We start from the raw sequence: 55,999 nt of genomic DNA on the forward strand, positions 1-55,999 counted from the left end.
GGTTCCGAGGAGGTGACCGCGTTCCCGCGCCAGTACCCGTCCCGGTAGTCTCTCCTCGAACGTAATGGTGGCCCGGTACGCGTCCACGCTCTCGTCGGCGGTGCAGTAGTCGGGAGGGTCCCGCTTCTGGCCGCTGCCGACCGTGAGGTGGAGGAGATCGGAATCTGCGTCGTGGCTCGCACCGACGAGTTTCGCCTCGTCACAGGTGCCAGAACCGACGTGCAGGCGTCCGACGACCTGGACGCGATACCGGGAATTGTCGAAGCTGACCCGAGGCGGTTCTTCGACTGCTGGCGCCGCGTCGAAGTCGTCACTGGCGGGTTCGACGACGGTGAACTCGCGAGCGGCGATTGGTCCCGACTCGCCGCCGAAGGTCGTCTGCAATTCGGCGAGACACCCAGTTGTGGCGACGAGGCCGCAGACTGTGGCGGTCCGAGTGAGCGAAGACAGGAAGGCGCGCCGTCTCATACGAGCAAAATTACACCGACAGGACAAAAAAGTATCAATAGCTGAAAAAGTAACTTGACGGACTGGAAGCGGGAAGAAGCGGTGGAAATCGGCCATAAATCGTTCCCTGTCACATTGTAGCAATAATTTTTCACCTCGGGGAGTGAATCCGACGTATGGAGCCCGGCTCAGACAGCCCGCTCTCGATACACAACGCAGAGAACGCGTCTACGTCGGCTGAGAACGGGGAAAATTCGTCTTCGTGTTACTGCTGACGATACTGCTCTTCTTCGGCGCGATTTACGTCCTCGCGATGTAGTTCGCACTCGTCGGCGTCGGGTTGGAGTAGAAACGGACCGCCAAAACGCAGGTTTCGGGTCGCTGGTAGTGTGCTCGCTCGACTACAGCCAGCCTTCTCGACGCGAAACGACGGCCCCGACACCGGCCAACGAGAGACCGAGTGAGAGTCGGAACCCGGCGACGAGTGGGTTCGTACTCGCTGCGGCCGCACCGGTCGAGAGCTGGGCGAACTTCAGGCGAATCCAGCCGAGCCACGGGATGCGGACCTTCGCTTTGCCGCGGACCCAGTCGGGGCGGACGATGTTACTCTGCGTGGCGACCTGGTCGTACGTCGGATTGTTGTCGCCCTTCGTGATGAACCCGGCATGCGGGGCGGGGCAGGCGCCGTTCGCGATGGCCTCACACGAGGATGCACCCGAGTTCAGGTAGCTCTCGTTCGCTTTGTCGTACCAATTCTCGCCCTCCTCGACGTAGAACATCGCCCGGTGGATGATGGGCGTCGCTCGTTCGTCGCCGTACGGCTGGTAGATGATGACGTTACCGTAGTCACCGAAACTCCAGTAGCCAGTATCTTGCTCGCCGATACGATGTGTGACGACACCGGTCCCTTCGACAGCCCCGTTTCCGGGGTAGCGCTGGTCGTCGACGATGAACACGAGGTCGTTCTTGTACATGTGCGGCTCCATGCTGCCACTCTCGACGGCGACGAGTGGTGGCCAAACGCCGCTGACGCCGAACAGCACGAGGCCGATGACGGCGACGGTCAGGAGGCTGCCACCGATGTCACGAGTCGTCTGAATCCAGACGTTGTTCGTGTTGAAGAACCAGTCGACAGGACCATCGAACGACTCGTCGTCGCTGGGCCCTGCAGGTTCCGGCGCGGTCGCGTCAGGGTTCGGGTCGACCAGTCGGTTGCCATCCTTCTCGCCTGCAACGACAGTTTCCTCGGTGTCGCTGTTCGGGGCGGTCGCTGCGGGTTCATCCGCACCCGCCGCACGCTCGTCATTGGCGTCGGTTCGGTCACCGGGCTCGTCGGGCTCGTGTTCGCTGCGCTCGGTCGACGTTTCGTCGACCCACTCCCACTCGTCGGTGGCGTCGGTCGACTCGTCGGCAGCCGCGTCGTCGCGGTCACCTCGGTGGTCGTCCGGCTCGTCGTCGGTGCCGGGTCCGGTCATCTGGTCGTCGGTTCACGCCCGCCCGCAATCAACCTTCTGTTGGTGATTTTGCCCGGATTCGGTGTCGGTTCGAAGCGACTCGTTCTCGTCGTTCCGGCATCCTTTTGCGTACACACCTGATTCGAGAGTGATGTGCCACTGGAGGGGTCCGCACAGGTGGTCGGTGAACTCGCCAGCCGCGGCTACAACGCCGAGCGCGAGGCTGTGACCCTCATCGAGACGGCCGACGACCCGGGCGAAACGCTCCGCGTGGTCGTCGACTCGGTGCCCGCGGACACCCTCAAGATTACCGCCGCAAACGTACGGGAGGTTCGGGAATCGCTCGAAGGCGGAGCGACCAGCAGTTCGAGACGAACCGGTGCCGGTACGGGTACCACTGCTGGTGCGACCGACGCTGCCAGCACTCCTGACGAGCGCTCCGATGCCCCCGAGGAACCTTCGGAACTGGATACGCAACAGCCCGACGAAGACCCCCTTGTTTCGACTGGAGATTCCTCCACTGATTCGACGGTGGGTGATGCAGCTCCAGTCGAAACCGGGGGGTCGTTCGAGCGGAAAATCGACGAAGCCCTGCGGTCGGTCGAGATCGCGGGCGACGTGACTGGCCAGAGTACCGGAACCGGCGAGTACAAGAACTTCGTCTCGGTGTTTCGCGACCGCTACGAGAAACTCTCGTCGAAGTTGCGCGGGCGAGTCAACCACCGGCCGACGAGTACCATCGAGTCGATGACGGGCGGGAGTGAAGTCGCACTCGTCGGGATGGTCAACGACGTGCGCTCGACCGCGTCGGGTCACTGGCTGGTCGAACTCGAAGACACGAAGGGGACGTTCCCTTGCCTCGTGATGAAAGACCGCCCGCTCGCGGGCCTCGTCGACGAACTACTCTGTGACGAGGTCATCGCCATCGAAGGGACGCTTTCTGACGACGCGGGCATCGTCTTCGTCGATTCGCTGCACTTCCCCGACGTGCCCCGGACGTACGAACCGAGCTACGCCGACAGACACGTGCAGGCCGCGCTCATCTCGGACGTCCACGTCGGCAGTCAGGAGTTCATGGCCGACGAGTGGGACCAGTTTTGCACCTGGCTCCACGGTCCGCAGGCAGAACACGTCGAGTACCTCTGCATCGCGGGCGACATGGTCGAAGGTGTCGGCGTCTACCCGAATCAGGACGAAGAACTCGACGTCGTCGACATCTACGAGCAGTACGAAGCGTTCAACGAGAAGCTCAAACAGGTTCCCGGGGACCTCGACATCGTGATGATTCCGGGCAACCACGACGCGGTTCGCCTCGCCGAACCGCAACCTGGCTTCGACGACCGCCTGCGAGACATCATGTCCGCGCACGACCCGCAGATTACGGGCAATCCGTCGACGGTGACGCTCGAAGGCGTCGACATCCTCATGTACCACGGGGTCTCGCTCGACGAGGTCATCGCGGAACTCCCGGCCGACAAGGCGAGTTACGACGAGCCGCACAAGGCGATGTACCACCTGCTGAAAAAGCGCCACGTCGCGCCACAGTACGGTGGCCACACTCGCCTCGCGCCCGAGGAAAAGGACTACCTCGTCATCGAGAACGTCCCGGACATCTTCCACACGGGCCACGTCCACAAACTCGGCTTCGGGAAATACCACAACGTGCTCGCCATCAACTCCGGCTGCTGGCAGTCACAGACCGACTTCCAGAAGTCCGTCAACATCGACCCCGACGCCGGGTTCGCGCCCATCGTCGACCTCGACACGCTCGACGTGACCGTGCGAAAGTTCTCGTAATCTGGAAGTAACGGTGCCCTCTGTCACCGCAGTCCGTGTGGAGCATTTTTATACTGTTTAGAATTTCTGAGTATCGTAATGAGAGATTTCGAAGAAGATGATGAGATTGAACAGGCCATTCAATATCTGGTGCATTCGTTCGAATCCTCGGGAGACAACCCAAAGCCGGTGATCCTCCATAGCACCAGAGTGGGGATGGACCTGTACGACAGAGAGTACGAGAAGCACGTCGTCGTCGCTGGCTTTCTCCACGACTTGATTGAGGATACGGACGTGACTGCGGACGAGATTCGCTCAGAGTTCGGAGACGAAGTCGCAACCATCGTTGCAGCCACTAGCTTCGATACGGAAATCGACGGCTACCTAGAACGACACTATGACATTTACAAACGATGTTTCGAACTCGGAAGGGACGCAGTAGTCGTGAAAGCTGCTGATCTGCTAGATAACAGCGATTACTACGCCGTCGGCGATTCGGAAGGGCTTCAACAAAATCTGCTAACGAAGATGAAATATTTCATCGACGAATCTGAGCCATACGTCGGGAACGAGGATATACACCATGAACTCGAAACGAAATTTCCCACTGTCCAGCGGAGGGTGAACGAAAGTATGGGCAGCGGTAAGTAGGCGCGAGGGTTCTGCGAGGAGAGAACGCTCGCGGTTCACCGTCTCGTCGGTTCAGGGAGCGAATTCGTTCTGCGGTCGTCTTTCACCCGGTGTACCGATATCGAATCGTCTCTCGCCCCTCGAATCGCGGCCCCTGTCCGGCCCGGTCGAACCCGGCGGCCTCGACCGCGGCCGCAGCCGGACCCTCGGTGTCGGTGACGAGAATTTCGACGGCCATGCCCTCTGTTCGGGCGAAGCGCATCGGCTCTTCGAGCAGTCGCTCACAGGCCTCGTCGGTGCCCGCCAGTTGCGTGACGTGGACCGCGTCGGCTTTGGCGTCGAAGCTCACGAAGCCGAGCAACGTCGCAGTTTCCGTCTCGCCCACGTCCACGTTCGGGTCTGCGTCGCCGGATTGGTCCGCTTCGACGACCCGGACCGTGCGGTCGTGGACGAGGTTCCGAAGCATCTCGGTCGGCGCGTCGACGATGGCGCTCATGGCTTCCGCGTCGGCTTCTACCGCGTCCCGTACGTGCATCGTTTGTGGGTAGGTCGTTCCGAGCTAAAAACCCGAAGGCCGGATAAACGAGTTCACCCGAAGACCACAGACCGGTGTATTCACCCACGAGCCGGCCGTACTCGGGCGACAGTGGCAGGTTTTTCCCGTGATGGACATAGTTATGGCCCAGTCACCCGGATGATGGAGTATGAATGACGTTCGTACCGACGAGGTGGACGTATGCGCGTAGTCGCCAAGTTCGGCGGCACGAGTCTCGGCAGCGGCGACCGAATCAACCGCGCTGCCGACTCCGTCGCAGCCGCAGTTCGTGAGGGCCACGAAATCGCGGTCGTCGCGAGCGCGATGGGCAACACGACCGACGACCTGCTGAACGAGATTACGTTCGAGGCCAGCGAGATGGACCGGGCGCAAATCGTGAGCATGGGCGAGCGAACATCTGTTCGAATGCTCAAAGCCGCCTTGACGGCTCGAGGCATCGACGCAGTGTTCCTCGAACCGGGCCACCCCGACTGGCCGGTCGTCGCCAACGAGAACGGCGAGGTCGACGTCGAGGAGACGAAAAAGCGCGCCGCGAAGATTGCGGCCGACCTCGACGACGTGGTCCCCGTAATTACGGGCTTCCTCGCCGAGACACTCGACGGCTCCATCACGACGCTCGGCCGCGGTGGCAGCGACACCACGGCGGTCATGCTCGGCAAGTACATGGACGCCGACGAAGTCGTCATCGTGACCGACGTCGAAGGCGTCATGACCGGCGACCCACACGTCGTCGAAGGCGCACGCAACGTCGGCCAGATTTCGGTCGACGAACTCCGCAATCTCTCGTTCCGCGGGGCTGAGGTGGTCGCCCCGTCTGCCCTCTCGTACAAGGACGACAAACTCGACGTTCGCGTCGTCCACTACCAACACGGGGACCTGCTCTCCGGCGGGACACAGATTACCGGCCAGTTCAAGCACCTCGTCGACATGCTGGAGGAACCACTCGCCTGTCTCACCATCGCGGGTCGGGCGATTCGGAACCAGTCCGGCGTGTTCCATCGGCTCTCTGAAGCACTCGCCGAATCGGACATCAACATCGACGCGGTCGCCAGCGGCATGGACTCCGTGACGTTCTACGTCGACGAAGCAGAGGCCGAACGCGCCGAGAACATCCTCCATCGCGAGGTTATCGAAGACGAGAAACTCTCGTCCGTGACTGTCGAGGACAACATCGCCGTGGTGCGCGTCACGGGCGGCGAACTGCCGAACCAGCCCGGCGTCGTCGCCGGCATCGTCAACCCGCTCGCCGACGCGGGCATCAACGTCCACGACATCATCACGAGCGCGACCAGCGTCGCCATCTTCGTGACGTGGGACGACCGCGAGCAGACGCTGGAGATTCTCCAGAACCTGTACTGAGACGGTTTCGTTCAGCAGCAACCGAATCGATTTTCTCGATACGACGAACTACTCGCCCTATGAGTGACCTGCGGGAGCGACTAGACCGGATACCGAACTGGTACATCGCCACGGTCTGTGTCGTAGCGGCGCTCTCGAACATCGGTGCGCTCGTTCGTCCCGACTCCGTGAGTCGATACGTCGGGTCCGTCTTGCTCGTCGTCGCCGTCGTGGGCGGGTTCGTCCTCAGCAGTCGAACCGAGGACTGACGCGTCCGCGCGGCTGTCGACAGCGATTGGTTGTGACGACTGGCCATGCCACCACAACCTAGAACAGTGTGCTTCTCGTCGGTTCAGCCATGTACGACTATCACGTCCACTCTAACTACTCCGACGGCCGCTTCCTCCCGCGGATGTCGTTTGCGGCACAGGCGGCCGGACTCGACGGGGTCGGCTTCGCAGACCACTGCAACGTCTCAGAGCGTGACGACCCACAGTCGTTCAAGGAACTGTTCGGGTTCAACTTAGACCAGACGTACGAACGTCGCCGCCGCGCTATCGAACACGTCCGCGAGGAGGCCGACATCGAGGTGTACGACGCGGTGGAGATGGACTACGACGAACGCGACAAGAACCGAATTCGCGCATTTCTCGACGTGGCGAACTTCGATTACGCCATCGGCAGCGTCCACACGGTCGGCGAGTACAACGTCCAGTCGCCGGCGCAGTTCGAATCGCTCTCCGAGGGCGAACTCGACGAATTCGTCGACGACTACTACGACGCCCTCTGCTCGCTGGCGGAGTCGGAACTGTTCGACATCGCGGCGCATCCGGACCTGCTGGAGCGGACCGAACCGTTTCGTGGTCGGGCGACCATCGACCACTACGACCGGGCGGCGAAGGCGTTCGCCGACTCTCGCACCGTCCCCGAGATAAACGCCGGTCGCGCCGTCGGCGAGGACAGTTTCGTCCACCCGGCACCCGATTTCCTCGATTGTCTGCGCGAGTACGACGTGGACGTGACTATCGGGACCGACTCGCACCGCCCGCACGAAATCGGGGAGCGCGTCGAGTTCCTCGACTCCTTCCTCGCTGAGCGCGGCATCGAGACGGTCAGCCCCCCGAGCCTCGTCGACTGAGGCGACCTGTCGACCGTCGACGGCCGACTTCCTACCTGGCCCGTGCGACGTGACAGCGAACCTGTGCCCAACTTCGTACATCCATCGGTGATTCTGGGGTATCGCGCCCAGCTACCGGCAATTAGGACTTTCACGGTTTCGCCCCTCTCTGTAACCATGACGACGTACAAATCGAAGATGGTGGAGCGAATCCACCTCCCCGCCCGTGAGGAGCGCGAGGCCAACCTGGAGAAAGCCGGGTTCAACATGTTCAACCTCGAATCTGACCAGGTGTTCGTCGACCTGCTCACAGACTCCGGGACAGGCACGATGTCCGACCAGCAGTGGGCCGCGATGTTCCGCGGTGACGAATCCTACGCCGGCAGTTCTAGCTTCTCCCGACTCGAAGAAGCGGTCTCCGACGTGATGGGCTTCGACCACGTCGTCCCGGCACACCAGGGCCGCGGTGCCGAGAACGTCCTCTACGGCGTCCTCGTCGACGAGGGCGACGTGGTGCTCAACAACACACACTTCGACACGACCCGGGCACACATCGCCAATCAGGGCGCGGACCCGCAGGACGTGCCGGTCCCGGACGCACGCGACTTCGCCGCCGATGGTCCCTTCAAGGGCAACTTCGACGTCGAGCACGCCCGCAAGGTCGTCGACGAAATCGGCGCGGAGAAGATCCCCGCGGTCGTCCTGACCATCACGAACAACTCCGCCGCCGGCCAGCCGGTCTCCATCGAGAACACGCGCGAAGTCCGCGAGTTCTGTGACGACATCGGCGCGACGTTCGTGATGGACGCCTGCCGCTTCGCCGAGAACGCGTACTTCGTCAGCCAGCGCGAGGCCGAGTTCCGCGACTCGTCGGTCGCCGAAGTCGCCCGCGAACAGCTCTCCTACGCCGACGCCGCGGTCATGTCCGGCAAGAAAGACGGCCTCGTGAACATCGGTGGTTTCGTCGCCTGTAACGACCCGACCCTCTACGAGCAGGTCAAACAGCGCGGCATCCTCTACGAGGGCTTCACGACCTACGGCGGCATGGCCGGACGCGACATCGACGCGATGGCGGTCGGCCTGCGCGAGTCCGTCGAAGAAGCCTACGTCGCGGACCGCGTCGGCCAGGTCCAGTTCCTCGGCGAACTCATGGCTGAAGAAGGCCTGCCCGTGTTCCAGCCGATTGGCGGCCACGCGGTCTACCTCGATGCGGCCGAGTTCTTCCCGCACATCCCCGCCGACGAGTTCCCCGGGCAGGCGCTCGTCTGCGAACTCTACCGCGAGGGCGGTGTCCGTGGCGTCGAACTGGGCAGTTTCGCCTTCCCGGGTAGCGACCGCCCCGAACTCGTCCGTCTCGCCGTCCCGCGCCGGACCTACCACAAAGAGCACATCGAACACGTCGTCGAGACGGCCGCCGAAGTGTGGGCCCACCGCGACGAGGTCGAAGGCCTGTCCATCACCGACGAGCCGGAGATGGAGGAGATTCGCCACTTCACGGCGGAACTCGCGCCGCTTCCGAACTGAGCGACGGACACGCTTTTTCTGCTGGTGGTCTCGGTCCCAGTGTCGATTCTCGTTCGGCCGACCCCACCAGATTCAATGGTGCGACCCGACAACCACGAACCGATGACAGACACCGTCCAGTGCTGGCTGGCAGAACGGACGTTCGACGACCGCAACCTCGTGACCATCGTCTACGCCACCGACGACGGCGAGCGGTACGTCCAGCAGGAACGCTCGGCGAACTCGCTAACGCGTAATCCGGTCACGGCCGGGAAGGAAGTGCCCGTCGAGAATCTCGAAGCGACGCCGGACGAGGAAACGCGAGAGCGCTACGCTAAAGAGGTGTCCCGAACCGCCGAGCAGTACGGCCCTGACGACGCTATTTGATACATAATTCTACGTAGGTATTTTTTCAAAACTTGCTATTTGGGTTCTAAATTTCTACGTAGACGCGTGTTACGTCACCTCAGCGTAACTATAAGTCCTTGTCGGTCGTATCTGTTGCATGGTAGCTGCAATTGAACTTTCAGGAGTGACGAAGCGATACGGTGACGGCACCGTCGCGCTCCGTGACCTCGACCTCAGGGTCGAGGAAGGCGAGATATTCGGCTTCCTCGGACCGAACGGGGCCGGGAAGTCGACGATGATCAACCTCCTGCTCGACTTTATCCGCCCGACAGCGGGCGACGTGAAGGTGCTCGGGATGGACGCAGAGGCCGACTCGAAGGTCGTCCGCGGTCGCGTCGGCGTCCTGCCCGATGGCTACCACGTGTACGACCGGCTCACCGGCCTCGCCCACGTCCAGTTCGCCATCGACTCGAAGGGAGTAGACGACGACGCGATGGCGCTGCTCGAACGCGTCGGCATCGCCGAGGCGGCCGAGCGCAAAGCCGGCGGGTACTCGAAAGGGATGAAGCAACGCCTCGTCCTCGCGATGGCGCTGGTCGGCGAACCCGACCTGCTCATCCTCGACGAGCCGACGACCGGCCTGGACCCGAACGGTGCGCGCGAGATGCGCGACATCATCCGAGCCGAGGCTGCCCGCGGTGCGACCGTCTTCTTCTCGTCGCACATTCTGGAGCAGGTCGAGGCCGTCTGTGACCGCGTCGCCATCCTCAACAAAGGCCAACTCGTCGCGGTCGACACACTCGACAACCTGCGCACGGGCATGGGCGATGGCGCGACCCTCACCGTGACGGTCGATTCGGAACCCTCGGACCGGATGCTCGACGCAATCGAGCAGTTCCCCGGCGTCACCGCGGTCACCTCCGCGGGGACCGTCCTCACAGTCAGCTGTGAGAAAGGGGCAAAGACCGGTGTCCTCGGTGCCATCGAGTCCGCTGGCCTCGTGGTCTCCGACTTCGAGACCGAGGAAGCCTCGCTCGAAGAGCTGTTCATGACCTACACCAACGGTGGTGCTGAGACCGAACAGGAGTCCGCGGCTGACGCGGAGGTGGAAGCATGAGCTTCGCCGTCGTCGCCAAGAAGGACTTCGCGGACGCCCGCCGGTCGCGGGCGCTCTGGGGACTGACCATCCTGTTCGTCCTGTTCGCGGGCCTGATGGCCTACGCGTACTCGACGCTCGACGTCCCCATCACGGTCGGCAACGAGACGTACGAAGGCTCCACGCTCGGACTGGTGTTCTTCCTCGCCAGCCCGGCGACGCTGTTCATCTCCATCACGGCGGTCGTGATGGCGAACAAGGCCGTCGCCGGCGAGCGCGAGTCGGGCCAGATGAAACTCGCGCTCGGGTTGCCGAACACCCGTACCGACTTCCTGCTCGGCAAAGTCATCGGTCGGACCGGCGTGCTCGTCGCCGCACTCAGCATCGGCTTCGTGCTCTCGCTGGCCATCGTCGTCGCCACGCTCGGGGAACTCGCAATCGTTCCGTTCGCGCTGTTCCTCGTCGTGACGCTGCTGTACACGCTCGTGTACGTCTCGCTCGTCGTCGCGCTCTCGTCGATGTTCTCGACGACCGGTCGCGCGACCACGGCCGCTGTAGGCCTCTGGTTCCTGCTCGAGGTCCTCTGGGACGTCGTGCCGCTCGGCCTGTACTGGGTGTACAACGGCTTCTCGCTCGCGGGTGAGATGCCGACCTGGATCGGCGGTATCAGCAATCTCACGCCGTCAGCGGCGTACTACACCGCGCTGACCTACGTCATCCCGAACGTGAACCCGTTCGTCGATGGTAACGCGTTCTACCTCCAGCCCTGGTTCGGGCTGGTCGTGCTCGCGTTCTGGCTGGTCGTCCCGCTCGCCCTCGGTGCGATGCGGTTCAACACCGCCGACCTCTGAGTCGGTTTCGACGCTTCTCTGCGTTCATCGCTGCGGTATCTCGCTTTCTCTCGTGTGTTTTCACCTCACGTCGACGAGCAGGATGTTTACTGAGTGAAAAATCTGCGAAGCAAGACATATACCGAGGGGTGCAGATAGCACGAGCATGGCCGCCATCGACTGCAGGGGTGTGACCAAGCGCTACGGTAGCGTGACCGCCCTCCGCGACCTCGACCTCACGGTCGAAGACGGCGAGGTGTTCGGCTTTCTGGGTCCAAACGGGGCCGGGAAGTCCACCACGATAGATATCCTGTTGAACTACGCCTACCCCACGAACGGGTCGGTGCAGGTCCTCGGCATGGACGCCGAGGAAGACACCGTCTCAGTTCGGGAACGGACTGGTGTCCTCCCCGACGGCTACGGACCCCTCGGTGACATGACCGGACGTGAACACGTCGAGTTTGCCATCGAGGCGAAAGAGGGGTACGAGGACCCGATGCCGCTGCTCGAACGCGTCGGCATCCCGGAGGCCGCAGACCGCAAGGCCTCGGGCTACTCGAAAGGGATGAAACAGCGCCTGATGCTGGCGATGGCACTCGCGGGCGAACCGGACCTGCTCGTCCTCGACGAACCGTCGACCGGGTTGGACCCGGCAGGTGCACGTGAGATGCGAGAAATCGTCCTCGAAGAGGCCGACCGCGGCGCGACCGTGTTCTTCTCGTCGCACATCCTCGAACAGGTCGAAGCGGTCTGTGACCGCGTCGGCATCCTGAGCGAGGGCGAACTCGTCGCCATCGACACCATCGACGGGCTCCGACAGGCTGCCGGGACGACCGGGAGCATCAAACTGACGCTCGATTCCGCACCCGACGACCTGCCACAGAAGATACAGGCACTCGACGGTGTGAACTCGGTCGAGGCGTCCGGCTTCGACATCACGGTCGGCTGTGAGAACCGGGCGAAAGGGCGGGCCGTCCAGACGTGTTACAGCGCCGGTGCGGTCGTCGAGAACGTCGAGACCAGTCAGGCGTCACTCGAAGACTTGTTCGTCGCGTACACGCAGGGCGATGGAGACGACCGCGAAGCCGCGACCGCGGAGGTGCAGTCATGAAGATGCAACTCGTCGCGAAGAAGGATTTCCTCGACGCGAAGCGCTCGCGCAGTCTGTACATCGTCGGGGCGCTGTTCACCCTGCTCGGTCTCGGCGTCGGGTACGCCTATGGCGAGGCTGCCAGCAATACCCAGGGTCCAACCGGACCGGCACTCATCCAGTTCTTACTCGTCGCCGGTCTGTTCTTCCTGCCGCTCGTCGCCCTGTTCTTCTCGCAGAACGACATCGTCAGCAAGCGAAAGAACGGGGAGATGAAGGTGTTACTTGGGCTTCCGTTCTCCCGTGAGGACATCCTCTTCGGGAGCTTCCTCGGGCGTTCGGCCGTGAGCGTGACCATCCTCGCCGTCTACTTCGGCGTCGCACACGTCGTCGCGCTCGTGATGCTCGCACCCATCGACGTCGTCGTCTCGCTCGCGGCATTCCTGTTCACGGCCCTGTTCCTCGTCGTGTTCGTCGGTATCGCAGTCGGCATCTCCGCGTCCGTCGGGAGTACGACCAAGGCGTCGGTCGGCGCGCTCGGTCTGTTCTTCGTGTTCTGGGTGCTGTGGGACTTCATCCCCAGTATCGTCCTGTATGTGTTCAACGGCTTCCAATTTCCGTCCGGCCCCACGCCGGAGTGGGTCGCCATCTTCTCCAGCGCGGAACCGTTTGTCGGAGCGCGGAACTTGACCATCGGGCTCATTCCGAAGCTCCAGGGCTCGTTCTCGCTCTTCGGCGGACCGTACCCCGACAACCCGGCGTACTACCAGCAACCGGTCGCTGGTGCGCTCGTCCTCGCGTTTTGGCTCCTCGTCCCGCTCGGCCTCGGCTACGTCCGATTCCGCGACGCGGACCTCTGAACCGCGTCGACTGACCCCCTTCGTTTCCACTGGAGCTAGACACCGAACCACATACGACCTGAACCCTTTTTCCCGCCCGCCCCGACTGCTCGCACGATGCCCGAACTGCCCGACGAGGAGTTCACCGACGACGAAGTTGTAGGAGCCGTTGCGACGGCGTTCGACTGCGACGTGCGGTCACACCGCCCCGCCGACGAGGGCACCGACAAGGTGTCGTTCGTCACCCTCACGGATGGGCGCGAAGTCGTCCTGAAAGCGCCTGCGCTCGTCGACCCGGCCCGCTTCCGGCCTGAACCGCGGCTCATGCGACTCGTCGGGCGCGAAACCGACGTGCCGGTCCCCGAAATATTCCACATCGGCGAGGGCGGCCCCGTCGATGGCCCATGGTTCGCAATGGAGCGACGCGACGGCGAAAACTGGGAGAACCGCGCAGGTGGGTTCCCCGACGAGGCCCACGAACGACTCTGTCGAGAGGCGGGACGAAATCTCGGCCAACTCTACCGTATCGACCACTTCGACGGTATCGGCATGGTCGGCGTCCGCGACGACGACCTCGTCATCGATGTCGAGGACGACGACTGGCGGTCGGGATTCGAGGAGCTGGTCAGCACTCGCCTCGACCGCATGGAAGAACACCGCTTCGCCGACCTCATCCCCGCCTGTCGCGACCACCTCGACTCTGTCTTGTCGCACGTTCCGCGTGAGGTCCACCCTGCCCCGGCCCACACCGACTACCGACTCGGGAACCTGCTCGTCGAACCAGACGCACCAGCCGACGAACCGGTCACCCGGGCCGTCCTCGACTGGGGGAACACGTACACCGCCCACGGCGAGTTCGACCTCGTCTCGACCGAGGACTTCCTGTTCGGCTGGACCGGGCTGTCCGACGACCGAAAGGCAACGCTCCGCGAGGCACTGCACGAAGGCTATTCGGCGACGAGTGGAACCACCTTCGACGAAGCGTTCTGGACGCGCTGGCGGGCCTACAAGTTCGCCACCCGACTCGCCGGGATGGAAGGCGTGCCGTACTGGTACGAGGACGGGTCCGAAGAACAGGAAGCGATGGGTGCGCGGCATCGGCAGTATCTCGCCGAGAATTACGGTATCGAGTGATGGAGTTGGACCGGTTCCAGCCGGTACTGTTACAGTAGACGGAATTTCAGTTGTACCAACAGATGATGTCATTTCTGGCGACACCGAGGAGGATGCGGTGAGACGCCGGGCATTCGTGGCGAGTGCTCTCGGCCTCTCGGTGTCTGCGTCGACTACTGCTACCGGGGGTGGAGCACAATCCGGTCAGTTTCAGTCCTCAGCGAGTCAGCGTGGTGTGTTTCCTCGTCAATTCCCGTCGTCTCTGACCAGAGAGTGGCGCGTTTCACTCGACGGTGAGAAACTCCTGGCTCCGGTCGCAGTCGCCGGGGGTATTGTCGTCGCCAGCCACGATGGCTTCGTCCAGTTCCTCACCGACGATGGCGAGACGCAGTGGCGCTACAGCGACTTCAGTCCGTTTCTCGGTCTCCCTGCGGTCACTCGTGACGCCGTCGTCGTCCCAAGTCTCGAAGGGAAGATAGTCGGCCTCGAAATCGACAGTGGAGATACGCTCTGGGAGGTGAACCGGGCAGGAATCCAGTCCGGGTTCACACTCTCCGACGGGACGATGTACTTCCACGACATGGCGACACAGGTCGGTGCATTGGACCCTTCTGACGGCTCGTTACGCTGGACCACCGAGGTAGACGGGCAGGCTGTAACACCACCAGCTGCCGATTCCACTCGACTCGTTACCGCGAGTCTCATCGGCGACGTTACCTGTCTGGACCGGACGAACGGGGCCGTCCAGTGGGTCAATCACACGAATCGACAGGTCCTGTCGCCTCCGAGCATCGCCAAGGGTGCCGTCTTCGTCTGTGGCAACCGCGATGAACGAGGGAGAATCGCGGCCTACGAACTCGACACTGGGGCTCGGCTGTGGGAGACCATCGTCCCGGGACAAATCGTGGGGTCACCGGCCATCGAGGAGGAATCCGAGTTGCTGTACTTCGCGTCGTTAAACGGTGATGTCGCCGCGTTCGATACGGCGACTGGTAATGTTCAGATGCAAAATAGGGTCGGGCGTAACCTGAAATCGCCCGTAGTGTTCGAGAAAGTCATCGTGGTCGCCGGTGACCAGCAGCTGTTCGTCCTCTCGAAGCAGGACGGTTCGGTTCTCGACTCGCCCAGAATCGGTGGACAGGCGATCGATACCGCGTACCGGAACGGGAGACTCTTCGTGAGTACCGCAGCCGGAGACGTTTTGTCGTTCCGTGGTCGGTCCTCCAACTCGCTTTCGATGCCAGGAGTCGGGCTACTGTCCGGTATTGCAGGTCTCGCTGGATTCGCTGGATACGCACGGAAACACGCCACCGAGCGGAACTGACCGCTTGCTGATTATGCTTCGCCGACCCACTCGGTAACGCCGTACTCTTCCAGCACCTCACGCAGTTCGTCTTCACCGATAGTCAGCACGTCGTTCGCGTCGGCGTCGTCGCGCTTCGACTGTCCCGGGTTGTCGCCGATGACGAGGTAGTCCGTGTTGCCCGAGACGGAACTCGTCGCGCTGGCCCCGTGGCGCTCCACGAGGTCCTGAAACGCGCTTCTGGATTCGGAGAGCGAGCCAGTGAAGACGAACGTCAGCCCGTCGAGTTCGTCGCCGCCTTCGACCACGTACTCCTGCGGCGTGACGTGTTCGAGCAGTCGGTCGAGTTGCCGACTCGCGGCCTCGCTCTGGAAGAAGTCGACGATGGTGTCGGCGACGATGGGACCCACGTCGTCGATTTCGCGTAGGCGTTCTGCGTCGCCTTCCTCGGCGACCTCACGCAGATTCTCTAACGTCTCGAACTCGTCGGCGAGTGCCTTCGCCGTCTCGGGGCCGACCTTGTGGATGCCGAGGGCGGCGAGGAAGTCGGGGAGTTCGGGCGTCTTCGACGCTTCCAGTTCCGAGAGCAGGTTGTCCGCGCTCTTCTCGCCCCAGCCCTCCAGTTCGAGCAGGTCCTCCTTCGAAATCTCGTACAGGTCGGCCATCGAGTCCGAGACCAGTCCGGCATCCACGAACTGCTTGACCGTCTCCTCGCCGACGCCTTCGATGTCGAGACCGGTGTCGGAGCAGTAGAAGCCGACCGAACGCTGGAGTTGCATCGGACAGCCCATCCCGCCGGTACAGAACGCCATCGGGCCTTCGCGTTCGACCGCGCTGTCACAGACAGGGCACGTCTCGGGACAGTCGTAGTGGCCTTCCGAGTGCTTCTCGACGACCTCCTCGACGTACGGAATCACGTCGCCAGCGCGCTGGACGCGGACCTCGTCGCCGACGTTCACGTCCTTCTCGGCGATTTCGTCGAAGTTGTGGAGGCTGGCCCGTGAGACCGTCACGCCGCCCACGTCGACCGGTTCGAGCAGTGCGACCGGCGTCAATCTGCCAGTGCGACCGACCTGGACCGCGATGTTGGCGATGCGCGTTACCTCGTTGCGGGCGGGGAACTTGTACGCGAAGGCCCAGCGCGAGGAGCGCGCCGTATTGCCGAGTTCTTCCTGCGTCGCCACGTCGTCGACTTTGATGACCACGCCGTCGATGTCGTAGTCGAGGTCGTCTCTGGCTTCCAGCATCCGGTTCCGGTAGTCGATGGCGTTCTCGATGTCGCAGTCGGTTTCGACGCGGTCGTTCAGTGGGAGGCCCATGCCGGGGAACGATTCGAGTGCGTCGGAGTGTTTCTCCCACGGTTCGGAGGACTCCAGCACGTCGAAGAAGAAGATGGAGAGGGGTCGCTCCGCGACGACGCTCGGGTCCTGCTGGCGAATGGTTCCAGCGGTAGCGTTTCGCGGGTTCGCGAATGGCTCCTCGCCGCGCTCGACGCGCTCTTTGTTGTACGCTTGGAAGGCGTCTTTCGGCATGTACACTTCGCCGCGAACCGCGAGAAAGTCGGGGTAGTCGCCGCGGAGCAGTTGCGGAATCGCGCCGATGGTCCGGGCGTTTCTGGTCACGTCGTCGCCTTCTTCGCCGTCGCCGCGGGTCGCGGCACGGGTGAGGCGGCCGTCCTCGTAGATGACTTCGAGCGAAATGCCGTCGAACTTCGGTTCGCAGACGTAGGAGACCTCACCGACCCGGTTTCGGACCCGAGTATCGAACTCGCGCACGTCTTCGGCGTCGCCGGACTGGTCGATGGAGAGCATCGGCGCGACGTGTTCGACCGTCTCGAAGTGGTCGACCGGTTCGCCGCCGACACGACGGGTCGGCGAGTCCTCGGTCTGGAGGTCGAAGGCGGCTTCGAGTTCCTGCAGTCTGGCGAACAGTGCATCGTACGTCCGGTCCGGAATCACCGGGTCTGCGTCGGTGTAGTACCGCCGGTCGTGGTACCGGATTGCGTCGCGTAGTTCCTTCGCCTGCACAGTGGCGTCGATGGCGGTCAGTTCGTCCACCGGTTCGAACGCCGTCGGCGGGTCCTCGACGTACGGATTGTCCGCGAGTTCGGCCTCGCTCATTCGTGGGCGAGAGTCAGAGTGGGACCGTCTTAGTAGTCGTTATTCGCTGCGCAAGTGAGAGACGAGAAGAGTCGATACCGGCCCGATGGCGACTCAGTGTTCTTCCGCTTTCGCCGTGAACTGCCGCGTCAGGTCGTCCGAGACCCCAGCCTGCGAGAAGACGGTGACGAGGTCGTTCGGTTCGATGGTCGTGTCGCCCTTCGGCGTGAGGATGCGCCCATCGCGTTCCACGGCGATGACGAGCGTCTCCGGGTCGATGAGGCCCGAGTCGTTCGCCTCAGACAGCGTCAGTCCGGCAACGGCCGAATCTTCGACGACGGCGAGTTCGACGACTTCTGCCTCGCCCGCGAGATTGATGAAGTCGGTTAGCGAGTGTAGTTGGTGGTCTTCAGGCCCGAACGGAGAGTACGGCTGGGCGTGTTCGCGGTGCATGAGCGACTCGTCTTCGATTTCGAGGCCGAGCGAGGCGAGTGCGCGCCCGATTCGCGTCACGTCGTCCATGTCGGTGGCGATGGCGACGACGTGGAGGTTGCGCTGGCCGGAGAGGAGTTCGCGCACGTTCACGACGCCGGGAATCTGGCGCACTTCCGCGGAGAGCTTCTCCTGTTCGGGGACGGGGGCAGTACAGATGAAGAGGTTCGTCAGTCGCCCGTCGGCGGCCTCGAAGTCCACCGCGGCGTGGTAGCCCGTGATGACGCCGTGGTGTTCGAGCTGTTCGATTCGGTTTCGAATCGTGCCCGGCGACACGTCGACCTCGGCCGCGATGTCCGGTGCCGACGTGTTCCGGGCGTCGCCCATCAGGCGGTAGACGATGCGCCGGTCCACCTCGTCGAGTCGTTTGCTCATGGGAGTCGTTCGGCCGGGCGGGAGTAAACGGCTTGCATTGTCGGTCACAGACCTGTTGTGCGGTCCACAATTCAGAAATGCTGAAATTATACAATCCGCAACATTCCACGGTAAATTTATCTTTGAAGAGAACGTCCGACGCACGTATGACAGACTCGCTCGCGCCCACGGTCAGTTGGGTCTCGTCCGTGAGCGACGAAACAGGTGGGACAGGGCCGGTGCTCGTCGTTCGCCCTGGCGAGTCCGAAGCGACACGAAGCGTGGACCTCGCCGCAGCGATGGCCGAGAGCCGCGACACAGACCTCGCCGTCTGTCGACCGGTCGTCACGCCTGAGGGGGCACCCCTCGGCTGGCCACTGCCGGACGAGCCACGAGGTGGGCAGGTGCATCGGGAGCAACGCATCGCCGACGAGCGCGTGGACGTGACCGTCACGCAGGTGACGTCGTCTGGCCCGAGCCTCGTCTCGGCAGTCGAACGCGCGGTCGATCGGGTGGGCGCGTCGACCGTCGTGCTCGACGCATCGCCGTCACAGTCGGTGCTCGAACGCCTGTTCGGTGACGTGACCGACCGACTCGCGCGAACCGTCCCCTGTGACGTGGTCGTGACGAACGGCGCCGGGTCGGTGGGTGACCTCGCTTCTATCCTCGTGCCGGTCGCTGGCGGCCAGCACTCCGGGCTGGCGGTCGACGTGGCCGGCGCACTGGCGGTGACGCACGACGCGTGGGTCGACCTGTATCACGTGGTGGACCCCGACGCAAGCGACCGCACACGAGAGTGTGCCGACCGTTACCTGACCGCGGCGGAAGAACGACTTTCGGGCCTCGACCGGGTCGACACCTGGCTGTGCGAGACGGCTGACGTGGCTGGGAGCATCGTCGAACAGTCGCGCTACTACGACCTGACCGTCGTCGGGGCACCAGAGACCAGTCGGCTCCGGCGGTTCGTCTTCGGCTCGCAGACCGCAGAAATCCGTGCCGAGGCCGATTCACCGGTCGTCACCGTGTGGCAGCCGCGGGGCGTCCGTCGATGGTACGACTGACGACTGTCAACTGACGATTGATGGCTGACGACTGAGCGGACTGGCACAGCAGTGCCGAGACCGGCGACTCTTGCATCTTCCCGCGAGGCTTAAGCCACGGCCGAGAGAAGCGTCGAACATGGCAGAGGAGTTCCTCCTGCTCAACCCTGGCCCGGTTCCGGTGACGGAAGCGGTCAGGAAAGCGATGGACGAGCCGATGGTCTCGCACCGCAGCGCAGAGTTCGAAGCGGTGTACGAGCGTGCACAGGACGGTCTCGACTACATCTTCACGGAGTCGTCTCGCTCCGGGTCGTCCTCGTCGGTCGGAGGAACGTCCCTGATTCTGAACGGGACGGCGACGATGGGGATGGAAGCGGCAGTCGCCAACCTCGTCGACGAGGACAGCGAAGTCGTCTCGCTCGTCAACGGGAAGTTCGGTCGCCGCTTCGCGCGCATCGCAGAACGCTACTGCGACGTGACGCGCGTCTCGGTCGACTGGGGCGAATCGTTCGATGTAGACGACGTGGAGGCCGCGGTCTCGGAGTCGACGGACCTCGTCACGATGGTCCACAACGAGACCTCGACCGGCGTCCTCAACCCGGTCGAAGCGGTCGGCGAACTCACGACGGCCGCGGACGCGCACTTCGTCGTCGACGGCGTCACGAGCATCGGTGGCGACGAGTTCCTGCTCGACGAGTGGAACGTCGATATCGCGGTCACGGACGCCCAGAAGGCGCTCGCCGCGCCGCCGGGCACCTCCGCGATGTTCGTCACCGACGGCGTGAAAGACGCCATCGACGGCGAGAGCGCGCCGTTCTACGAGGACCTCGACTGGCACCTGCGCAAGGCCGACTCGCACCAGACACCGTTCACGAGCGCCGTGCCGCTGTTCCGGGCACTCGCCGTGGCGGTCGAACAGATAGAGGAGGAGGGGATGCCCGAACGAATCGAGCGCCACCGCGCCCAGTCGCGGGCCTTCAGAAGAGGCTTCACCGAGATGGGCCTCGACCTCTTCGCGGACATCGACGGGCCGAGCGAGTACTCGAACACGCTCACCGCGGTCACGCTCCCCGACAAAGTCCGTGAGGACCCCGACGTGTTCTTCGACGCCGTGGGCGAGCGCAACGTCTCCATCTCCGGCGGCCAGGCCCACCTCGGCGGCGACATCTTCCGCGTCTCGAACATGGGCAACCTGACGAGTGACCAGATTATCCGCGGCGTGCGGACGGTCGGCGAGGCGATGGCAGAAGCCGGTGTCGACGTGGCTATCGAGGACGGCGTCGGTGCCGCCGAAGCCGAACTGGAGTAAGTAGTCGAGATTCGATTTTTTACCGGCGGACCCACGCGCCGACGAGCAACAGCGGGACCCAGACGAACGCGGCGACGAGTTCGAACGTAAGCACGTCGAGGACGGCGAATAGGGCCAAAACGGCGTCACCAGCCAGTATTCCGTCGACCAACAGCGGTAGCGTCTGCGTCAGCGGAAACAGCGCGACGAGGAGCGCCAGCAGTTGCAGGCCGCGACCGGCCGCGTTCCGAATCGGGCTGTCGGTGGTACTCGCAAGTGCGCTTTCGAGGTCGTCGTCGCCACCAGAGTTCTCGTCGGCACTCGTCGCAGGCGTCGACTCACGCAGGTCGGCGTCGCAGTGGATACAGGTCCGACTCGTCACGCCGACCCGGCCGGCACAGGCCGAGCATCGGAAATCCGCCGTCACGTGGGCACCCGTTGTCATCACGAACGAGACGACGGACTGAAACGTAACGATAGCGGTCGGGTTGCTTCTGAAAGAAGTAACTATTTTCAATTACTGATGTGCCATTACTTGCCATCCAGTAAAACTAATCCAGTTGCGCCCGAAGTCACGAACATGTCCTACGACGGCCCGACACAGCTTTTCATCGACGGCGAGTGGACCGACGCCGAGTCCGGTGAGACCATCGAGACGTACGACCCGGCGACAGAAGACCAGTATTCGGCAGTCGCCTGCGCTGGCCGCGACGATGTAGACCGTGCTGTCGAGGCCGCAGAGCGCGCAGCGGCCCGCGATTCGGAGTGGCGACGCATGGGACCGGGCGAGCGCGGTCGAAAGCTCGACGCGATGGCCGACGCCATCGAGGAGATGAAAGACGAAATCGTCCTCGTCGAGTCCCACGACAACGGCAAGACGCCGTTCGAGGCGTCGATGGACGTGGGAATGGTCGTGAACACGTTCCGATACTACGCCGGCTGGACCGACAAAGTGACTGGCTCGACGGTGCCGGTCGACGGCCCGCGCCTGAATTACACGCGACGCGAACCGCTGGGCGTCACTGCGCACGTCTCGCCGTGGAACTACCCGTTCCAGCTTGCGGGTCGCTCGCTCGCCCCCGCGCTGGCTTGCGGGAACACCTGTATCTTGAAGCCGTCCAGCCAGACGCCGCTGTCCGCGCTGTACTACGCGAAGGCGGCCGAGCAGGCGGGGCTGCCCGACGGCGTGATGAACGTCGTGCCTGGCCGCGGCAGCGAGGCCGGTGACGCGCTGACGACGCACGAAGCGGTAGAACACGTCGCCTTCACCGGCAGTACGGAAATCGGCAAGCGCGTGATGGAGTCCGCGGCGGAGAACGTCACGGGCGTCACGCTCGAACTCGGCGGAAAAGGCCCCCAGTTGGTCTTCCCCGACGCCGACCTCGACTCCGCGGCGGCCGGCATCCGCAACGGCATCTTCATGAACTGCGGCCAGATGTGCTGGGCTGGCTCCCGACTCGTCGTCCACGAGGACGTGCACGACGACGTCGTCGAGCAGGTGGTCGGCATGGCCGAATCGATGCCGCTCGGGTCCGGTATCGACGACGACGGCCGGATGGGCCCGCTCGTCTCTGCCGACCAGTTCGACACCGTCGCGTCCTACGTCGAGAGCGCGAAGGAGGAGGGTGCGACCGTCGCCGCCGGTGGCGGCCGCCCAGACGACAAGGAGACGGGTCACTTCTTCGAACCCACCGTCCTCACCGACGTGACCAACGACATGACCGTCGCGCGAGAGGAGATATTCGGTCCCGTCCTCTCGGTCATCGAAGTCGCCGACGAGGAGGAGGCACTGGAAGTGGCGAACGACTCGCCGTACGGCTTGATGGCGGGTATCTGGACGAAGGACATCTCGCGCGGCCACCGCCTCGCCGAGACCCTCGACTACGGGATGGTCTCCATCAACGAGTATCCGGTCACCTTCCCGCAGACGCCGTTCGGCGGCTACAAGCAGTCCGGCAACGGCCGCGAGCAGGGCGAGGAAGCCATTCGCGAGTACACGCAGGTCAAGAACGTCAACGTCAACCTAAAGTAACGAGCGAAGTGACCAGCGCGGGCGTGGCCGCGGCCGGTTGCAGCCGCAGCCAGTTCTGTGCTGTCGCTATCCTACGCTTCGACGACGATTTCGCCTTCGCTGGTGTACTCGTGAAGCTGACAGGCGTAGGTGGCCATCTCTTCCGTCGCGGTGAACGTCAACGTCTGTTCCTCGCCTTCCGACGCGAACAGCTCCGTTCGTTCGAGTTGGTTCCCGTCGCCGTCCAAGACGACGATGTTGTGGGGTGCCCCGTCGCGGTTCTCCCACCGAAGTTCGTACTCCGTCCCGGCAGTGAGGTGCAGTGTGGGGTTCTTCTCTTCGGCAATCGAGTCCGGCGCGACGCCGACCCACGCACTCCCAGGAGTCGCGAGCGTGAAGGAAGTCGTTTCGCCGTCGTCGTCGCCACCGCCGAGACAGCCAGCGACGGCGACGAGTCCAGTCGTACAGCACGTGCCGCCGACGCGGAGCGCGTCACGGCGTGTCAGTTTGGAGGGCATCGGTGACACCTCTCACCGAGGTCAAATAAGTTCTCTGTCGGTTCGAAGGTCGCCGGTCGCTGGTGAGAACGGTCGTCCCGGCGCAGATGGTCGTTCTCTGCGTCTGTGTGTCCCGTGGTATCACGCTAGCCACCGTTCCAAGATTTTGGGAATCGGGTCGGGCCTCTTTGCCCGTGTGGTGACTCGCTTCGAACGCGGGCCGTGACACCCTGATGTCACCACGTGCCGTGCCATCTCCCTCGTCGCGGCCCCACCGAAGCCCCACTGACACCTCCGGTCGCCCAACCGGAGCACGCGACGGCCCTACCCATCGTCTGGCACCCACCACCTGGCCGTCGCGTGACCCTCTGCTGCCTCTGCGGCCCTTTCCTCTACCCATAGCACTCGAACACGACGACGCTAGAGCGACGGTACGCGGGCAGTCGCCAGCATCGACGTTCGGTTGCGACGAATATTGCCGTAACTGCTGGTTATAGAAATCCCCGCGATTATGCTTCTTGTACATGACTAACTTCGCCGATTCTCGATTCGACACGCGCACGGTCCACGCCGGACAGGAACCGGACCCAGCGACAGGGGCGCGAGCCCCGCCGCTCTACCAGACCACGTCGTACGTGTTCCCGGACGCGGACGACGCGGCCGCCCGCTACGCGCTCGACCGCGAGGACCACGTCTACTCGCGCATCTCGAATCCGACCGTCGAGACGCTGGAGAAGCGACTCGCCGCGCTCCACGACGCGCCCGGGGCGGTCGCCACCGCGAGCGGAATGGCCGCGCTCGACGGTCTGACGTTCGTTCTCGCCGAAGCAGGAGACAACGTCGTCTGCTCGACGGACACCTACGGCGGGACCACGTCGTACCTCTCGAAGGCGGCTTCACGCCGCGGTATCGAGGCCCGCTTCGTCGAGACGCTGGACTACGAGGCGTACGAAGAGGCCGTCGACGAGAACACCGCCTACGTCCATGTCGAGAGCATCGGCAACCCGTCGCTCGTCACCGCAGATTTCGAACGCGTCGCCGACATCGCACACGAGGCGGGCGCGCCACTCGTGGTCGACAACACGTTCGCCACCCCCGCGCTCTGTCACCCCATCGAACACGGTGCCGACATCGTCTGGGAGTCCACGACGAAGTGGCTCCACGGCTCCGGCACGACCGTCGGCGGCGTCGTCGTCGACGGCGGCACCTTCGACTGGGGGGCTCACGCGGAGGACTACCCCGAAGTCGGCGGCGAGAACCCGGCGTACCAGGGCGTCGACTTCTCGACCTACGACGCACCGGTCGCCGCCGCGGTCCGCTACCGGGCGCTGCGCGCGCTCGGCAATCAGCAGTCGCCGTTCGACGCGTGGCAGACCCTGCAGGGCCTCGAAACGCTCGGGCTGCGCATGACGCGCCACTGCGAGAACGCGACCATCGTCGCCGAACATCTGGCCGACCACGACGAAGTCGCGTGGGTCACCTACCCCGGCCTCGCCGACCATCCGACGCACGAGAACGCGAGCGAGTACCTCGCGGGCTACGGCGGCATGATTGCGTTCGGTCTCGAAGACGGGTTCGAAGCCGGGAAACGATTCTGCGAGAACGTCGAAATCACGTCTTTCCTCGCCAACATCGGCGACGCGAAGTCGCTCGTCATCCACCCGGCGAGTACGACGCACGCGCAACTCTCCGAGGAAGAACAGCGCGCCGCGGGCGTCCGGCCGGACATGCTCCGGTTCTCGGTCGGTATCGAGGACCCGGCAGACATCCTGCGCGACGTGGAGGCGGCCATCGAGGCGGCGACGACTGGGTCAGCGACGACCGGCGCAGGAACGACCGACACTGGCACAGGTGAGACAGACCGATGACGGTCGAATCCGAGCGCGGCACGGCCGAGTTGGGCGAGTTCACGTTCGAGTGTGGCGAGTCCATCCCGAGTCTCGAAGTCGCCTACGAAACCTACGGCGAGTTCGACGGCTCGAACGCGGTGCTGGTCTGTCACGCCCTGACCGGCAGCCAACACGTCGCGCGCCGCACCTCTCGCGGTGGCGACGGCGGGAGTAACGGCACGGCCGGACAGGCCCGCGCCTGGTGGGCCGACGTGGTCGGTCCGGGCAAGGCAATCGACACGACCGAGCACTACGTCGTCTGCGCGAACGTCCCCGGTTCCTGTTACGGGTCGTCCGGCCCGGCCAGCGAGGGACCCGACGGCGACCCGTGGGGGACCGACTTCCCACCGGTCACGGTCGGCGACTGGACCCGCGCTCAGCGTCGCTTGCTGGACGACCTCGGCGTCGGTCGCCTCCATGCCGTCGTCGGTGGCTCCGTCGGGGGAATGAACGCCCTCGACTGGGCGGTTCGCTATCCCGACGACGTGCATCGCGTCGCTGCGGTCGCCAGTGCACCCCGACTCGACACGCAGTGTCTCGCACTGGATACGGTCGCCCGCCGAGCCATCACGACCGACCCGAACTGGGACGGCGGCCACTACTACGGTGAGGACCACGCCGATCCGGACGACGGCCTCGCGCAAGCCCGCCGTATCGGCCACGTGATGTACCTCTCGAAGGATTCGATGGACCAGAAGTTCGGCCGTCGCGCCGCGGGCCGCGGACAGGGCCGCCCCGCCACCGACCCGGCGGGCGCGTTCTTCCCGTACCGCGACGTGGAGTCCTACCTCGACTACAACGCCGAGAACTTCGTCGACCGGTTCGACGCGAACAGCTACCTCTACCTGACCCGCGCGATGGACGACTACGACATGGCCGCCGGCTACGAGTCCGATGCGGCCGCCCTCGGCGCGTTCGAGGGCGAACTCCTGCTCGTCTCCTTCACCGGCGACTGGCACTTCACGACCGAACAGGCGGAATCCCTGGCCGGCGCGGCCCGCGACGCCGACGCAACCGTGGCGCACCACGTCGTCGACTCCGACCACGGACACGACGCGTTCCTCGTCGAACCGGACCGGGTCGGCCCGCCAGTCAGGGACTTCCTCGCCCGTGGTGTGAGCGGGCAGGCGGTGACCGATACTGTCGAACGCGAGGCAGAAGACGTCCACGCACCGGTGCATACGAGTCTGTTCTCGTGACCAGTCCCTCTCGCCACGCACGGAGTTCGTGAGCGGTGCAGAATTGTACTAACTCCACATAAAAGCGCTACTGGTGATTATTTTCGGAATCCATCTCGAATATTAAAGACTTCTGGCTCGTTGGGTATTCATGGAATAGATAATTATCGGATAGTTGAATTTGTTAGTTCGGAGTAATGGTAACGAAGGGTGGTTGGGGCCACCGACAGTCTGGGGTATCGACAGCAATACTACTACTAACACTCGCACTCACCGTCGCGGCCGCCACTGGTCCCGCGGCAGCGACAGGTGCAGGCGACGTGATTACGGTCGACGCAGGCGGGAACGGTGACTACACCACCATTCAGGCTGCAGTCGACAACGCGTCCCCCGGCGACACTATCCTCGTCGAGGATGGGACGTACGACAGTTTCCTTCTGAACAAGGACATCACCGTGAAGGCGGCGTCGGGTGCGAACCCGACCGTCACGGGCGACGGCGCTGCCGTCATCCAGATCGAACAGCGAAACGGGGGCGACCCGACGGGTGCGACCGTCGACGGACTCACGCTCTCCGGGAGCGCGACGCTCGGTGTGGAGGTCCGTGCCGACGACGTGCACCTGTGCGACCTGACGATTTCGGTCGGCACGACCGGCGTGCAGGCACAGGGCGACTCGGTCAACGGTGACGACGTCGAAGGACTCACCATCGAGGACGTTTCCACGGACGGCGGCGCAGTCGGCGTCTCGCTGACTGCTGGAACCAACGCAACCGTCGACGGACTCACTGTCACTGACGCCACGACTGAGGGCGTCGGACTCGGCACGACCGACGTGACATTCTCCGACGTCTCCGTCACGGGCGCGACCGACAGCGTTCCGGGTATCCGCTTCTACGGCGTCACACCGACTGACGGTGGCAGCGAGGCCGCCGCAGTCACCGACATTCTCGACACCAACCCCGGTGTCGGGGCTGTCGACGTGCAGCAGACGGGGCACGTGTACGACCGCAGCGTCAGCGCGAACGGCACGTATTACCACTCGGCGCAGGCCGCCGCGGACGCGGCCAGCGCGGGTGACACCATCACTGTCTCCGGGGCGGTCGGACCGATGGTCCTCGACGAGCCGGTGACGGTCGTCGGCGAGGGCGACGCGACGGTCGACGCGAACGGCGCGACGGCCGGCATCACGCTCGCCTCGTCGAACGTCACGGTGCAGGACCTGACGGTCACGGGTGCGTCGCAGGGGCTCCTCGTGGACAGCGAGGTCGCAGACATCACGGTGACGAACGTCACAGCGACCGGGAACAACAACGGGTTCTCGTTCTGGAACGCGGCCGACGCGTCCGACGTGACGTTCACGGACGTGAACTTCAGCGAGAACGGCCTGTCGAACGGCGGTGCCGGGCTCGACTTCGCCTCGACGGCGCAGGTCCGTGACCTGACCATCGACGGTGGGCAGTTCGACCGGAACGGCTACTTCGGCATCGAGTTCACCACGAACGGGAAGACGGGCGTCCTCGACGGTCTCGACGTGACCGGCGCGACGTTCGTCGACAACGGTGAGGCCGCCGGTCAGGCCTCGCGCTCGCAGGCGGTCTACGTGGAGACGCTCTCGGACGCAACGTTCGACGGCGTCACCGTGGCCGGCAGTGAGTACGGGTTCAACATCAACCTGAAGAACGGCAGCTACGAGAACGTCGCTATCCGCGGTTCCGACGTCTCGAAGTCCGGTTCCAGCTGGGCACCTGCGCTGTACGTCCAGCCGCAGCCGCCGTCGTACGACCACGCTCCGCCGGCGACGCTCGATGGACTGACCATCGAGAACAACACCATCGAGAGCGACACGTACGGCCTCGCGGTCCAATGGAACTCGACGGCCGTGACCATCGCTGACAACATTATCCAGAACTCGAACATCGGCTACGCGAACTGGGTGACCGACGCGTCCGAGGTCGACGCCTCTGGAAACACGTTCCAGAACAACGACCTGCACTTCCACGAGCAGACCGACGCGCTCGCGTCCGACCTGCTCGCGAACAACGACTTCGACGGCCACATCGACGTCTCCGACGCGACGACGCCGCACCCCGGCTCGTACGTCTGGGGCGACCTCGACTCGGCCGTCGAGATGGCCAACGAGAGCGCGACCATCACGCTCGCACCGGGTACCTACCCGACGAACGTGACCGTCGACAAGTCGCTCACTATCGAAGGCCCGAACGCGGGCACGCACGGCAACGCGACGCGCGATACTGAAGCGGTTCTCGTCCCCGAGGACAAGAACCAGTCCGTCGTCGTCGACGTGACGGCGACCGACGTGACCGTCCGCGGTCTCACCTTCGACGGGAACAACCCCGCCGTCACGAGCGGCGTGGACGTCGGCGGTGTCGACGCGGACGCAGGGAGCGCAATCTGGTACTACCAGGACGCACAGCAGGACCTCAACCTCACCGTCGAGGATAACGTGGTCCGGAACGTGCAGTGGTACGGCGTCATGCTGTACAACGGGAACAGCGGCGTCTCGAACGGGAACGTCGTCGACGACAACCTGGTCGAAAACGTCGACATGGTCGGCATCCTCCTGTACAACAACGCCTACGCAGACGTCACGGACAACGTCGTCACGGGCGTCGGTGCCGGTATCCAAACCGGGAACTACCACAAGGCGGGTGGCCCGGCACGCATCGCGAACAACGACATCAGCGCGGAAGCGATCGGCATCTACCACAACCTGCAGTACAGCCAGGCGAGCGAGTTCAGCATCGTCGACAACGACATCGGGCCGCTGGCCAACGGCACTGGCCGGACCGGTATCGAACTGTCCTCGCTCGGTGTGGACGCGACGGTCACCGGCAACGACATCGCGGGCACCGAGGAAGGTATCGTCGCGTGGAACACGGAGAAATCCGCCGACGTGACCGTCTCCGGCGGGTCCATCACGGACGTGGAGACTGGTGTCATCGCGCGTAACTACAACCGATTCGGCGACGCGGACGGCTCGTACGTCACCATCGACGGCGTCACCATCGACGCGCTGAACACGGGCATCCTCGTCAACGACTCCATCGCGGTCGACGAGACGGACAGCTCGACCGACGTTGCGCACGTGAACGTCACGGGCGGCACCACCATCGACGGCTGCGAGTACGGACTCGTGCTGTGGGGTGCCAACGCCTCGGCCGACTTCCAGAACGGTGGTGCGGTCGACTTCTCGGACCACGTCCCGACTATCGTGGACGTGCGCCCGAACGCGGACGAGTCCGGTATCTCCGGTTCGTTCGACCTGTGGAACGCAAGCATCGAGGGAACGCCCATCTCGGAACTCTCCAGCGCGGAGATCGGCGCACTGACCGGCATGCCGGTCGTCGCTGATGGTGTCGCCTACACGAGCTTCGAGGACGCGAAGACCGCGGCTCCGAACGCACAGGAGTTCGCCATCTCGCTGACCGTCCCCGGTGACGGCCAGCCGCACGCGGTCGGCTTCCCCGGCCCCGTCGACACGACCGTCGGCGAGGCGTTCGGTGACTTCGACGGCGTGGTCTGGGCGTACGACGCAGCGAACGACACGTGGGCGCGACCCGAGGCTGGCGACGACATCGGCGCGCTCGATGCGATGGTCGTCGTCGCCGAGGAGGAGACCAGCGTGACGGTCTCGTTCGAGAACGCGGGCACCACGCCCGGCGCACCGGGCGAGCGTGAACTCCACGCTGGCTGGAACTTCGTCGCAGCCCCGCAGGGCGGTGACGTCGGTCCGGCACTCGGTGCCTCGACTGCCGACATCTCGCGCGTCATCGACGTGTACGCCGACCCGACTGGGCTGCCCATCAGCAGTCCGGACGACTTCGACCGTGTGGAGTTCACGTCCTCGGCGGGCGAGAACGTGAGCGCGTTCACCGGCTACTGGGTGTACGCTAACGAGGACGGAAGCCTGGCGATGAACGCCTACGAGGGCGTCACGGCAGACGACCTGTACGAACTCCTCAAAGACGATGACGACGAGTAAGCGCGTCGCCACACTCGCCGTGGCACTGGTCGTGCTGTGCACGCTCGCGCCGGTCGCCGGACTGGCCGGCACCGCGAACGCCGCGACAACCGCACCGCCGGACACGCCGGCGGCGTACTACGGTCAGGTGCTCGTGAACGGCCAGCCCGCGCCTGCGGGTGTCGAACTGGTCGCCGTGGTCGACGGGGAGGTTCGTGGCAGTGTCACGACCGGCGAGGACGGCACCTACGGCGGTGCCGGCTCGTTCGACGAGAAACTGGAGGTCTCGGGCGACAAGAGCGAGGACGCTGGCGCGACCGTCAGCTTCCGTGTCGCCGGTGCTCCGGCCGACACCACGACGACGTGGGAGTCGGGTGACCACCGCGAGGTCGATGTCGACCTCTCGGACACGGCTGCACCGACGGCCACCGCGGCCGTTCCCGGGAACGCCAGTGTGAACCAGTCGGTGTCGTTCGACGCCAGCGGGTCGAGCGACGACACCGGCATCGCCGGCTACGAGTGGACCGTCGACGGGCAGACGCTCGCCGGCGAGTCCGTCACGCACGCCTTCGGCGAATCCGGCGAGTACGACGTGACGCTCACCGTCACTGACCTCGCCGGCCAGACCGCGACGACCGCGACCACGGTTTCCGTCTCCGGCTCGTCCTCGGGCGGAAGCGCAGGCGGCGGTGGCGGTGGTGGCGGACAGGGCGGCAGCGACGACGGTGGCTACGCCGGCGTCAAGAACTGGACGCTGTCGGACTCGACGCCGACGGTCGGGCAGCAACTGACGCTGACCGTCGTCGCCGCCAACCCGACCAGCGAGGCCGCGGAGGTGTCGCCGGAACTGTGGATCGACGACGAGGAGCTAGAGGCCGTCTCGATGACGCTGTACCCCGGTCAGCAGCGATCCGCCGAGTTCACCTTCAGCTTCGAGGACCCAGGCGAGCACACCATCAGCGGTGATGGGTTGCGCTGGGACACGGTGACGGTGTCGGGGACGGAGACGACGATGCCCGACACGACGACGGCCGACCCCGGCACTGACGACGGACCGGGGACGACTCCGTCCACGACGGACGAACCGACCGTCGTGACCGGGACTGAGCGGCCCGCGGATTCGGGGCCGGGTGACAGCCAGCAGGCTATCACCGAGACCGGCGGCGGTCTCGACCTCTGGCAGATCGGACTCGTCGGCCTCCTCGCGGCCGCAGCAGGCGTCGCCGCGCTGCTGGTCCGCTGGGGCTGAACGTCGGTCCGGCACCCGGAGTTATTCTTTCGGCAGGTATCGAGACTCGATACGGTCACTGAACTCGTCCGGAGAGTCATCTGTGGGGGCCGCGTCGTCTTCGATAGTTCGGCTCTCACCAGCCGCGCCGACTCATGGAGACGACCGCAGACCAGCCGCGTGGAAGCGACGACGCGGACCGCGCGAGCGCGACCACATCGGCAGAGCGGTCAGACTCGTCGGCGGTGGTCCCGACTGCTCACCCTACCCCAACCGCCCGGCCCCAACCGAGCGAGCAGTCGACCACGACCGAGCATTCTTCCACGACTGAACGGTCACCGACGGACGACCGACGCCTCGGCGGCCACGCGCCCGTCAGCGACCTGCTGGCACTCGCCAGCGTGCCGGCCGTCCTCTGGGTCGTCTACGCGCTCCCGCCCGAGATGCGTCTCGGCCTCGCGCTGGACCACGCGAACCCGTCGCTCGTCGGCATGTTCGCCTCGCACTACGTCCACCTCTCCGGGTGGCACCTCGCGTCGAACCTCGGGCTGTACCTCATGGTCGGCCCGCTGTCGTACCTTTTGTGTGCAATCGCGGGGCGAAAACGAGCCTTCAGACTGTCGCTCTTTACCTACTTGCTGGTGTTCCCGTGGGTTCTCTCCGGCCTGAACGTGGCGCTCGCCCGGCCGACCGTCGGCGTCGGCTTTTCGGGCATCGGGATGGCCTTCGTCGGCTTGCTCCCGTGGGCGCTGTTCGCCTACCTCCACGACCGACTGCCAGCGACGTTCAGCACCCAGCGCGCCCCGGTACTGTTCTTCCTCGGCGCGGTCGTCATCGGTAGCATCGTGATGCCGCCGACGCCGCTCACGATGGCCGGTGTCGCCGTCGCCACACTCGGCCTCGTCGCCTACGTCGGCGCGCTCGTCTTCGGGCGCTCGCCCGAACTCCCGGGCCGACTGTCGAACGCCATCGAAACGCCCGGCTACGTGGAAATCGCGGGCATCTCGCTCGTGGTGTTCGTCGGCGTCGCGGTGATGACGTTCTCTGCGCCACCAGTGCAGGAAGGGACCGTCGTCAACCAGTACTCGCACTTCCTCGGCTACTGTCTGGGCTTCATCGTGCCGTACACGATGTTCGACGCGCTGGAGTTGTAGAGCGCACTCGACACAGTTGGAGCCAGAGATTCGCGTATTGGGCAGACTGGCGCAATAGCCCGAACAGCTATGGTTCAATAATAATATTTTGTTGACACCATATGGGGCTTCTCGACGGATTCCGGAAGTCAAGACTCCGGTGGAAGTGCGAGTCGTGTAACGAGGTCCACAAATCAAACCCTGAGAGCTGTTCTAACTGTGGACGAACAGTACTGGTCCAGTACCGACGCACAGCTGGGCGCGACAGACGGTCGAAACGGGAGCAGCGTTCGTCGTCTGGAAAGTGGCAGTGTACGAAATGTAGCCATATCCACGACCGAAAACCGTTCACTTGCGACGAGTGTAATGCGTCGACGATAAATCCGTACTTCGACCCATCAGAGGTCTCACTTCCATCGCAAAACAGTGGAGATGGTCTCAGGTGGCTTGTCTGGCTCTTTATCCTCGGTACCAGTGTCGCCCTCTTGTTCTATCTCGTAGTGTAAGCTACCGAAAATCCCTAGAGGACGCCCTTCTCTTCGAACAGTTCGGTCAACTCCGCCATCGTCTTCACCGTCACGTCACACGACGGGCCGACCGCCGGTTTCGGGTCGAAGCCGACCGCGAGGCCAGCGACTTCGAGCATCGGCAGGTCGTTCGCGCCGTCGCCGACGGCCACGGTGTCTTTCATATCGACGGCCATCTCTGCGGCGTAGTTCCGCAGCGCGTCGTCCTTGGTGCCCTCGATGAGCGGCCCTTCGACGCCGCCGGTCAGTGCGCCGTCTTCCATCGGGAGTCGGTTCGAGACGATGGCGTCGACGCTCACGTTCTCGCGTTCGAGTGCGAGTTCGACGCCGCGCTGGAAGCCGCCCGTGAAGATGGCCGTCGTGACGCCGTTCTGGTTCAGTGCGCGGATGAGGTCGGCGGCGTCCTCGCGCAGGCGAACCTCGCCGAAGGCGGCTTCGGCGTCGGCCTTCGAGAGGCCTTCGAGCAGGCCCGCACGCTGGCGGAGGCTCTCGGCGTAGCCGATTTCGTCGTTCATCGCCCGCTGGGTGATGGTCTCCATCTGGTCGGCGACGTCCTTTCGCTTGCCGAGCAACACCGTCATCTCGGAGTCCGAGAGCGTGCCGTCGAAGTCGAACGCGACGAGTGTCATGCCCGAGCGTGCGTCGCGGGCCGGTATCAAAGGTCCGGTGACGGCTAGTTTTCGGGGTGACAGCCACATGGCCTCACTCGCCGCACGCCACTCGGCTGAAGACTCTCCCCGAGTGGGTGTTACGAGCCGTTATCTCGCTCAGTCGCGTACGATTCGGCGAGAACGTGGTCCCGGCGGTCGTCGGGGTCGGCGGCGGCCGCGAGGGGGGAGGAGATGAGTCTCAGTAGGTTGAACCAGACACTACACCGAATCGTCCACTGGTCGGTCTCGGACACCACGCCGGAGAACGAACCGACACGCGTACTCGCCGACGAACGCGATTTGTACGAGGTGTCGACGTGGGAGCCACGGACGACGCTCGACCACGTCGCACTGCGGGCCGAAGGCTTGCTCCGCGAATATTGGACGCTCGTCGTCTTCTTGCTGTTGTTCGCGCTCGTCGCGCTCTCGGTCCTCGTCACGGTCGTCGTGCTGTTCTTCGTGCCGGGCATCGTGCGCTACGCACTGGTTTCGATACTCGCCGCGCTCGTCATCACGGTGTACATCTGGTACGCGTTCGCCAGTCCACAGCTCCCGCTCGAACCGCTCGTCGTTACCTTCGGCCTCGGCATCGTCGGGACGGTCGTCGCCGGTATCTGGAACACGACGTTTCAGCCGCTCTCGCTCGTGCCAGTGGTCGGGACGATTCTGTTCATGTTCTGCATCGTCGCACCCGGCGAAGAAGTAGCGAAACTCCTCGCGGTGCGGCTATACGCCTACACCGACGACCGCCTCTTTACACGGGTCGTCGACGGTGCTGTCTACGGGGCGGTCGCCGGCTTGGCGTTCGCCTCGTACGAAAATCTGGGGTACATCCTCCAGGAGGCACTGTCCACCCTTCGGTACGCACCCTACGTCGACCTCTCGTTCGTCCTCGGTGACGTGGCGGTTCAGCGTGCCCTGAGCGCGCCCGGCCACGTCATCTACTCCGCGTTCGCCGGGTTCTACCTCGGGCTCGCGCGGTTCAACCGAGAACACGCCGCCGCTATCGTCCTGAAGGGCCTGCTCGTCGTCGTCGTCGTCCACGCGACGTTCAACGTGTTCGTGGTGGACGCAGTGCCCAGAATGTTCGGGCTCGGTGACTTCGGCGCGTCCCTTTTGACCATCGTCTACGACGGCGCGCTGGGCTACGTCCTCTACCGGAAACTGGCGACCTACCGCGAGGCGTACCGGGCAGCGACCCAGCGTGGTGCAGCACCACCGCCGACGCCCGACCGCGACGCTGGACGGCCAACCTGAGCGGACGGCCTGAAGCGGCCGGTTCGTGGCGACCGACCTAGCCTTAAGCCCCCGCCCTCGAAAGGTGCCGTCGATGGAGGACACACTCGACGAGGTACAGGACACAGACCTCCGAAACCTCGTGGAACGACTCGACGACGAGACCGACGCGGCGCTGCGACTGGTCGTCCACTACGAGGGCGAAACTCGTGAGGTCATCCACGTCCGCGAGGACATCCGCGAGCGCTTCACCGAGGACGAACTGAACGAGCGCGTGAAGACGCTCACGATGAAGGGACTCGGCGATGCACCGACCGAGGCGACGCTTTCTGACTTCGGCACGCTCGGGGCGACGCTTCGGTTCTTCGACGAGGTCGTTGTCGCGGTGTTCCCGGACGGCGAGTGGTCCGGCGTGGTCGTCGTCTTCGACCGGCAGGCGTCGCCACTGGTCGATACGACACTCGACTTTTTGGACGCCTGAAATCGTCCGTATCTCTCGGTCGACTCAGAATTCAGTCCAGCGGCGTGGTCCGACCTCGACACCTTTCACTCGCAGTTGTCGCTCACCCTCGTTCTCACGTACCTCGATTAGGCCGTCGAACGGCTGGGTGAGCATCGCGAGCGAGGTGTCGGCGGTCGGCGTGTCGACGACGAAGATACCGGTGTAGCCCGTGGCTTCGATGCGCCCGGTGAGGACGTGGAGGAACTGGAAGACGCGCCGGAAGTCGGCGTACATCATCACGGTCGAGGAGGTGTGCAGACCGACACCGGCAGCCTCGATGCTCTCGTCGGTGTGGAACTGGCGCATGAACTCCGAGGTGCGGATACCGATACCGGTGAGGTCGCCCGCGTTCGAGACGTACCGGCGGTCGGCCGTATCCTGGTTCGCGTCGAAGCCACGCTGTCGGCTGACGCAGTCGACGATACCGAGTCGCTCGGCGTCCGGGTCGATTTTGCGGTATTCGCGGGCGACCGTGTCCGCGCTCTTGCGGGTCGTGACGAGCGCGGTGGCGTCGGTGCCGCCGCCCGCGTCGGCGAGCAACTCGTACATGAGCCGGCGCTTGCCGGTCATCGCGGGGCCGGCGACGAGGAGATTCGTCCCGGGCGGAATCGACGCACCGTCGAACACGGACTCGGCCTGTGCCATGCAGATACGCGACGCTTGGGAAGCAGGGATAATCAAGGAACCGCCTGCCGACGGGATGGCGGTGGCCCGTGATTCGGGCGTTCGTGATACCCACCCGATTCGTGGTACAGACTCTCACACGACGAATATCCACCGCCACAGGAAGCGTTTTCACCGCCGAGGTGGTTGCCTCGCGCATGAAGGTACTCGTGACCGACCCCATCGCGGACGCGGGGCTGGCGGTACTCCGAGATGCGGGCCACGAGGTCGAGACGGCGTACGACGTGGAGGGTGCAGACCTCCTCGAAGCAGTCGCGGACGCGAACGGGCTCATCGTTCGCTCCGGGACCGACGTGTCGCGCGAGGTGTTCGAGGCGGCAGACGAACTCGTCATCGTCGGGCGCGCCGGTATCGGTGTCGACAACATCGACATCGACGCGGCGACCGACCACGGCGTCATCGTGGCGAACGCACCCGAGGGCAACGTCCGGGCCGCGTCCGAGCACACGGTGGCGATGGCGTTCGCCGCGGCGCGCTCCATCCCGCAGGCACACGCTCGCCTCAAGGCGGGCGAGTGGGCCAAGAGCGACTACCTCGGTGCAGAGGTCAACGGGAAGACCCTCGGCGTCGTCGGCCTCGGCCGCGTCGGCCAGGAGGTCGCGAAGAAGTTCCATTCGTTAGGCATGGACCTCGTCGCGTACGACCCGTACATCTCCGAGGAGCGCGCCGACCAGCTCGGCGCGGAACTCGTCGACATCGACGAGTGTCTGGAGCGCGCCGACTTCCTCACCGTCCACGTCCCGCTCACGGACGAGACGGCGGACATGATCTCCGACGACGAACTCGCCAAACTCGACGGCGGCTACGTCGTCAACTGCGCCCGCGGTGGCGTCGTCGACGAAGCGGCACTCGCTCGCGCCGTCGAAGACGACGTGCTCGCTGGGGCCGCAGTCGACGTGTTCGCAGAGGAGCCGGTGTCGGAGGACAACCCGCTGCTCGACGTGGAGGACGTGGTCGTCACGCCGCACCTCGGCGCGAGTACCGAGGCGGCACAGGAGAACGTCGCCGTCTCGACGGCCGAACAGGTCGCCGCCGCGTTCGCCGGCGAACCAGTCATGAACGCGCTGAACGCGCCCTCTATCGACGAGGCGGCGTTCCCGCGTATCGAGCCGTACATCGAACTGGCCGACACCGCCGGCAAGGTCGCCGCCCAGTTGCTCGGCGACCGCATCGAGAAAGTCGAAGTCGTCTATCAGGGCGACATCGCCGCCGAAGACGTGGACCTCGTGACGGCTAGCGCGCTCAAGGGTGTGTTCGAACCCCTCGAATGGCAGGTCAACGCGGTCAACGCGCCGCGCATCGCGGAAGAGCGCGGCGTCGAAGTCGTCGAGTCGAAGACCCGCTCGGCAGAGGACTTCCAGAGCCTCGTGACCGTCAAGGTCGACGACGGCGAGGAGGAAGTGTCGGTCTGTGGAACGCTGTTCGCGGGCGACGACCCGCGCATCGTCCGCGTCGACGGCTACCGCGTCGACGCCATCCCACACGGTCGGATGGTCGTCGCACGCAACGCCGACGCGCCCGGTGTCATCGGCCTCATCGGGACCGTCATGGGCGAGTACGACGTGAACATCGCGGGGATGTTCAACGCTCGTGAGGCCATCGGGGGCGAGGCACTCACGGTGTACAACGTCGACAGCGAGATTCCCGAGGAGGCGATTCAGCAACTGTACGACGACGACCGCATCATCGAGATTCGCCAGATCGTCCTCAACGACTGATTTTCGGCACAGCGATTCGTTTTTCATTCCGAACCGACCAGCAGTAACCCGTCTGTTTCGGGTGGAACAACGAACAACTGTGTGTCCCGAGAGTCGGCGCGACTCGTTCTCTTCGACTATCGCGGGTCGTTACCGACCCGGAGAATCGAGGCCGTGTACGTCGCGTGCAACAGTGCGAGCAGGTTCAGCAGGTTCAACGCGACGAAGACGAACACGACGCCGACACCGGCGACGGCGAGTGCTTCCGGCAGCGTGTCGACGAGCCACGGGCCGATGGTGTATTCGCCGACGGTGCTGTCGGCCACCAGTCCGATTTCGACGTTCGGGTCGTCGTAGATGAACGGCGCGCCGAGCAGCACCACCGAGACGGCCCCACAGAAGACGAGGGCGACGAACGCGGCGATGCCGAAGACGAACTTCGCGAGCAGGAGGACGACGCTCGTCCACGTCGTCGGTGCGGTCAGCAGTCGCTTGACGGCGTCGACGAAACCGTTGCCCGGCATCGACAACTCGTCACGCGCGTCGAACTCCCGGAGGAACGACGGCACTTGCGCGTCGACACCGCCGAGGTGGGTCGCCAGTTTCGCCTCGAACCCGGCGGCGACGGTCGCGGCGGCGATGGTCACCAGCAGGATGGGCAACCCGACGATGGTTATCAGGAGTGCCCCACCGACCGACCCGCCCACGACGAGTCCCACGAAGTACGCGAGTCCGAGCGGGAACGCGAGCGCGAGGTACAGCAGGTTCTTGTACGTCTGCCGCCGGAACGGTGCCGCGACGAACTGTACGACGCCGCTGGTGATGCTGTCCGTCGCTGCGGTGGACTCGTTTGGGTGCATCGTCGGCTAGCCGATTCTCAGCCTACAATAATAAAATTAGCAATAGGTCAGAGAGACACTGCGGTCTTACTTCGCGGCCGCGACGCCGCTCCCGATGGCGGCACCGCAGTGGTTGCACGCGACGAGGTAGAACCGCTTCGAAGCCTTGAAGAAACCGAAACTGGAGTCCATCTCGACGAACTCGACGTCCGTCTCTTCGGCGAGCGTTTCCTCGCATTCGGGGCAGTGTGCCATGGGTCGGGGTTCTGACTGGTGTGTCATATGTCTTGTTCCTCAGGCACCACCCGCACCTGCGCCGCCGTTCGCCTTCGCACCGGCGACACCGCTGCCGAGTGTCGCGCCGCAGTCGGCACAGGTCACGACGTAGAACCGCTTCGAGGACCGGATGAAGCCGAGTTTCGCGGCCGACTCGGTGAACGCCACGTCGGATTCGTCTTCGAGTGTACTCTCGCACTCGGGACAGTGGACCATGCTCTCGGATTTTATATGGAAAATAATACGTCTTTTGGACCAGCCAACTCATCCGCACGGGTGCGGCCGACGAATCGACGTCTCGCACCAGTCACTCGTCGCTGGAGTCGTCGGCTGATTACGTAATCTACGGAGAAATCAAGTGGATGCGAGGGCCTCACACTCATCCACCGATTCGCAACACTCAAATATCCAAGCGCAATAGACTACGATGGATTCGGGACGACGCGAGTCCCGGTCGACACAGCAGTTCCATGGGGTAGTGGCCAATCCTGTTGCCTTCTGGGGGCAACGACCCAGGTTCGAATCCTGGTGGAACTACTACGATTCTTCCCGGTTTGCCGTTTCATCTGGAACGTAGACGCGTCGCCGCCTCTGGTTTTCCACCCGAAACAAGGGGGTTCCGCCGACACCAACACCCATATTTCCGTCCATTACATACCCTTGCGCGTATGAAACGACGGACGTTCCTCGCCGGGGCCGGCGTCTCCCTGACGGGGCTAGCGGGATGTATCGGCGGCCTCGGTGGTGGAAGTGGCGGCGGCGATGGCGGCACCCTCACCGTCGACGGCGAGACTGTAAAGCTCACACCGGTCGGAACGACCTTTGAGTGGCACCAGAACGACGAGGCGACGTTCGCCGACGCGCGTGGCCAGAGTATCTACGCCAGTTCGCACATCACGGGTGCCATCAGTTCACCGGCTGGCAGCCCCATCGAGGGGACGCAGACCGCAGAAGTCGGGAAAGACGAGAAGATCGTCTGTTACTGTGGCTGTCCGCACCACCTCTCGTCTGTTCGGGCTGCAGAACTCCAGAAGGCGGGCTACACGGACGTCTCGGTCATCGACGAGGGGTTCAACAAGTGGGTACAGCTCGGCTACCCAGTCACTGGCTCGTCGAACGTCAAGTCCTTCGAGATTCGCGGTGAGACCGATGCATCGTACGCCAGTGAGGTCGTGATGCTCAAGTGGCGCTCCGAGAACGGGCTGGAACCGCTCGAAGCCGCGTTCGTCGAGGACGACGGCTCGTACGCGATGACGGTCCACTTCGGCGGCGTGACGCCCGATTCTGTGGTGTCGCTCGAAGCACCGGACTACAGCGTCGAGACGACGCTCGGCGCGTTGACCGAGCAGGTCGTGACGGCGAAGTCGGTGCAGACGCTGGCGTAGGGACGGCGATTCGCGGTTCGGGCCTGTCGGTGACGTCCCGTCTGCGTTTTTTCGGTCGAGCACGTTGCGTGGGCTGGAACAGTTCAACCGCCCCGAAAGCCACGTTATACCCGCTCAGTGCCTAACTCTGGCACGCATGTCACAGAGTGCCACTGTCCACTATCGGACGATTACGGTCGACGGGGTCGAGGTGTTCTACCGGGAGGCTGGGCCGGCCACTGCGCCGACTATCCTCCTCCTGCACGGGTTCCCGACGTCGTCGTTCATGTTCCGGAACCTCATCGCGGACTTGAGCGGTGAGTACCACCTCGTCGCGCCGGATTACCCAGGGTTCGGCCAGAGCGACCAGCCACCGCTCGACGAGTTCGACTACACCTTCGACGGTATCGCGTCGATACTCGAGGGGTTCACCGACGCGCTCGGACTGGACAGCTACAGTCTGTATGTGATGGACTACGGCGCGCCGGTGGGGTTCAGACTGGCGACGGCCCATCCCGAGCGAGTGCAGGCACTGCTCGTCCAGAACGGGAACGCCTACGAGGAGGGACTCACGGACTTCTGGGACGAGTTCCGGCCGTACTGGGAGACCCCGACCGCCGAGACCGCCGAACCGCTCCGGGGCTTCATCACCCCTGCGGGCGTCGAGTGGCAGTACACGCACGGTGTGCGCGACGAGTCGAGACTGAGCCCGGACACGTGGACGCTCGACCGCGCACATCTCGACCGGCCCGGGAACGTCGACATCCAGCTCCAGCTCTTTCTCGACTACCGGACTAACCCGCCGCTGTACCCCAAGTGGCAGGCGTACCTTCGTGAACACCAGCCGCCGACGCTCGTCGTCTGGGGCGAACGTGACGAGATATTCGGTGTGGAGGGGGCGTCTCCCTATGCGGACGACTTGGAGACCGTCGAGGTGTACCGCCTCGACACTGGACACTTCGCACTCGAAGAAGAAGGCAGGCGCATCGCGTCCCTCATCCGCGAGTTCATGACGAAACACGTCGCGGACAGACGGCCGATGACGGTCTGACGACTGGTCACGCGACGCACGAACGACGATAGCTCCGTCGATAGAGACGGTCGAAAACGAGAGAGAAGGGCGGTCTCGTCGATGCGTCGTCGGTGGAGTCGCTCGCGCGTGTGCTCGCGGTCGCACAGCCACAGCCGACGGGTCTACTCGTCCGACAGTCGCCCGGGCATCCACGCCCCGTCGAACTCGCGGTGCGTGTACGGTTTCGCGCCCTCGCCGGCGTACGTGGCGACGAGTTGGCCGTCGCCTTCGAGGTGGTACTTGTACGTCGTCAAGCCTTCCAGCCCGACCGGGCCGCGGGCGTGGATTTTCCCCGTGCTGATGCCGACCTCCGCACCGAGGCCGAAGCGGTAGCCGTCGGCGAAGCGGGTTGAGGCGTTGTGGAACACGCTCGCGGCGTCGACGCCCCGCATGAACTGGCCGGCGCGGTCCGCGTCCTCGGTGACGATGGCGTCGGTGTGCTTCGAGCCGTAGGTGTTCACGTGGGCCATCGCGTCAACCAACGAGTCGACGACGCGGATGGAGAGGACGAGGTCGCCGTACTCGGTCGACCAGTCTTCTTCGGTTGCTACCTCGACATCGACGACTTCGCGGACGCGCTCGTCGCCGCGAAGCTCGACACCAGCCTCCTCGTAGCGGTCGACCATCTCGGGCAGGAAGTCGCCAGCCACGGACTCGTGGACGAGCAGGGTCTCGACGGCGTTGCACACTGCCGGGTACTGGACCTTCGCGTCGAACGCGATGTCGGTCGCCATCGCCAGGTCGGCGTCGCGGTCGACGTAGACGTGACAGACGCCCTCTGTGTGGCCCAGCACGGGAATCGAGGTGTTGTCCTGAATGTACTGGACGAATTCGGAACTGCCGCGGGGCATCAACAGGTCGATGGATTCGTCGAGGTCGAGCATTCGGTCGACCTCTTCGCGGGCTTCGACGAGGTACGCCCAGCCGTCTGGGACGTCCGCGACCTCGGCGGTCGCCTCTTCGATGATGTCGAACAGCACGCGGTTCGAGTGGGCCGCCTCGCTGCCGCCTTTGAGCAGTACTGCATTCCCCGACTTCAGCCCGAGTGCGGCGATTTGGACGAGTGCGTCCGGCCGAGACTCGAACACCGCGCCGACGACGCCGATGGGGACCGCGACCTTGTACAACTCCAGGTCCTCGTCGAGTTCGCGCGCTTCGAGCGTCTTCCCGAGCGGGTCGTCCTGTTCGGCCACGCTCCGGACCATGTCGGTGATGCTCTCTAGCTTCGACGGCGAGAGCTGCAGCCGGTCGACCAGCGCCTGCGTGTACTTGCCTTTCGCGAGCATCTCTTCGGCCGCCTCGACGTCTCTCTCGTTCGCCGCGAGTATCTCGTCGTGGCGGGCGTCGATGGCGTCCGCGATGGCGTGGAGCGCCTCGTTTCGCGTCGCCTCGGACAGGTTCGCCAGTTCGAGGGCCGCGCGCTGTGCCTGCTGTACGTTCGCGTCGGTGTCGTGCTCAGTCATCTGTGTCACCGTTGATCGGGAGGAAGATGGTGCCGACCGGTTCGGCGTTCGCGATTCGTTCGAGGACGTCCGGTTCGGTCGAGGCCGCGATGATGGCCGGGACACCGTGTTCGCTCACGTCGCGAGCGCCTTCGACCTTCGTGCGGATGCCACCGAACTCGTCGGTCGCACTCGCGCCGATGATGTCCTGTACCATGTCGTAATTGTCGCTGACGGCCCCGATGCGCTCGGCGTCGGGGTCGTGTTTCGGGTTGCCGGTGTAGACCCCGCCGACGTCGGTCAGCGTCACCAGCAGGTCCACGTCAGCCCCGATGGCGATCGAGGACGCGAGCATGTCGTTGTCGCCGATGCGAATCTCCGCGGTGGCGACCGCGTCGTTCTCGTTGATGATGGGGACGATACCCCAGTCGAGCAGCGTCTCGATGGTGTTGCGGAAGTTGGTGAACCGTTCCACGTCGTCGAGGTCCTGCTGGGTGACGAGAATCTGTGCCACCTTCAGGTCGTAGCGCTCGAAGCTCTCGGTGTAGCGGCGCATCAGGTGGCTCTGGCCGACGGTCGAGAGCGCCTGTGACTCCTCGACGGTGTCTCGGCTGACGGCACCGAGGCCGACGCGACCGATACCGGCACCGATGGCCCCCGACGAGACGAGCAGCACGTCCTTGTCCCGCTTTCGGAGGTCGGCGATGTCGTCGACCAGTTTGTCGAGTTTCGCGTCGTCCAGATTGGAGTCGTCGTCGGTCAGCGAGTTCGTCCCGGCCTTGACGACGACACGCTGGGCGTCGGCGGCCTGCCGGCGCGTGGCTGCGACCACGTCGTCGTCGGCGGGAACCTCGTCGATGGCCTCAGTCATGGAACGCCTCCGAGAGTTCCTTCGAGCGGTCCTCGGCCGCCCAGACGGCTTTTCTCATCGCTTCGTCGGCGTCACTCGCGCGAAGCACTTTCATTCCCTCGATGGTCGTCCCGTTGGGCGAACAGACCGCGTCGATGAGTTCGTCGAGTGTCCGGTCGTCCCGGAGAACCGTCTCGGCCGCGCCCTTGAACGTCTGGGCCGCGAGGAGTTCGGCCTGCTCGTGCGTGAGGCCGCTCTCGACACCGGCGTCCTGCATGGCCTGCATCAGATAGAAGACGAACGCCGGGCCGCTTCCGTTCACTGCAGTCGCGGTGTCCATCAGCGACTCGTCTATCTCGACGAACTCGCCCACGTCGGCGAGCAGCGCTCGCACCTCGTCGGTGAGGCCGTCCTTCGTGACTGCTGCGGCGGCGTTGCCCGACGCGGCCGCGAGGTTCGGCATGACGCGGACGACGGTTTCGGCGTCGGTCCGTGCGGCGACGTACGACCGCGACACGCCGGCAGCGAACGTGACGAGCGTCTGCTCCGGCGAGAGGCTGAGCGAATCCAGCACCGCTCCGACGATGTCTGGTTTCACGGCGACGACGACGATGTCCGCCTCGGCGGCGACTGTCGGGTCGTCTGTCGTTCGGTCACAGAAGTCAGCAACACGGGCGAGCGCGTCCGGGTCGAGGTCGCAGGCGGTGGTGGTGTGTCCACCTGCCCGCCAGAGGCCCTCGATCAGGGCGCTCCCCATGTTTCCACAGCCGATGACGCTCACGTTCACCATTCTCACTTCTTTCATAGGTGGCTGCAGAGAGATAGACACTGGGGTTGGCGCGACTTTCGGTAGGGAGTGCGAGAAGCTGGCAGGGGTAGCGGTGCTCGTCGACCAGTCCGGCCGTCACTGGCGCTGGTCGCAGATTTCGGTCCTGTGTGCAGCTAGTTCTGTGCCTGGTCGAGCAGACACGAAATCGTGCAGTAGTAGTGGCGAATCTCCTGTGTCGCGCCCTTGTACTCCATCGGTTTGACGACCTCGATGTGGGTGTCTGCTTCCTCGTCGATTCCACCCATACAGACGTTGCATTGCGGCATGTGCGTAATTCTCCAGCGACCCAACCGTGATACTTTATCACATGGCGGGGTGGCGTATCTGATGAGTGAGCGTGAACCCTCTTTGAATTGTCGGCCGTTTACTTGGTCATTGCCATCGGAAACAGCCGATATACAGGGAATAGCGATTCGACCGCCGACCGACTGTGGTGCGGACTGCAGTCGGTCACGAGGGGTCTCCATCGGCGTCGTACGCGCCCGTCTTCTCGAACTCGCCGCGACGACGGACCACCGAGGGCGTGCGACAGCGGCCGTCTGCGCCGGTGACCTGCGGGACGGTACAGTTGTTGCAGTTCTCACAGACGACGCGGGTGTCGCCGCCGACGTCGCCGAGCAACCGCGCGGCGAGTTTCGGCTCGGCGTAGAACGGCCGTGCCATCCCGGCCATGTCGCACGCGTCGCCGAGTAAGCGGTCCATGTGCCCGCGTTCGCGCACGCCGCCCTCCAACAGAACCGGCACGTCGACCGATTTTCGAACCTTCCGGGCGAGTCCAGCGTTCCACGCCGGTTCGAAGTCGAACTGGAACGACTCCAGCCAGTTCAAGACACGAACCAGTCGCGTCTTCGCTCGCCCACCGAACGCGTCGGCGTAGCCATCCTGCAGCGACTCCTCGCGCCACGCCCGCTTCGGGTGCTCGCCGCGGACGATGCTCATGTCCCAGACGACGGAGGTTTTGACCGGCACGAGCGCGTCGTAGCCGATTCGTTCCAGTCGCCGGGACAGGGTTACGGTGTCCCACTCGTCGAGTTTTCGCTGGACGACTGGCGGCGCGGGAGACTCGCAGGGTACCTTCGTCACGATGGGCACGTCGCCGATACGCTCGCGCAACTCGTCGTGCACGAGTTCCATGAACCTGACGCCGTCGCCGAACTCGTCGTCGCGGCGATTGTAAAACGGCGAGAGGAACTGCTGGAGGATGCCCATGTTCGCGCCTGCGAGATGGATACCGTCGTAGCCAGCGTCGACGCAGCGTTTTCCCGCCTTTCCGAACGACTCGGCGAGGTCGTACACGTCCGCAGTCGACATGACCTGCGGGTCGAGGTGGAGGAAGCCGAGTCGGTCGAGCAGTCGCAGTTGCCACGGTGGGCGCGAGACGGCGAGTTGGCGCTCGTTCGGGTGTTCGCGCCGGTAGCCCGCGTGCCACATCTCCATGCTCCGCAAGCCGCCGTGTTCGAGTTGGACGAAAATCGTGCTTCCGTGGTCATGGATGGCGTCGGTGAGTGCCGACAACTGCGAAACGAACTCGTCGTCGTGGACTCGGGTCATCCCGGGGGCGGCACAGCCGCCGGACTCGGTCACGATGGTCGCGCCCTGAAAGACGAGACCGACGCCGGACTCGGCGGCCGGTTCGAGGTCTTTAATGAGGGTATCGACCGCTTCGGGGCCGTTCCCGGCGCATTCGAGGAGGGGCGCGCGATAGAGCCGGTTCGGTATCTGGAGGGGGCCGATGGTCAGGGGGTCGTCCAGCCGCGGCATGACTGCGGGTTCGCCCGCGGGGACAATGAAGCTGTCACCGGCAGCAAGCTATCGCCGACAGATAAGGCCGTAGTGATACGGCGGCAGGTCGACGACCTCGACCTCGGAGAAGCCAGCCTCGCGGGCCAGTTCCACTGCATCCGCCTCGGCCATCCGGAGGCTGGTCGGCGGCCCACGCACCTCGCCGAGGACAGTCGTCTCCTCGCTTGGCTGGTCGCGCCAGTTCACGACGAGGAACCGGCCGTCGTCGCGCAGGACATCTCGCGCAGTCCGGCAGAACTCGGTTGGGTCCGGCACGCCGTGGAGCGTGTTGGCGAACAGGACCACATCGACCGATTCGGAGAGCAGGTCGGGCAAGTCTCTCGCGTCGCCCTCGATGGTCTCGATGCGGTCGAAGTTAGCCTCGCTTGCCCGGTCGGCCAGTTCCGCCAACAACTCGGCATCGAGGTCGACCGCGTACACCGGTCCGTCGCCGACGACCTGCGCCGCAGCTAGCGTGAAGTGGCCGTTGCCAGCGGCCACGTCGGCGACGCTGTCGCCCTCGCGCACCCCGAGTGAGCGAAGCGTCGCTTCCGTGTCTGGCCACAGTTCACTCCACCAGTCGCGGTCAGGGTGTCCCGTGTTCTGGAACCGGTCCATGGCTGATACCAGCGACCGCGGAAGGAAAACCGCTCCGCTACTTCCACGGGTTCGCCACGAGCTCTCGCTGCACGTCGCTGCCGACGCGCAGGTGACACTCCGACCGTGGCTGAGCGATACAGCACAGTACGTAGCCCGAATCGAGATGTCGCTCCTTCAGTCCTCGCGGCGGCCGGACGTGTTCGACCTCACCGTCGAGAACCCGCGCGACGCAGGTCGCACACGCACCGGTTCGACAGCCGAAGGGCAGGCCGAGTCCGAGTTCCTCACTGGCGGTCACAAAGTCCGTATCAGCGGGCAGGTCATGCGTCTCGGTTCGACCGTCTGGCCGCTCGATAGTGACGGCGTAGACCGCCTCGTCGCCGCCTGCACTCACGACCAGACGTCGCTCGTGCAGTCGCCGTCAGGCCAGCGAATTTCGTGCGCTCTGGCCGGACCGTGTTCCATCTGGCCGAAGTCGACCATGAAATCGGTGTCGAGCGTCATCGTGCCCTTGCGCGGGTTCACGTCGGCCTTGAGCATCACCGAGCCCTGTTCGCCTTCGTCGGGGTAGAACTGGTTGTCCCACGAGGAGAACAGCGAGGTCGTCCAGTAGAGGCGCTCGCCGTCCAGACTCAACTGGAGCATCTGCGGGCCGCCGAAGACGGGTCGGTCGTCGTCACCGGTCGGGTGTCGCGGGCCGAAGTTTCCGCCCGCCCACACCCGGTCGGCGAGTCGCGGGTTGTCCGGGTCCGACACGTCGTACATCCGCACGTCGCCGTGGAGCCAGTTCGAGAAGAACAGGTAGCGGTCGTCCATCGATACGAGCAGGTCCGTGACGAGGCCGGGCACAGGGAAGTCCCAGTCGTCGTGTTCGCGCCCGTCCACGTCGATGACTTTGTCGGCGTGGTACTCGCCACCCTTCTCGTAGAAGTGGAACACGTTCGAGGACAGCGCCGCGCCGACGAACCCGTGGGTGGAGACGGGCGAGTGCAGGAAGCGCACTTCGAGCGGAATCTGGCCCTCCTCGCCGAGGTCGATGGTCTGGCGAATCTCGCGTTCCTCCCAGTTCCAGATGTGGAGCTTTCGGCCGTACTTCCCCTTCTCCACGTCTTCGAGGTCGAAGCCGGGGTAGTACGTCTGCGGGGCGGCCCACTCACTCGAAATCATCACGTTCTGGCGCGGCTGGTACCAGTAGTCGTAGTTCATCTCGATGTCGCCGGGGTGGTCCCACCGGCCCGCGATTTCGAAGTCGTCGTTCAGTTCGAGGAACCCGCCCGGGAGTTCCCCGTCGGCGTCGCCGAGCATGCTCACGAGAATCTTCCCCTCCGGGACGCAGTGGACCGTGTGCGGAGCCGAGAGGTCTTGCTCGAACACCTCCTCGGGTTCGATGACTTCCTGCAATTCGGGATTCCGCCGGTCCTTCGCGTCGACGACGTGCAGGCGTGACGACCGCTGACCCGGAATCAGGAGATGGCGTCGCTCCAGTCCCTCCATGTGACACGACGAGGAACAGGCGTTCCACCCGAAGTGGTGGAGTTCGTCGCCCTTGTTCGGCATCTCGACGCGGTTCACGACCTGCTGGTACGTGTCCGAATCGGGGTCCAAATCGACGACCGCGAGGAAGTCCGGGGCGTCCACATCTGTACCCGTGTAGATGCCCATGACGTACGCGAGTTCCTCGGGTTCCGACTCCTCAATGGCCGCCTGTGGTGTGGCGTAGCCGGGCCCGTGATGGTCGTGGTGCTCGTGGTCGTGGTGGCTGTGGGCGTCGGCGTCGCCGGTGGGATTGTCTGCGTCGCTCATGGCGCCAAGAACGCTCGCCAGTCGCGTCACCGGTCGGGTCGCGGGTCGAATCCCCGGTTTCGGTGACGGGCGTGTGCGCCAACTGTGTCAATGGGTGGCACTCCTGGGGTGTCTGGCTGTCTCTGCCGGGGTGTGACTTGCACTCTCATGCATCAATTTCTGACCGAGATACCGGCAACAATTTCTTCTAATTGGCTGTGAGGGTGCGACCCCACAGGTGAGGAAACTTACTTGTCGATGGTGAGCAGTGCGACCCGTTCCCGAACGAGGTCCGACAGCGTCGCCTCGGTCGCCGCGAGTTCGGCGTCGCCCACGTCGAAGAACGAGCGAATACGCGCCTCGTCAGCCGACACACTGAGCGTCTCGGTCGGTTCGAACAGGTCGGCCACAGCGGCCACCGCGGCGTCTTCGGACTCGTCCGTCTCGAACGGGTTCTCGGGGAACTCGCTCACGACGGCGGCGACGACCGGTGACTCGCCCACGTCGACGCCCATCGCCAGCGCCTCGGAGATTTGGCGGCGACCCGCCGCGTACAGCAACACCTCGACCGCGGGGTCGCGGGCGATTTTGTCACCGCGTTTCCACGCTCGCGCTGCCTGTTCGACGGCAGCGTCGAGGTGTGCTCGGTCCACGACGGCCCGGGCGTCGAACGCCTGCACCACGCAGTCGTGCTCGTCGCCGATGTCGCCCAGTGTGGCGACGAACGCGTCGAGGTCGTCGACGGTCGCCGTGCCTTCGACAACCCGCATCAGAAATCACCCAGACTGGTCTGGCTCTGGTCGGATTCTTGCGCTTCGGTGGTGGACTCGTCCTCGCGGTCACCACCGGGGTCATCGGGCACTGCCGACGCGTCGGCGCGGACATCCTCCATCGAGGGGTCTTCTCTACCGGCGTTCTCCAGGATGTTCTCGGCGGTCTTCCGCCGTCCGTCGAGTGCGGCCAGCACGACACCTTTCTCGACGTTGCGGAGGTCTGCGGGCGTCTCGATACCGGCTGCGTACAGTTGTCTGGCACGTTTTCGGCCGACTCCTCTGACCGAAACGAGTTCGAGGAGTTCCTCGCGAACGCCGTCTTCGACGCGCTTCTTCGCGTCTCGCACGCCCACCGTCACCGTGCCCGGGAGGTTGAGTTCGCCAGCGACGCGTTCGGCCGCGCCGAGCAGCCACTGCGCCGTCTCGACCTTCCCGCGCAGGTCGCCCGGTCCGACCTCGTACGTCTCGGTGATCCGCGCCTCGTCGATTTCGTCGGCCCAATCTTCGAGCAGTCGCGCGGTCTTCAGTGCAGAGAGCCAGTCCTCCCAGCGGTGTTCCTCGTACTCCGAGGGCGCGCTGCCGAGGAACTCCGTCTCGCGCTCGTAGAACACCTCGGAGTACTGCTCGCGGTCGCCCGACTTGAGGTACAGTTCGTACATGTCCGGCGTGCGAGAGATGAGTTGGTAGAGGCCGAGCGCGGTCGGCTTCGGGACCTTGGTGTCGCCTTCGGCTTCGCCAGTGTCCTCGTCGCTCGTGTCGACGCTGTACGTCTGGAACCCGGCGGCGGACTCCGTCGCCTGATAGTCGCTTTTCGAGTTCTGCTTCGCGTATGCCCGCAACCCGTCGATGATGGTCGCCGCGCTCATCGGGTCGAGATACAGTTGCGAGACGGTGTGGCCGACGTTCGTCGCCGACAGGTCACCATCGTCGTTCTCGACGAAGCCGTTCCGGACGAGGTAGTCGAGCATCTGGTCGGCGCTGTTCTCCAGTCGCCCTTCCTCGGTCGACTGCTCGGCGTACAGCGTCCGTTCGAGGAAGCCGAGCAGTTCGTCGCGGGTCCGGGCGAACCCGGAGGCGATAGTGGCGAGGACGTGGGTCCGCATCGCTGGCTCGGCAGCGAGTTTGGAGCGAACTGGCTCCGGTTCGGCGTAGACGTACCGGTCGAACAGCTCCTCGCGGTCGTCGTGGTTCGACGCGAGCAGGACCGCCTCGCCGTAAGGGTCCCGGCCGGGTCGACCGGCCCGGCCCATCATCTGGTGGACTTCGAGCACCGAGAGCGGAGCCATCCCGCTCCCGTCGTAGCGCCGCCAGTCGCGCACGATGACGCGCCGACTCGGGGTGTTCACACCCGCGGCCAGCGTCGGCGTCGCGCAGATGACCCTGAGCTTTCGGTCGCGGAAGGCGTCCTCGACCAGGGCGCGATGCTCGCGGGCCAGTCCTGCGTGGTGGAACGCGCCACCTCGCTCGACGACTTCGGCGAGGTCGTCACTCGTGTCCGAGTCGCTCACGTCGCGGATGTCGTCGGCGAGGTCTGCGAGGTCTTCTTCCTCGGCCGGGTTCAGGAACGGTTTGACCTCCTCAGAGAGTCGTCGGGCTGCGGCTTCGGCGTTCCGCCGTGAGTTGACGAACACCAGTGAAGAGCCACCGTCTTCGAGGATGTCTCGGAGTAGGGCTGATTCCTGTTTCTCGTTGCCCTGTATCCTTACCTCGCGTTCTGTGCCGTCGTCGAAGGACAGCTTGTTCCCGTAGTGGACGCCCTTTCGCAAGTCGATTGGTCGCCAGTCGTCGTCGATGAGGTCGGCGTCCAGCCAGTCCGCGATGTCGCCCGCGTTGCCGACCGTCGCGGAGAGCGCGACGACCTGCAGGCTCGGGTTCACCTGTCGCAACTTCGCGAGGGTGACTTCCAGCGTCGGTCCTCGGTGACGGTCGTCGATGAGGTGGACCTCGTCGGCGACGACGCAGGTTAAGTCCGAAATCCACGACGCGCCGTTTCGTACGAGCGAGTCGACCTTCTCGGACGTGGCCACGACGATGTCTTTCTCGCCGAGCCAGCCACCTTCGGACTCGTAGTTGCCCGTGGAGACGCCGACGCTCACGCCGAACTCCTCGAAGGCTTCGAACTCGGCCTTCTTCTCCGAGGCCAGTGCTCGAAGCGGGACGATGTAGAGTGCCTTCCCGCCGCGTTCGACCGCCGACAGCATCGCCAGCGTGGCGATGAGGGTCTTCCCGCTCGCGGTCGGGATGGACGCGACGACGCTGTCGCCCTCGGTGATGCCCGCCTCGACCGCCTGCGCCTGCGGCGGGTACAACTCCTCGATGCCGTCGTCGTGCAACTGCTCGACGAAGGGTGCGGGTATCCCCGGGACGTCCGCCGTCTTCATTGCCCGAATTTGGTGCGCGTTTCGGTTTAAACTGTCGTGTTTCGGTGTGGGCCGTGTTGGGTGGGTTCTCTGTGGGCCGACGCAACCGGTCCGGCGCGCGCGCGGAGTCGCGTGCCTGAGCCTGCGAAGGCCGCGACTCGAAGACGCGCGAGGGACGAGTGACGCGAGGGGATCGAGCGAAACGAGGAGGATGGGGAGGACTAGGTGCTGTTCGGTTGTGGTCATGTTCCATCGTGATTCGTGGACTGCTCGTCGCCGACAAATACAATCGACAATCGGAACCAGTGAACTACTCTGGTTCACGGCTGTTTTCGACACCACATCCACCCCTGTCGAGAACGGACGACTCGAACCACTTCCAAGGCCAGGATGCCAAGAATCAGAACACTACCGTCAGGTTTCGGAACTGTTCCTCCCCGTGAAATTCAATTGTCAGGTGAAACCACAGGCGTGGTCGCATTCACAGTCAGCACGACTGAATCGCTGTTTCGAGATCGTCAACCACGTCTTCAAATTTCTCCAACACAACGCGTTCGCCTCGAATGTCCAGCGAGTACAGTTCTTCGACGTACGCTCGCCCAGTCTGAAGGACCGCGTTACAGAAGTCTTCGATTGGAACGACGTACCCGTGCAGACATTCGACTGGCGGAAGGACGTCCTGTGGGTCGTCGTACGCGTAGTTACCCTGATATGCCAACCGAGCATGTGTGTTGTTCAATGGTTCGACGACGAACCAGTGTCCGACACTCCCGAGCTGAACCCGGTTACTGGCGAACAGGTCGAGTTCACGCGTTCGGAGCGCAGTAGTGGTCGAAATGAGGTCCCAGAGGTCATTGTGAATCAGTTCGCCGACGTACTCTGGATACCACGGTACGTACGTGTACCCCTCCTCACGCTGACCCTGATTGAGCCGAACCCCATCGACGACGACCTGAATCCCGCCCCGTAGGTCGCTCATCGTAGCAGGGTCGTTTTCTTTCAAACAGTAATCTAAAACTACTGACATACGATACACCCCGGTTCGAACGTGACTCTCTTACAGATGCTGACTCACTCGTCGCTAACGTCGATAGGCTTCCCGTCTTCCGTCGGCGGAGCCAGATAGTCCACGAACTCCTCGACACTCGGCTCTTTCACCCGCACCCGAACGTGGATGTCGCCCAGTTCGTCGGGTTTCCCAACGGAAAAGTTCACCTTGCCCTGAAACGCGGCCTGCTTCTTCAGCGAGAACTCGAACGTGTCGCCCTCAGCGCTGTTGAGGAACTGCCCGCGAGCGGTGTCCAGAATCTCCTGTTTGTGAAGTTGCTCGGAGAAATGTTCGAGCTGATGCGTCGTCGCCATCACCTCGCCCGGATTCTCCGAGACCTCGGCCTCGGGGAAGAGGTTCGTGATGGCGTCGATGACGCGGTCCGTGACTTCGGTGTCGTTGACCGGCGCAGTCACCTGTACGTCGATGCTGTAAATCATTGCTCGCCCTCCGCGAGGTCACGAACGCCGTCTGGACCGTCCGACAGCAGTGCCTCGATCTTCGACCGGAACGCTTCGAGCGTCTCGGTGTTGTCGATGACCACGTCTGCGCGGGCCATCGCGTCGTCCATGCCGAAACCGCGCTCGCGCTCGTCGCGGGCTTCGAGTCCCTCGCCGCCCTCGGCTTCGCCCTTGTCGCGGCCGCGGTCGGCCAGTCGCTCCTTTCGAACCTCGAACGGGGCCTCGATGCTGACGAGGACGAAGTCGTCGCCGAAAGCATCGTGGAAGCAGTCGAGTTCGACCCCGGAGCGGAGGCCGTCGACGAGCACGGTGTCGTGGTCCGCCAAATACTCACGAATCATCGGGAGCGACCGCTGGGCGATGGCGTCCGGGCCGTTCTCCGCCCGGAGCGCCTGCGCTATCTCGCCGTGGTGTTCGGCCGGGTCGAGGCCACGGTCACGACACTCCTGCCGAATCACGTCGCCCATCGTCACGACGGGGATGTCGTGCTCGCGGGCGACGGTCGCCGCCTCACCCTTGCCGCTGCCGGGCAGGCCGACGGTTCCGATGACGGTCATCGGCCACTCCTATTCGTGACGGCGGCTTAACGCCACCGCTCTCGGCCGTGGACTGGGGCCGACCAGCCGACATTTTGCACTCGCTGCCCGTTCATGACCGGTCCCGCTAGCGTTTTCCATCCCGACTGCGTCAGGTGTACCATGGCTCGTTCGCTCCTCGTCCGTGCAATCTGGTTCCTGCTCGTCGGCTGGTGGCTCACGTTCGTCGCCATCAACGTCGCGTGGTTCCTGAACATCACGATTATCGGCATCCCGCTCGGCGTCAAACTCATTAACCGCGTCCCGTGGCTGTTGACCCTGAAAGAGCGCCGTCCGCTGGACTCCGACGCCGACGGTCGAAGTCAGCACTCGCTGCTGGTTCGTGCCATCTACTTCGTCTTCGTCGGCTGGTGGCTCAGCCTGCTCTGGGCGAACCTCGCGTGGCTGGTTTCGGCGACGATTATCGGCCTGCCCGTCGGCATCATCATGTTCAACTACCTGCCATATTTCACGTCGCTGTACAAGCTGAACGGATAGGGCACTCGCTCGACTTTGACCAGCATCGATGTCGGTGTGTTCGCGGTGACACTGGCGACCACGTCGCCGGCAATCGAATCCCGACTGCTTTTTTACGAGGACTTCGTACGTGTCGCCGAGGGCACGTAGCTCAGCCTGGATAGAGCGTCGGACTTCTATCCCCACACATCGATTCGGTGGTGGGGGAAGACATCCGATGGTCGTGGGTTCGAATCCCATCGTGCTCGTTCGGCTTCGCCTCACTCGCACGATGTAGTCCCGTTCACTCGCCACGCTCGTTCACGAGACTCCCTTCGTGCTCGTCGATTTTACGACGAACGGATGTGAGGAGTAAATCGACTAATCGAGATGGGTTCGAATCAGGGAGCGAACGCAGTGAGCGACCGTGGTTCGAATCCCATCGTGCTCGTTCGGCTTCGCCTCACTCGCACGATGTTGTCCCCCTCGCTTCGCTCGCGGGACTCCCATCGTGCTCGTGTGTCGTCACGAACTCGTGAGTGACGACCACGAGCAGCCCTGACACGTCGCTCCCGACTTCGAAACCGTTAGTCACCCCCACCGCTGAATCACGGGTATGAGCTATCTCTTCTGGGCCGCGCTGGCGCTCGTGGCCTACACGATGGTCGCGCCGCTGATGAGCGTCGCCACGAACGGCAACGGCGCGATTCCGAGCAACGTAGCGACGTTGATGGGCAACAGCGTCCTCGTCGCGATAACCGTCGGCGTCGTCGTCTTCAACGACGAACACCCGGCACAGTATCTGACCGAGCCGAAGGCTGCGTACGTCTACGCCGCTGGTGCCTGCCTCGCGGTGGGCATCCTCGCGTACTACCGTGGGCTCTCGCAGGGGCCGGTGAGCGTCGTCTCGCCCATCTTCGGGATGTTCCTCGTGACGAGTTCGGCGCTCGGTATCCTCGTCCTGAACGAGCCAGCATCCGCCCGCAAACTCGCTGGCATCGGGCTGGCGGTCGTCTCCGTCTACCTCGTCTCGACCGGGTGACCTGCCGAGACAGGTGGTCTTTTCTCACGACCGGCCGTGGGTGCGCTATGGAGTATTTCGAGGATTTCGACGTGGGCGAGACGCGTGAGTACGGCAGCTACACGGTCGACGACGAGGAGATCGTCGGCTTCGCCGAGCAGTACGACCCGCAGCCCTTCCACGTCGACTCCGAAGCGGCCGCGGAGTCGATGTTTGGCGGTCTCGTCGCCAGCGGCTGGCACACCGGGTCGATGACGATGCGCCTGCTCGTCGACGGTATCTTCCCCGGCACGGCCGTGCTGGGTGCGGTCGGCATCGAAGACCTCCGCTGGCCCAATCCGACACGGCCCGGTGACGAACTCAGCGTCGAGACCGAGGTACTGGAAAAGGAGGCCGACTACCGCCCTGGCGTCGGCCTGGTGTTGAGCCGAACCGTCACGACGAACCAGGACGACGAGGTGAAACAGTCGTTCGTCGGCCGCGTTCTCTACCAGCAACGCGAGTAGCGGGGAGAAGCGGAGAACGCCACACCGCGAGCACG

General features: G+C 64.3%; 54 protein-coding genes and 2 tRNA genes (1 of these 56 running past the window's edge). 31 read left to right on the plus strand and 25 right to left on the minus strand.

Features of this window, described 5'->3' with window-relative positions; all coding sequences use genetic code 11:
* Together ACSC1P_RS09845 and ACSC1P_RS09850 are read right to left on the minus strand one after the other, a co-directional pair.
* A protein-coding gene (locus ACSC1P_RS09845) for a hypothetical protein (protein ID WP_435359973.1) crosses the window boundary here: on the minus strand, positions 1-468 show its 5' portion. It extends 33 nt beyond the left edge of the window; 468 of the gene's 501 nt are visible here — the first part of the coding sequence; the start codon lies at positions 466-468; its stop codon lies beyond the left edge, outside the window.
* Between the two features lie 380 nt (positions 469-848).
* A complete protein-coding gene (locus ACSC1P_RS09850; protein WP_435359974.1) occupies positions 849-1,922 on the minus strand; it encodes a S24/S26 family peptidase in 1,074 nt (357 codons plus the stop codon).
* A gap of 132 nt (positions 1,923-2,054) precedes the next feature.
* On the opposite strand from ACSC1P_RS09850, the gene ACSC1P_RS09855 reads away from it, so the two are divergent.
* The gene (locus ACSC1P_RS09855) at positions 2,055-3,698 is read left to right on the plus strand and encodes a DNA-directed DNA polymerase II small subunit (protein ID WP_435359975.1); all 1,644 of its coding nucleotides are present in this window, start codon (positions 2,055-2,057) and stop codon (positions 3,696-3,698) included.
* A gap of 78 nt (positions 3,699-3,776) precedes the next feature.
* On the plus strand, positions 3,777-4,328 hold the full coding sequence (locus tag ACSC1P_RS09860; RefSeq protein WP_435359976.1) for an HD domain-containing protein: 552 nt from the start codon (positions 3,777-3,779) through the stop codon (positions 4,326-4,328).
* An 82-nt stretch (positions 4,329-4,410) separates the two neighbouring features.
* Here the strand turns inward: ACSC1P_RS09860 and ACSC1P_RS09865 are convergent, their stop codons facing one another.
* Positions 4,411-4,842 (minus strand): hypothetical protein, encoded by a 432-nt coding sequence (locus ACSC1P_RS09865; protein ID WP_435359977.1) that lies wholly within the window; start codon positions 4,840-4,842, stop codon positions 4,411-4,413.
* A gap of 201 nt (positions 4,843-5,043) precedes the next feature.
* On the opposite strand from ACSC1P_RS09865, the gene ACSC1P_RS09870 reads away from it, so the two are divergent.
* The 11 genes from ACSC1P_RS09870 (at position 5,044) to ACSC1P_RS09920 (ending at position 15,461) form a co-directional block, all read left to right on the plus strand.
* Positions 5,044-6,222 (plus strand): aspartate kinase, encoded by a 1,179-nt coding sequence (locus ACSC1P_RS09870; RefSeq protein WP_435359978.1) that lies wholly within the window; start codon positions 5,044-5,046, stop codon positions 6,220-6,222.
* Between the two features lie 59 nt (positions 6,223-6,281).
* A complete protein-coding gene (locus tag ACSC1P_RS09875; RefSeq protein WP_435359979.1) occupies positions 6,282-6,470 on the plus strand; it encodes a hypothetical protein in 189 nt (62 codons plus the stop codon).
* Positions 6,471-6,559: 89 nt separating this feature from the next.
* Positions 6,560-7,339, plus strand: a complete 780-nt coding sequence (locus tag ACSC1P_RS09880; protein WP_435359980.1) for a PHP domain-containing protein — start codon at positions 6,560-6,562, stop codon at positions 7,337-7,339.
* 156 nt (positions 7,340-7,495) lie between these two features.
* Positions 7,496-8,842 (plus strand): tryptophanase, encoded by a 1,347-nt coding sequence (locus tag ACSC1P_RS09885; RefSeq protein ID WP_435359981.1) that lies wholly within the window; start codon positions 7,496-7,498, stop codon positions 8,840-8,842.
* A gap of 102 nt (positions 8,843-8,944) precedes the next feature.
* Positions 8,945-9,208, plus strand: a complete 264-nt coding sequence (locus tag ACSC1P_RS09890) for a DUF7967 family protein (RefSeq protein ID WP_435359982.1) — start codon at positions 8,945-8,947, stop codon at positions 9,206-9,208.
* 118 nt (positions 9,209-9,326) lie between these two features.
* Positions 9,327-10,286, plus strand: a complete 960-nt coding sequence (locus tag ACSC1P_RS09895; protein ID WP_435359983.1) for an ABC transporter ATP-binding protein — start codon at positions 9,327-9,329, stop codon at positions 10,284-10,286.
* The gene (locus tag ACSC1P_RS09900; protein WP_435359984.1) at positions 10,283-11,116 is read left to right on the plus strand and encodes an ABC transporter permease subunit; all 834 of its coding nucleotides are present in this window, start codon (positions 10,283-10,285) and stop codon (positions 11,114-11,116) included. Before ACSC1P_RS09895 ends, ACSC1P_RS09900 begins: the two co-directional genes overlap by 4 nt.
* A 145-nt stretch (positions 11,117-11,261) precedes the next feature.
* Positions 11,262-12,206 carry an ABC transporter ATP-binding protein gene (locus tag ACSC1P_RS09905; RefSeq protein ID WP_435359985.1) on the plus strand — a complete coding sequence of 315 codons (945 nt, stop codon included), beginning with the start codon at positions 11,262-11,264 and terminating at the stop codon, positions 12,204-12,206.
* The gene (locus ACSC1P_RS09910) at positions 12,203-13,045 is read left to right on the plus strand and encodes an ABC transporter permease subunit (RefSeq protein WP_435359986.1); all 843 of its coding nucleotides are present in this window, start codon (positions 12,203-12,205) and stop codon (positions 13,043-13,045) included. Before ACSC1P_RS09905 ends, ACSC1P_RS09910 begins: the two co-directional genes overlap by 4 nt.
* Before the next feature lie 96 nt (positions 13,046-13,141).
* A complete protein-coding gene (locus tag ACSC1P_RS09915) occupies positions 13,142-14,158 on the plus strand; it encodes a phosphotransferase family protein (RefSeq protein WP_435359987.1) in 1,017 nt (338 codons plus the stop codon).
* A 214-nt stretch (positions 14,159-14,372) separates the two neighbouring features.
* The gene (locus ACSC1P_RS09920; RefSeq protein WP_435359988.1) at positions 14,373-15,461 is read left to right on the plus strand and encodes an outer membrane protein assembly factor BamB family protein; all 1,089 of its coding nucleotides are present in this window, start codon (positions 14,373-14,375) and stop codon (positions 15,459-15,461) included.
* An 11-nt stretch (positions 15,462-15,472) separates the two neighbouring features.
* Here ACSC1P_RS09920 and ligA read toward each other — a convergent pair whose 3' ends face one another.
* Both ligA and ACSC1P_RS09930 read right to left on the minus strand, forming a co-directional pair.
* The gene (gene ligA / locus ACSC1P_RS09925; RefSeq protein ID WP_435359989.1) at positions 15,473-17,560 is read right to left on the minus strand and encodes an NAD-dependent DNA ligase LigA; all 2,088 of its coding nucleotides are present in this window, start codon (positions 17,558-17,560) and stop codon (positions 15,473-15,475) included.
* A gap of 93 nt (positions 17,561-17,653) precedes the next feature.
* The gene (locus ACSC1P_RS09930; protein ID WP_435359990.1) at positions 17,654-18,406 is read right to left on the minus strand and encodes an Lrp/AsnC family transcriptional regulator; all 753 of its coding nucleotides are present in this window, start codon (positions 18,404-18,406) and stop codon (positions 17,654-17,656) included.
* 146 nt (positions 18,407-18,552) lie between these two features.
* Here ACSC1P_RS09930 and ACSC1P_RS09935 point away from each other — a divergent pair, with 146 nt between their 5' ends.
* Both ACSC1P_RS09935 and ACSC1P_RS09940 read left to right on the plus strand, forming a co-directional pair.
* Positions 18,553-19,446: a universal stress protein gene (locus ACSC1P_RS09935; protein WP_435359991.1), complete on the plus strand. Its 894-nt coding sequence runs from the start codon at positions 18,553-18,555 to the stop codon at positions 19,444-19,446.
* 118 nt (positions 19,447-19,564) lie between these two features.
* Positions 19,565-20,734, plus strand: coding sequence for a pyridoxal-phosphate-dependent aminotransferase family protein (locus tag ACSC1P_RS09940; RefSeq protein WP_435359992.1), 1,170 nt, complete (start codon positions 19,565-19,567; stop codon positions 20,732-20,734).
* Between the two features lie 19 nt (positions 20,735-20,753).
* On the opposite strand, the gene ACSC1P_RS09945 is transcribed toward ACSC1P_RS09940, so the two are convergent.
* A complete protein-coding gene (locus ACSC1P_RS09945; RefSeq protein ID WP_435359993.1) occupies positions 20,754-21,158 on the minus strand; it encodes a hypothetical protein in 405 nt (134 codons plus the stop codon).
* A gap of 135 nt (positions 21,159-21,293) precedes the next feature.
* On the opposite strand from ACSC1P_RS09945, the gene ACSC1P_RS09950 reads away from it, so the two are divergent.
* Positions 21,294-22,745, plus strand: coding sequence for an aldehyde dehydrogenase family protein (locus ACSC1P_RS09950; protein WP_435359994.1), 1,452 nt, complete (start codon positions 21,294-21,296; stop codon positions 22,743-22,745).
* Positions 22,746-22,816: 71 nt separating this feature from the next.
* Here ACSC1P_RS09950 and ACSC1P_RS09955 read toward each other — a convergent pair whose 3' ends face one another.
* Entirely contained in the window at positions 22,817-23,242 is a 426-nt protein-coding gene (locus ACSC1P_RS09955) for a cupredoxin domain-containing protein (RefSeq protein WP_435359995.1), read from the minus strand.
* A gap of 503 nt (positions 23,243-23,745) precedes the next feature.
* Between ACSC1P_RS09955 and ACSC1P_RS09960 the strand changes: the two genes are divergently transcribed.
* The 5 genes from ACSC1P_RS09960 to ACSC1P_RS09980 all read left to right on the plus strand — a co-directional run bounded on the left by ACSC1P_RS09960 (position 23,746) and on the right by ACSC1P_RS09980 (position 32,653).
* Positions 23,746-25,089 carry an O-acetylhomoserine aminocarboxypropyltransferase/cysteine synthase family protein gene (locus tag ACSC1P_RS09960; protein WP_435359996.1) on the plus strand — a complete coding sequence of 448 codons (1,344 nt, stop codon included), beginning with the start codon at positions 23,746-23,748 and terminating at the stop codon, positions 25,087-25,089.
* Positions 25,086-26,309, plus strand: coding sequence for a homoserine O-acetyltransferase MetX (gene metX, locus ACSC1P_RS09965; protein WP_435359997.1), 1,224 nt, complete (start codon positions 25,086-25,088; stop codon positions 26,307-26,309). Before ACSC1P_RS09960 ends, metX begins: the two co-directional genes overlap by 4 nt.
* A gap of 176 nt (positions 26,310-26,485) precedes the next feature.
* On the plus strand, positions 26,486-30,292 hold the full coding sequence (locus ACSC1P_RS09970) for a right-handed parallel beta-helix repeat-containing protein (protein ID WP_435359998.1): 3,807 nt from the start codon (positions 26,486-26,488) through the stop codon (positions 30,290-30,292).
* Positions 30,279-31,520 carry a PKD domain-containing protein gene (locus tag ACSC1P_RS09975; RefSeq protein ID WP_435359999.1) on the plus strand — a complete coding sequence of 414 codons (1,242 nt, stop codon included), beginning with the start codon at positions 30,279-30,281 and terminating at the stop codon, positions 31,518-31,520. Before ACSC1P_RS09970 ends, ACSC1P_RS09975 begins: the two co-directional genes overlap by 14 nt.
* Positions 31,521-31,654: 134 nt before the next feature.
* Positions 31,655-32,653, plus strand: a complete 999-nt coding sequence (locus tag ACSC1P_RS09980; protein WP_435360000.1) for a hypothetical protein — start codon at positions 31,655-31,657, stop codon at positions 32,651-32,653.
* A gap of 499 nt (positions 32,654-33,152) precedes the next feature.
* Here ACSC1P_RS09980 and serB read toward each other — a convergent pair whose 3' ends face one another.
* Positions 33,153-33,788, minus strand: coding sequence for a phosphoserine phosphatase SerB (gene serB / locus ACSC1P_RS09985; protein ID WP_435360001.1), 636 nt, complete (start codon positions 33,786-33,788; stop codon positions 33,153-33,155).
* A 213-nt stretch (positions 33,789-34,001) separates the two neighbouring features.
* Between serB and ACSC1P_RS09990 the strand changes: the two genes are divergently transcribed.
* Together ACSC1P_RS09990 and ACSC1P_RS09995 are read left to right on the plus strand one after the other, a co-directional pair.
* Positions 34,002-35,066: a PrsW family intramembrane metalloprotease gene (locus ACSC1P_RS09990; RefSeq protein ID WP_435360002.1), complete on the plus strand. Its 1,065-nt coding sequence runs from the start codon at positions 34,002-34,004 to the stop codon at positions 35,064-35,066.
* A gap of 73 nt (positions 35,067-35,139) precedes the next feature.
* Positions 35,140-35,526: a DUF7522 family protein gene (locus ACSC1P_RS09995; protein WP_435360003.1), complete on the plus strand. Its 387-nt coding sequence runs from the start codon at positions 35,140-35,142 to the stop codon at positions 35,524-35,526.
* Between the two features lie 24 nt (positions 35,527-35,550).
* On the opposite strand, the gene ACSC1P_RS10000 is transcribed toward ACSC1P_RS09995, so the two are convergent.
* Complete coding sequence (locus ACSC1P_RS10000) at positions 35,551-36,192, minus strand: RAD55 family ATPase (protein WP_435360004.1); 642 nt, start codon at positions 36,190-36,192, stop codon at positions 35,551-35,553.
* Between the two features lie 176 nt (positions 36,193-36,368).
* On the opposite strand from ACSC1P_RS10000, the gene serA reads away from it, so the two are divergent.
* The gene (gene serA, locus ACSC1P_RS10005; protein ID WP_435360005.1) at positions 36,369-37,949 is read left to right on the plus strand and encodes a phosphoglycerate dehydrogenase; all 1,581 of its coding nucleotides are present in this window, start codon (positions 36,369-36,371) and stop codon (positions 37,947-37,949) included.
* Positions 37,950-38,065: 116 nt separating this feature from the next.
* Here the strand turns inward: serA and ACSC1P_RS10010 are convergent, their stop codons facing one another.
* The 3 genes from ACSC1P_RS10010 to ACSC1P_RS10020 form a co-directional block, all read right to left on the minus strand.
* Positions 38,066-38,788, minus strand: a complete 723-nt coding sequence (locus ACSC1P_RS10010; RefSeq protein ID WP_435360006.1) for a sensor domain-containing protein — start codon at positions 38,786-38,788, stop codon at positions 38,066-38,068.
* A gap of 66 nt (positions 38,789-38,854) precedes the next feature.
* Positions 38,855-39,022 carry a hypothetical protein gene (locus ACSC1P_RS10015; protein WP_435360007.1) on the minus strand — a complete coding sequence of 56 codons (168 nt, stop codon included), beginning with the start codon at positions 39,020-39,022 and terminating at the stop codon, positions 38,855-38,857.
* A 39-nt stretch (positions 39,023-39,061) separates the two neighbouring features.
* Positions 39,062-39,259: a hypothetical protein gene (locus ACSC1P_RS10020; protein ID WP_435360008.1), complete on the minus strand. Its 198-nt coding sequence runs from the start codon at positions 39,257-39,259 to the stop codon at positions 39,062-39,064.
* Positions 39,260-39,507: 248 nt separating this feature from the next.
* On the opposite strand from ACSC1P_RS10020, the gene ACSC1P_RS10025 reads away from it, so the two are divergent.
* The 3 genes from ACSC1P_RS10025 to ACSC1P_RS10035 all read left to right on the plus strand — a co-directional run bounded on the left by ACSC1P_RS10025 (position 39,508) and on the right by ACSC1P_RS10035 (position 41,458).
* A tRNA-Gln gene (locus ACSC1P_RS10025) sits at positions 39,508-39,580 on the plus strand.
* Between the two features lie 131 nt (positions 39,581-39,711).
* The gene (locus tag ACSC1P_RS10030; RefSeq protein ID WP_435360009.1) at positions 39,712-40,428 is read left to right on the plus strand and encodes a rhodanese-like domain-containing protein; all 717 of its coding nucleotides are present in this window, start codon (positions 39,712-39,714) and stop codon (positions 40,426-40,428) included.
* Between the two features lie 136 nt (positions 40,429-40,564).
* Entirely contained in the window at positions 40,565-41,458 is an 894-nt protein-coding gene (locus tag ACSC1P_RS10035; protein WP_435360010.1) for an alpha/beta fold hydrolase, read from the plus strand.
* Between the two features lie 143 nt (positions 41,459-41,601).
* Here ACSC1P_RS10035 and ACSC1P_RS10040 read toward each other — a convergent pair whose 3' ends face one another.
* The 13 genes from ACSC1P_RS10040 to ACSC1P_RS10100 all read right to left on the minus strand — a co-directional run bounded on the left by ACSC1P_RS10040 (position 41,602) and on the right by ACSC1P_RS10100 (position 53,963).
* Positions 41,602-42,942, minus strand: coding sequence for a glutamate-5-semialdehyde dehydrogenase (locus ACSC1P_RS10040; protein ID WP_435360011.1), 1,341 nt, complete (start codon positions 42,940-42,942; stop codon positions 41,602-41,604).
* Positions 42,935-43,792 (minus strand): glutamate 5-kinase, encoded by an 858-nt coding sequence (gene proB, locus ACSC1P_RS10045; protein WP_435360012.1) that lies wholly within the window; start codon positions 43,790-43,792, stop codon positions 42,935-42,937. Before proB ends, ACSC1P_RS10040 begins: the two co-directional genes overlap by 8 nt.
* Entirely contained in the window at positions 43,785-44,561 is a 777-nt protein-coding gene (gene proC / locus ACSC1P_RS10050) for a pyrroline-5-carboxylate reductase (protein WP_435360273.1), read from the minus strand. The genes proB and proC overlap by 8 nt, the downstream gene beginning before the upstream one ends.
* 152 nt (positions 44,562-44,713) lie before the next feature.
* A complete protein-coding gene (locus tag ACSC1P_RS10055; RefSeq protein ID WP_435360013.1) occupies positions 44,714-44,845 on the minus strand; it encodes a hypothetical protein in 132 nt (43 codons plus the stop codon).
* A gap of 205 nt (positions 44,846-45,050) precedes the next feature.
* Positions 45,051-46,361 carry an oxidoreductase gene (locus ACSC1P_RS10060; RefSeq protein WP_435360014.1) on the minus strand — a complete coding sequence of 437 codons (1,311 nt, stop codon included), beginning with the start codon at positions 46,359-46,361 and terminating at the stop codon, positions 45,051-45,053.
* A gap of 48 nt (positions 46,362-46,409) precedes the next feature.
* On the minus strand, positions 46,410-47,000 hold the full coding sequence (locus ACSC1P_RS10065) for a class I SAM-dependent methyltransferase (RefSeq protein ID WP_435360015.1): 591 nt from the start codon (positions 46,998-47,000) through the stop codon (positions 46,410-46,412).
* A gap of 37 nt (positions 47,001-47,037) precedes the next feature.
* Positions 47,038-47,376, minus strand: a complete 339-nt coding sequence (locus ACSC1P_RS10070) for a 2Fe-2S iron-sulfur cluster-binding protein (protein WP_435360016.1) — start codon at positions 47,374-47,376, stop codon at positions 47,038-47,040.
* Positions 47,373-48,785 (minus strand): selenium-binding protein SBP56-related protein, encoded by a 1,413-nt coding sequence (locus tag ACSC1P_RS10075; protein ID WP_435360017.1) that lies wholly within the window; start codon positions 48,783-48,785, stop codon positions 47,373-47,375. Before ACSC1P_RS10075 ends, ACSC1P_RS10070 begins: the two co-directional genes overlap by 4 nt.
* 227 nt (positions 48,786-49,012) lie before the next feature.
* Positions 49,013-49,534, minus strand: a complete 522-nt coding sequence (gene cgi121 / locus ACSC1P_RS10080; protein WP_435360018.1) for a KEOPS complex subunit Cgi121 — start codon at positions 49,532-49,534, stop codon at positions 49,013-49,015.
* A complete protein-coding gene (locus tag ACSC1P_RS10085) occupies positions 49,534-51,918 on the minus strand; it encodes an ATP-dependent DNA helicase (protein ID WP_435360019.1) in 2,385 nt (794 codons plus the stop codon). Before ACSC1P_RS10085 ends, cgi121 begins: the two co-directional genes overlap by 1 nt.
* A 466-nt stretch (positions 51,919-52,384) precedes the next feature.
* Positions 52,385-52,876, minus strand: coding sequence for a hypothetical protein (locus ACSC1P_RS10090; RefSeq protein ID WP_435360020.1), 492 nt, complete (start codon positions 52,874-52,876; stop codon positions 52,385-52,387).
* Positions 52,877-52,968: 92 nt separating this feature from the next.
* Complete coding sequence (locus tag ACSC1P_RS10095; protein ID WP_435360021.1) at positions 52,969-53,385, minus strand: RNA-binding domain-containing protein; 417 nt, start codon at positions 53,383-53,385, stop codon at positions 52,969-52,971.
* Entirely contained in the window at positions 53,382-53,963 is a 582-nt protein-coding gene (locus tag ACSC1P_RS10100; RefSeq protein WP_435360022.1) for an AAA family ATPase, read from the minus strand. Before ACSC1P_RS10100 ends, ACSC1P_RS10095 begins: the two co-directional genes overlap by 4 nt.
* Before the next feature lie 141 nt (positions 53,964-54,104).
* Here ACSC1P_RS10100 and ACSC1P_RS10105 point away from each other — a divergent pair, with 141 nt between their 5' ends.
* From ACSC1P_RS10105 to ACSC1P_RS10120, 4 genes are all read left to right on the plus strand, one after another.
* Positions 54,105-54,479 (plus strand): YccF domain-containing protein, encoded by a 375-nt coding sequence (locus tag ACSC1P_RS10105; protein WP_435360023.1) that lies wholly within the window; start codon positions 54,105-54,107, stop codon positions 54,477-54,479.
* Positions 54,480-54,598: 119 nt separating this feature from the next.
* Positions 54,599-54,706 (plus strand) — tRNA-Arg (locus tag ACSC1P_RS10110).
* A gap of 347 nt (positions 54,707-55,053) precedes the next feature.
* Positions 55,054-55,479, plus strand: a complete 426-nt coding sequence (locus tag ACSC1P_RS10115) for an EamA family transporter (protein ID WP_435360024.1) — start codon at positions 55,054-55,056, stop codon at positions 55,477-55,479.
* 47 nt (positions 55,480-55,526) lie between these two features.
* Complete coding sequence (locus ACSC1P_RS10120) at positions 55,527-55,964, plus strand: MaoC family dehydratase (RefSeq protein ID WP_435360025.1); 438 nt, start codon at positions 55,527-55,529, stop codon at positions 55,962-55,964.
* Positions 55,965-55,999: the final 35 nt, after the last annotated feature.

Origin of the sequence: Haloarchaeobius caseinilyticus, assembly GCF_051207395.1 — an archaeon.
GTDB lineage: Archaea > Halobacteriota > Halobacteria > Halobacteriales > Natrialbaceae > Haloarchaeobius.

Coding starts and splice junctions, on each gene's coding strand:
- ACSC1P_RS09850 (WP_435359974.1), bottom strand. CDS start 1,922: ATGACCGGACCCGGCACCGACGACGAGCCGGACGACCACCGAGGTGAC.
- ACSC1P_RS09860 (WP_435359976.1), top strand. CDS start 3,777: ATGAGAGATTTCGAAGAAGATGATGAGATTGAACAGGCCATTCAATAT.
- ACSC1P_RS09865 (WP_435359977.1), bottom strand. CDS start 4,842: ATGCACGTACGGGACGCGGTAGAAGCCGACGCGGAAGCCATGAGCGCC.
- ACSC1P_RS09870 (WP_435359978.1), top strand. CDS start 5,044: ATGCGCGTAGTCGCCAAGTTCGGCGGCACGAGTCTCGGCAGCGGCGAC.
- ACSC1P_RS09875 (WP_435359979.1), top strand. CDS start 6,282: ATGAGTGACCTGCGGGAGCGACTAGACCGGATACCGAACTGGTACATC.
- ACSC1P_RS09880 (WP_435359980.1), top strand. CDS start 6,560: ATGTACGACTATCACGTCCACTCTAACTACTCCGACGGCCGCTTCCTC.
- ACSC1P_RS09885 (WP_435359981.1), top strand. CDS start 7,496: ATGACGACGTACAAATCGAAGATGGTGGAGCGAATCCACCTCCCCGCC.
- ACSC1P_RS09890 (WP_435359982.1), top strand. CDS start 8,945: ATGACAGACACCGTCCAGTGCTGGCTGGCAGAACGGACGTTCGACGAC.
- ACSC1P_RS09895 (WP_435359983.1), top strand. CDS start 9,327: ATGGTAGCTGCAATTGAACTTTCAGGAGTGACGAAGCGATACGGTGAC.
- ACSC1P_RS09900 (WP_435359984.1), top strand. CDS start 10,283: ATGAGCTTCGCCGTCGTCGCCAAGAAGGACTTCGCGGACGCCCGCCGG.
- ACSC1P_RS09905 (WP_435359985.1), top strand. CDS start 11,262: ATGGCCGCCATCGACTGCAGGGGTGTGACCAAGCGCTACGGTAGCGTG.
- ACSC1P_RS09910 (WP_435359986.1), top strand. CDS start 12,203: ATGAAGATGCAACTCGTCGCGAAGAAGGATTTCCTCGACGCGAAGCGC.
- ACSC1P_RS09915 (WP_435359987.1), top strand. CDS start 13,142: ATGCCCGAACTGCCCGACGAGGAGTTCACCGACGACGAAGTTGTAGGA.
- ligA (WP_435359989.1), bottom strand. CDS start 17,560: ATGAGCGAGGCCGAACTCGCGGACAATCCGTACGTCGAGGACCCGCCG.
- ACSC1P_RS09930 (WP_435359990.1), bottom strand. CDS start 18,406: ATGAGCAAACGACTCGACGAGGTGGACCGGCGCATCGTCTACCGCCTG.
- ACSC1P_RS09935 (WP_435359991.1), top strand. CDS start 18,553: ATGACAGACTCGCTCGCGCCCACGGTCAGTTGGGTCTCGTCCGTGAGC.
- ACSC1P_RS09940 (WP_435359992.1), top strand. CDS start 19,565: ATGGCAGAGGAGTTCCTCCTGCTCAACCCTGGCCCGGTTCCGGTGACG.
- ACSC1P_RS09945 (WP_435359993.1), bottom strand. CDS start 21,158: ATGACAACGGGTGCCCACGTGACGGCGGATTTCCGATGCTCGGCCTGT.
- ACSC1P_RS09950 (WP_435359994.1), top strand. CDS start 21,294: ATGTCCTACGACGGCCCGACACAGCTTTTCATCGACGGCGAGTGGACC.
- ACSC1P_RS09955 (WP_435359995.1), bottom strand. CDS start 23,242: ATGCCCTCCAAACTGACACGCCGTGACGCGCTCCGCGTCGGCGGCACG.
- ACSC1P_RS09960 (WP_435359996.1), top strand. CDS start 23,746: ATGACTAACTTCGCCGATTCTCGATTCGACACGCGCACGGTCCACGCC.
- metX (WP_435359997.1), top strand. CDS start 25,086: ATGACGGTCGAATCCGAGCGCGGCACGGCCGAGTTGGGCGAGTTCACG.
- ACSC1P_RS09970 (WP_435359998.1), top strand. CDS start 26,486: ATGGTAACGAAGGGTGGTTGGGGCCACCGACAGTCTGGGGTATCGACA.
- ACSC1P_RS09975 (WP_435359999.1), top strand. CDS start 30,279: ATGACGACGAGTAAGCGCGTCGCCACACTCGCCGTGGCACTGGTCGTG.
- ACSC1P_RS09980 (WP_435360000.1), top strand. CDS start 31,655: ATGGAGACGACCGCAGACCAGCCGCGTGGAAGCGACGACGCGGACCGC.
- serB (WP_435360001.1), bottom strand. CDS start 33,788: ATGACACTCGTCGCGTTCGACTTCGACGGCACGCTCTCGGACTCCGAG.
- ACSC1P_RS09990 (WP_435360002.1), top strand. CDS start 34,002: ATGAGTCTCAGTAGGTTGAACCAGACACTACACCGAATCGTCCACTGG.
- ACSC1P_RS09995 (WP_435360003.1), top strand. CDS start 35,140: ATGGAGGACACACTCGACGAGGTACAGGACACAGACCTCCGAAACCTC.
- ACSC1P_RS10000 (WP_435360004.1), bottom strand. CDS start 36,192: ATGGCACAGGCCGAGTCCGTGTTCGACGGTGCGTCGATTCCGCCCGGG.
- serA (WP_435360005.1), top strand. CDS start 36,369: ATGAAGGTACTCGTGACCGACCCCATCGCGGACGCGGGGCTGGCGGTA.
- ACSC1P_RS10010 (WP_435360006.1), bottom strand. CDS start 38,788: ATGCACCCAAACGAGTCCACCGCAGCGACGGACAGCATCACCAGCGGC.
- ACSC1P_RS10015 (WP_435360007.1), bottom strand. CDS start 39,022: ATGGCACACTGCCCCGAATGCGAGGAAACGCTCGCCGAAGAGACGGAC.
- ACSC1P_RS10020 (WP_435360008.1), bottom strand. CDS start 39,259: ATGGTCCACTGTCCCGAGTGCGAGAGTACACTCGAAGACGAATCCGAC.
- ACSC1P_RS10030 (WP_435360009.1), top strand. CDS start 39,712: ATGAAACGACGGACGTTCCTCGCCGGGGCCGGCGTCTCCCTGACGGGG.
- ACSC1P_RS10035 (WP_435360010.1), top strand. CDS start 40,565: ATGTCACAGAGTGCCACTGTCCACTATCGGACGATTACGGTCGACGGG.
- ACSC1P_RS10040 (WP_435360011.1), bottom strand. CDS start 42,942: ATGACTGAGCACGACACCGACGCGAACGTACAGCAGGCACAGCGCGCG.
- proB (WP_435360012.1), bottom strand. CDS start 43,792: ATGACTGAGGCCATCGACGAGGTTCCCGCCGACGACGACGTGGTCGCA.
- proC (WP_435360273.1), bottom strand. CDS start 44,561: ATGGTGAACGTGAGCGTCATCGGCTGTGGAAACATGGGGAGCGCCCTG.
- ACSC1P_RS10055 (WP_435360013.1), bottom strand. CDS start 44,845: ATGGGTGGAATCGACGAGGAAGCAGACACCCACATCGAGGTCGTCAAA.
- ACSC1P_RS10060 (WP_435360014.1), bottom strand. CDS start 46,361: ATGCCGCGGCTGGACGACCCCCTGACCATCGGCCCCCTCCAGATACCG.
- ACSC1P_RS10065 (WP_435360015.1), bottom strand. CDS start 47,000: ATGGACCGGTTCCAGAACACGGGACACCCTGACCGCGACTGGTGGAGT.
- ACSC1P_RS10075 (WP_435360017.1), bottom strand. CDS start 48,785: ATGAGCGACGCAGACAATCCCACCGGCGACGCCGACGCCCACAGCCAC.
- cgi121 (WP_435360018.1), bottom strand. CDS start 49,534: ATGCGGGTTGTCGAAGGCACGGCGACCGTCGACGACCTCGACGCGTTC.
- ACSC1P_RS10085 (WP_435360019.1), bottom strand. CDS start 51,918: ATGAAGACGGCGGACGTCCCGGGGATACCCGCACCCTTCGTCGAGCAG.
- ACSC1P_RS10090 (WP_435360020.1), bottom strand. CDS start 52,876: ATGAGCGACCTACGGGGCGGGATTCAGGTCGTCGTCGATGGGGTTCGG.
- ACSC1P_RS10095 (WP_435360021.1), bottom strand. CDS start 53,385: ATGATTTACAGCATCGACGTACAGGTGACTGCGCCGGTCAACGACACC.
- ACSC1P_RS10100 (WP_435360022.1), bottom strand. CDS start 53,963: ATGACCGTCATCGGAACCGTCGGCCTGCCCGGCAGCGGCAAGGGTGAG.
- ACSC1P_RS10105 (WP_435360023.1), top strand. CDS start 54,105: ATGGCTCGTTCGCTCCTCGTCCGTGCAATCTGGTTCCTGCTCGTCGGC.
- ACSC1P_RS10115 (WP_435360024.1), top strand. CDS start 55,054: ATGAGCTATCTCTTCTGGGCCGCGCTGGCGCTCGTGGCCTACACGATG.
- ACSC1P_RS10120 (WP_435360025.1), top strand. CDS start 55,527: ATGGAGTATTTCGAGGATTTCGACGTGGGCGAGACGCGTGAGTACGGC.